56 protein-coding genes and 1 pseudogene (1 of these 57 running past the window's edge) are annotated in these 57017 nt (G+C 45.1%); 22 read left to right on the top strand and 35 right to left on the bottom strand.

Going from position 1 to position 57017, the window contains the following annotated elements; all coding sequences use genetic code 11:
• The 7 genes from B5G00_RS16055 to B5G00_RS16025 form a co-directional block, all read right to left on the bottom strand.
• Positions 1 to 914, bottom strand: the 5' portion of a protein-coding gene (locus B5G00_RS16055) for a Gfo/Idh/MocA family protein (protein WP_087274566.1). 64 nt of this gene lie to the left of the window's left edge; the window shows 914 of its 978 coding nt (coding positions 1-914); the start codon lies at positions 912 to 914; the stop codon falls past the left edge of the window.
• Positions 915 to 1040: 126 nt separating this feature from the next.
• Entirely contained in the window at positions 1041 to 1388 is a 348-nt protein-coding gene (locus tag B5G00_RS16050; protein ID WP_204247345.1) for a hypothetical protein, read from the bottom strand.
• A gap of 24 nt (positions 1389 to 1412) precedes the next feature.
• On the bottom strand, positions 1413 to 1778 hold the full coding sequence (locus B5G00_RS16045) for a DUF6483 family protein (protein WP_087274563.1): 366 nt from the start codon (positions 1776 to 1778) through the stop codon (positions 1413 to 1415).
• A gap of 17 nt (positions 1779 to 1795) precedes the next feature.
• Positions 1796 to 2845, bottom strand: a complete 1050-nt coding sequence (locus B5G00_RS16040; RefSeq protein WP_087274560.1) for an alcohol dehydrogenase — start codon at positions 2843 to 2845, stop codon at positions 1796 to 1798.
• Between the two features lie 16 nt (positions 2846 to 2861).
• Positions 2862 to 4778: an NAD(+) synthase gene (locus B5G00_RS16035; RefSeq protein WP_087274557.1), complete on the bottom strand. Its 1917-nt coding sequence runs from the start codon at positions 4776 to 4778 to the stop codon at positions 2862 to 2864.
• Positions 4779 to 4799: 21 nt separating this feature from the next.
• The gene (gene hslO / locus B5G00_RS16030; protein WP_087274555.1) at positions 4800 to 5681 is read right to left on the bottom strand and encodes an Hsp33 family molecular chaperone HslO; all 882 of its coding nucleotides are present in this window, start codon (positions 5679 to 5681) and stop codon (positions 4800 to 4802) included.
• 4 nt (positions 5682 to 5685) lie between these two features.
• On the bottom strand, positions 5686 to 6468 hold the full coding sequence (locus B5G00_RS16025) for a class I SAM-dependent DNA methyltransferase (RefSeq protein WP_087274553.1): 783 nt from the start codon (positions 6466 to 6468) through the stop codon (positions 5686 to 5688).
• Between the two features lie 184 nt (positions 6469 to 6652).
• Between B5G00_RS16025 and B5G00_RS16020 the strand changes: the two genes are divergently transcribed.
• The 4 genes from B5G00_RS16020 (at position 6653) to B5G00_RS16005 (ending at position 9403) form a co-directional block, all read left to right on the top strand.
• Positions 6653 to 6889, top strand: coding sequence for a hypothetical protein (locus tag B5G00_RS16020; RefSeq protein ID WP_087274552.1), 237 nt, complete (start codon positions 6653 to 6655; stop codon positions 6887 to 6889).
• Between the two features lie 90 nt (positions 6890 to 6979).
• A complete protein-coding gene (locus B5G00_RS16015; RefSeq protein ID WP_087274550.1) occupies positions 6980 to 7459 on the top strand; it encodes a TVP38/TMEM64 family protein in 480 nt (159 codons plus the stop codon).
• A 74-nt stretch (positions 7460 to 7533) separates the two neighbouring features.
• Entirely contained in the window at positions 7534 to 8679 is a 1146-nt protein-coding gene (locus B5G00_RS16010) for a glycerophosphoryl diester phosphodiesterase membrane domain-containing protein (RefSeq protein ID WP_087274548.1), read from the top strand.
• Positions 8600 to 9403, top strand: a complete 804-nt coding sequence (locus B5G00_RS16005; RefSeq protein ID WP_087274546.1) for a glycerophosphodiester phosphodiesterase family protein — start codon at positions 8600 to 8602, stop codon at positions 9401 to 9403. Before B5G00_RS16010 ends, B5G00_RS16005 begins: the two co-directional genes overlap by 80 nt.
• 252 nt (positions 9404 to 9655) lie before the next feature.
• On the opposite strand, the gene B5G00_RS16000 is transcribed toward B5G00_RS16005, so the two are convergent.
• The 4 genes from B5G00_RS16000 to B5G00_RS19985 form a co-directional block, all read right to left on the bottom strand.
• Entirely contained in the window at positions 9656 to 10180 is a 525-nt protein-coding gene (locus B5G00_RS16000) for a 3-methyl-2-oxobutanoate hydroxymethyltransferase (RefSeq protein ID WP_242971390.1), read from the bottom strand.
• Positions 10181 to 10215: 35 nt separating this feature from the next.
• A complete protein-coding gene (locus B5G00_RS18935; protein ID WP_162613516.1) occupies positions 10216 to 10389 on the bottom strand; it encodes a hypothetical protein in 174 nt (57 codons plus the stop codon).
• 33 nt (positions 10390 to 10422) lie between these two features.
• Positions 10423 to 10764 (bottom strand): hypothetical protein, encoded by a 342-nt coding sequence (locus B5G00_RS15995; RefSeq protein WP_087274541.1) that lies wholly within the window; start codon positions 10762 to 10764, stop codon positions 10423 to 10425.
• A 324-nt stretch (positions 10765 to 11088) separates the two neighbouring features.
• On the bottom strand, positions 11089 to 11187 hold the full coding sequence (locus B5G00_RS19985) for a hypothetical protein (RefSeq protein ID WP_442856356.1): 99 nt from the start codon (positions 11185 to 11187) through the stop codon (positions 11089 to 11091).
• A 547-nt stretch (positions 11188 to 11734) separates the two neighbouring features.
• Here B5G00_RS19985 and B5G00_RS15985 point away from each other — a divergent pair.
• From B5G00_RS15985 to B5G00_RS15935, 9 genes and pseudogenes are all read left to right on the top strand, one after another.
• Entirely contained in the window at positions 11735 to 12082 is a 348-nt protein-coding gene (locus B5G00_RS15985; protein ID WP_087274536.1) for a hypothetical protein, read from the top strand.
• Between the two features lie 382 nt (positions 12083 to 12464).
• A pseudogene (locus B5G00_RS19865) lies at positions 12465 to 12899 on the top strand (GNAT family N-acetyltransferase); the annotation flags it as partial.
• A gap of 565 nt (positions 12900 to 13464) precedes the next feature.
• A complete protein-coding gene (locus tag B5G00_RS15970; protein ID WP_087274534.1) occupies positions 13465 to 13920 on the top strand; it encodes a GNAT family N-acetyltransferase in 456 nt (151 codons plus the stop codon).
• Between the two features lie 242 nt (positions 13921 to 14162).
• Positions 14163 to 14486 (top strand): DUF3784 domain-containing protein, encoded by a 324-nt coding sequence (locus B5G00_RS19860; protein ID WP_334293311.1) that lies wholly within the window; start codon positions 14163 to 14165, stop codon positions 14484 to 14486.
• Between the two features lie 28 nt (positions 14487 to 14514).
• Positions 14515 to 15036 (top strand): GNAT family N-acetyltransferase, encoded by a 522-nt coding sequence (locus tag B5G00_RS15960; RefSeq protein ID WP_087274532.1) that lies wholly within the window; start codon positions 14515 to 14517, stop codon positions 15034 to 15036.
• An 81-nt stretch (positions 15037 to 15117) separates the two neighbouring features.
• Positions 15118 to 15684, top strand: coding sequence for a DUF6630 family protein (locus B5G00_RS15955; protein WP_087274530.1), 567 nt, complete (start codon positions 15118 to 15120; stop codon positions 15682 to 15684).
• A 396-nt stretch (positions 15685 to 16080) separates the two neighbouring features.
• Positions 16081 to 16443: a hypothetical protein gene (locus B5G00_RS15945; RefSeq protein WP_087274526.1), complete on the top strand. Its 363-nt coding sequence runs from the start codon at positions 16081 to 16083 to the stop codon at positions 16441 to 16443.
• Positions 16444 to 16540: 97 nt separating this feature from the next.
• Complete coding sequence (locus B5G00_RS15940) at positions 16541 to 17014, top strand: GNAT family N-acetyltransferase (protein ID WP_087274583.1); 474 nt, start codon at positions 16541 to 16543, stop codon at positions 17012 to 17014.
• Between the two features lie 50 nt (positions 17015 to 17064).
• Positions 17065 to 17511: a GNAT family N-acetyltransferase gene (locus tag B5G00_RS15935; protein WP_087274524.1), complete on the top strand. Its 447-nt coding sequence runs from the start codon at positions 17065 to 17067 to the stop codon at positions 17509 to 17511.
• A 180-nt stretch (positions 17512 to 17691) separates the two neighbouring features.
• Here the strand turns inward: B5G00_RS15935 and B5G00_RS15930 are convergent, their stop codons facing one another.
• From B5G00_RS15930 to B5G00_RS15920, 3 genes are all read right to left on the bottom strand, one after another.
• Positions 17692 to 17919, bottom strand: a complete 228-nt coding sequence (locus B5G00_RS15930; RefSeq protein ID WP_087274522.1) for an HPr family phosphocarrier protein — start codon at positions 17917 to 17919, stop codon at positions 17692 to 17694.
• Between the two features lie 129 nt (positions 17920 to 18048).
• Entirely contained in the window at positions 18049 to 19581 is a 1533-nt protein-coding gene (locus B5G00_RS15925) for a response regulator transcription factor (protein ID WP_087274581.1), read from the bottom strand.
• A 53-nt stretch (positions 19582 to 19634) separates the two neighbouring features.
• Positions 19635 to 19841, bottom strand: coding sequence for a hypothetical protein (locus B5G00_RS15920; RefSeq protein ID WP_087274519.1), 207 nt, complete (start codon positions 19839 to 19841; stop codon positions 19635 to 19637).
• A 224-nt stretch (positions 19842 to 20065) separates the two neighbouring features.
• Between B5G00_RS15920 and B5G00_RS15915 the strand changes: the two genes are divergently transcribed.
• A complete protein-coding gene (locus tag B5G00_RS15915; RefSeq protein WP_087274517.1) occupies positions 20066 to 20764 on the top strand; it encodes an ABC transporter ATP-binding protein in 699 nt (232 codons plus the stop codon).
• On the top strand, positions 20755 to 23121 hold the full coding sequence (locus B5G00_RS15910) for an ABC transporter permease (protein WP_087274515.1): 2367 nt from the start codon (positions 20755 to 20757) through the stop codon (positions 23119 to 23121). The genes B5G00_RS15915 and B5G00_RS15910 overlap by 10 nt, the downstream gene beginning before the upstream one ends.
• A gap of 76 nt (positions 23122 to 23197) precedes the next feature.
• Here the strand turns inward: B5G00_RS15910 and B5G00_RS15905 are convergent, their stop codons facing one another.
• A complete protein-coding gene (locus B5G00_RS15905) occupies positions 23198 to 24232 on the bottom strand; it encodes a sensor histidine kinase (protein ID WP_087274513.1) in 1035 nt (344 codons plus the stop codon).
• On the bottom strand, positions 24225 to 24908 hold the full coding sequence (locus B5G00_RS15900) for a response regulator transcription factor (protein WP_087274579.1): 684 nt from the start codon (positions 24906 to 24908) through the stop codon (positions 24225 to 24227). The genes B5G00_RS15905 and B5G00_RS15900 overlap by 8 nt, the downstream gene beginning before the upstream one ends.
• 388 nt (positions 24909 to 25296) lie before the next feature.
• On the opposite strand from B5G00_RS15900, the gene B5G00_RS15895 reads away from it, so the two are divergent.
• From B5G00_RS15895 to B5G00_RS15885, 3 genes are all read left to right on the top strand, one after another.
• Positions 25297 to 25638: a hypothetical protein gene (locus B5G00_RS15895; protein ID WP_087274510.1), complete on the top strand. Its 342-nt coding sequence runs from the start codon at positions 25297 to 25299 to the stop codon at positions 25636 to 25638.
• 326 nt (positions 25639 to 25964) lie between these two features.
• Positions 25965 to 26819 carry an AAA family ATPase gene (locus tag B5G00_RS15890; RefSeq protein WP_087274577.1) on the top strand — a complete coding sequence of 285 codons (855 nt, stop codon included), beginning with the start codon at positions 25965 to 25967 and terminating at the stop codon, positions 26817 to 26819.
• Between the two features lie 4 nt (positions 26820 to 26823).
• On the top strand, positions 26824 to 28575 hold the full coding sequence (locus tag B5G00_RS15885; protein WP_140403175.1) for a hypothetical protein: 1752 nt from the start codon (positions 26824 to 26826) through the stop codon (positions 28573 to 28575).
• 3 nt (positions 28576 to 28578) lie between these two features.
• Here the strand turns inward: B5G00_RS15885 and B5G00_RS15880 are convergent, their stop codons facing one another.
• Positions 28579 to 28854, bottom strand: a complete 276-nt coding sequence (locus B5G00_RS15880; protein WP_087274506.1) for a type II toxin-antitoxin system HicB family antitoxin — start codon at positions 28852 to 28854, stop codon at positions 28579 to 28581.
• Between the two features lie 152 nt (positions 28855 to 29006).
• Between B5G00_RS15880 and B5G00_RS15875 the strand changes: the two genes are divergently transcribed.
• The gene (locus B5G00_RS15875; RefSeq protein ID WP_087274504.1) at positions 29007 to 30482 is read left to right on the top strand and encodes a beta-glucuronidase; all 1476 of its coding nucleotides are present in this window, start codon (positions 29007 to 29009) and stop codon (positions 30480 to 30482) included.
• Positions 30483 to 30658: 176 nt separating this feature from the next.
• Here the strand turns inward: B5G00_RS15875 and B5G00_RS15870 are convergent, their stop codons facing one another.
• The 14 genes from B5G00_RS15870 to hisD all read right to left on the bottom strand — a co-directional run bounded on the left by B5G00_RS15870 (position 30659) and on the right by hisD (position 48389).
• Positions 30659 to 32641 (bottom strand): ABC transporter permease, encoded by a 1983-nt coding sequence (locus tag B5G00_RS15870; RefSeq protein ID WP_087274502.1) that lies wholly within the window; start codon positions 32639 to 32641, stop codon positions 30659 to 30661.
• A complete protein-coding gene (locus B5G00_RS15865; RefSeq protein WP_087274575.1) occupies positions 32631 to 33398 on the bottom strand; it encodes an ABC transporter ATP-binding protein in 768 nt (255 codons plus the stop codon). The genes B5G00_RS15870 and B5G00_RS15865 overlap by 11 nt, the downstream gene beginning before the upstream one ends.
• Positions 33399 to 33596: 198 nt before the next feature.
• A complete protein-coding gene (locus B5G00_RS15860; RefSeq protein ID WP_087274499.1) occupies positions 33597 to 34610 on the bottom strand; it encodes a sensor histidine kinase in 1014 nt (337 codons plus the stop codon).
• Positions 34611 to 34720: 110 nt separating this feature from the next.
• Complete coding sequence (locus B5G00_RS15855) at positions 34721 to 35389, bottom strand: response regulator transcription factor (protein ID WP_087274497.1); 669 nt, start codon at positions 35387 to 35389, stop codon at positions 34721 to 34723.
• Positions 35390 to 35432: 43 nt separating this feature from the next.
• Positions 35433 to 35990 (bottom strand): anaerobic ribonucleoside-triphosphate reductase activating protein, encoded by a 558-nt coding sequence (gene nrdG / locus B5G00_RS15850; protein ID WP_087274495.1) that lies wholly within the window; start codon positions 35988 to 35990, stop codon positions 35433 to 35435.
• A 1-nt stretch (position 35991) separates the two neighbouring features.
• On the bottom strand, positions 35992 to 38151 hold the full coding sequence (gene nrdD / locus B5G00_RS15845; protein WP_087274493.1) for an anaerobic ribonucleoside-triphosphate reductase: 2160 nt from the start codon (positions 38149 to 38151) through the stop codon (positions 35992 to 35994).
• Positions 38152 to 38390: 239 nt separating this feature from the next.
• Positions 38391 to 38564 carry a DUF4250 domain-containing protein gene (locus B5G00_RS15840; protein ID WP_087274491.1) on the bottom strand — a complete coding sequence of 58 codons (174 nt, stop codon included), beginning with the start codon at positions 38562 to 38564 and terminating at the stop codon, positions 38391 to 38393.
• A 74-nt stretch (positions 38565 to 38638) separates the two neighbouring features.
• Positions 38639 to 41245 (bottom strand): ATP-dependent chaperone ClpB, encoded by a 2607-nt coding sequence (gene clpB / locus B5G00_RS15835; protein WP_087274488.1) that lies wholly within the window; start codon positions 41243 to 41245, stop codon positions 38639 to 38641.
• Between the two features lie 230 nt (positions 41246 to 41475).
• On the bottom strand, positions 41476 to 42228 hold the full coding sequence (locus B5G00_RS15830) for an alpha/beta fold hydrolase (protein WP_087274486.1): 753 nt from the start codon (positions 42226 to 42228) through the stop codon (positions 41476 to 41478).
• 116 nt (positions 42229 to 42344) lie between these two features.
• Positions 42345 to 42959, bottom strand: a complete 615-nt coding sequence (locus B5G00_RS15825; protein WP_087274573.1) for a sugar O-acetyltransferase — start codon at positions 42957 to 42959, stop codon at positions 42345 to 42347.
• Positions 42960 to 43065: 106 nt separating this feature from the next.
• Positions 43066 to 43437 (bottom strand): DUF6198 family protein, encoded by a 372-nt coding sequence (locus B5G00_RS15820; RefSeq protein ID WP_087274484.1) that lies wholly within the window; start codon positions 43435 to 43437, stop codon positions 43066 to 43068.
• A gap of 323 nt (positions 43438 to 43760) precedes the next feature.
• The gene (locus B5G00_RS15815) at positions 43761 to 45101 is read right to left on the bottom strand and encodes a C40 family peptidase (RefSeq protein WP_087274482.1); all 1341 of its coding nucleotides are present in this window, start codon (positions 45099 to 45101) and stop codon (positions 43761 to 43763) included.
• Positions 45102 to 45399: 298 nt separating this feature from the next.
• Entirely contained in the window at positions 45400 to 46980 is a 1581-nt protein-coding gene (locus B5G00_RS15810) for a C40 family peptidase (RefSeq protein ID WP_087274480.1), read from the bottom strand.
• A 134-nt stretch (positions 46981 to 47114) separates the two neighbouring features.
• The gene (hisD, locus tag B5G00_RS15805; protein ID WP_087274478.1) at positions 47115 to 48389 is read right to left on the bottom strand and encodes a histidinol dehydrogenase; all 1275 of its coding nucleotides are present in this window, start codon (positions 48387 to 48389) and stop codon (positions 47115 to 47117) included.
• A gap of 172 nt (positions 48390 to 48561) precedes the next feature.
• On the opposite strand from hisD, the gene B5G00_RS15800 reads away from it, so the two are divergent.
• Positions 48562 to 49800 (top strand): MerR family transcriptional regulator, encoded by a 1239-nt coding sequence (locus tag B5G00_RS15800; RefSeq protein WP_087274476.1) that lies wholly within the window; start codon positions 48562 to 48564, stop codon positions 49798 to 49800.
• A 10-nt stretch (positions 49801 to 49810) separates the two neighbouring features.
• On the opposite strand, the gene B5G00_RS15795 is transcribed toward B5G00_RS15800, so the two are convergent.
• The 4 genes from B5G00_RS15795 to B5G00_RS15780 are packed head-to-tail and all read right to left on the bottom strand — an operon-like array spanning position 49811 to position 54659.
• On the bottom strand, positions 49811 to 51079 hold the full coding sequence (locus tag B5G00_RS15795; RefSeq protein ID WP_087274474.1) for a M18 family aminopeptidase: 1269 nt from the start codon (positions 51077 to 51079) through the stop codon (positions 49811 to 49813).
• Between the two features lies 1 nt (position 51080).
• Positions 51081 to 53375 carry a xanthine dehydrogenase family protein molybdopterin-binding subunit gene (locus B5G00_RS15790; protein WP_087274472.1) on the bottom strand — a complete coding sequence of 765 codons (2295 nt, stop codon included), beginning with the start codon at positions 53373 to 53375 and terminating at the stop codon, positions 51081 to 51083.
• The gene (locus tag B5G00_RS15785; RefSeq protein ID WP_087274470.1) at positions 53372 to 53848 is read right to left on the bottom strand and encodes a (2Fe-2S)-binding protein; all 477 of its coding nucleotides are present in this window, start codon (positions 53846 to 53848) and stop codon (positions 53372 to 53374) included. Before B5G00_RS15785 ends, B5G00_RS15790 begins: the two co-directional genes overlap by 4 nt.
• A complete protein-coding gene (locus tag B5G00_RS15780) occupies positions 53838 to 54659 on the bottom strand; it encodes an FAD binding domain-containing protein (protein ID WP_087274468.1) in 822 nt (273 codons plus the stop codon). Before B5G00_RS15780 ends, B5G00_RS15785 begins: the two co-directional genes overlap by 11 nt.
• A 186-nt stretch (positions 54660 to 54845) precedes the next feature.
• Here B5G00_RS15780 and B5G00_RS15775 point away from each other — a divergent pair, with 186 nt between their 5' ends.
• Positions 54846 to 56213: an MATE family efflux transporter gene (locus tag B5G00_RS15775; RefSeq protein ID WP_087274466.1), complete on the top strand. Its 1368-nt coding sequence runs from the start codon at positions 54846 to 54848 to the stop codon at positions 56211 to 56213.
• A 44-nt stretch (positions 56214 to 56257) separates the two neighbouring features.
• The gene (locus tag B5G00_RS15770; RefSeq protein WP_162613517.1) at positions 56258 to 56944 is read left to right on the top strand and encodes an SH3 domain-containing protein; all 687 of its coding nucleotides are present in this window, start codon (positions 56258 to 56260) and stop codon (positions 56942 to 56944) included.
• Positions 56945 to 57017 lie beyond the last annotated feature (73 nt).

Here is a 57017-nt window from a genome sequence, read left to right as displayed (position 1 = left end):
AGTATTTCCTTATGGGGCATCTGAGGACACTGGGTAAGGCCTTTTTCTATGGCTTCCTTGCAGGCTAAAACCTCATACTCATATCCGGTGATCTGTTCCGGACAATGATATTCGGCGGTCACCTGACGGTTCCGGTCATAGATTGTAAGGGTCTGGAAATTGTTGATATTTTCCACTACGGCAAAGCCTTCTGTACCATAAATAATACCCTGACGGTCAGAAAGTACCCGCATAGAACTGTTAAGAATCGCCATTTTCCCTCCCGGATAGATCAGAGTAATGCTGTTCTGAGCGTCTACACCGGTATCTGTCATAACAGCTGTGGAGACCATTTTTTCCACCTGATTGCCAAAGACCATCGAGGCGAAATTCATGGCGTATACTCCTACGTCCAGCAAAGCTCCGCCGCCCAGTTCCGGTTTCAGCAGCCTCGGTACATCTCCAATCAGATAGCAGAGATTTGCAGTAAGTGTCATAGGCTCACCGATGGCTCCCTCAGCCAATACCTGACGGATGGTATTCCACATAGGCATGTACCGTACCCACATAGCCTCGGCAAGCAGCACTCCTTTTTCCCTGGCCAGCTCTGTCATTTCTCTGGCCTGCTTCTGGTTTATGGCAAAAGCTTTTTCACATAATATATTTCTGCCGTGGGCAATAAGCATTTTCACATTCTCATAATGCTCAGACATAGGGCTTGCCACATAGACCAAATCTACATTTTCATCTGCCGCCATTTCCTCATAGGAACCATAGGCTTTCTCAATCTGAAACCGCTGGGCAAAGTTCTCAGCTTTCTCCAGACTTCTGGAAGCTACCGCATAAACCCTGGCCTCTTTCATTTTTGCCACTGTATTTGCCATAGTAGCTGCAATATTTCCTGTACTTAAAATACCTACTCTTAACTGTTCCATTTTACCTTTACCTCCCAATTTTAGTTCCACCCATATCGCAGAGAACGCATTTCTCTTTAGTCCATCTTTCCTGTTATTTCCAAAACATTTCCATCTGGATCTATAATATTAAAATAATAGTAGGGCCTATGTACATTTACATAAAGAATTTCTGATATCTCCCCAATGGATAGCCTTCAATCTTTTATATTCTGCTTCCAGATTCTCTACTTCAAAGTTCAAAATGAGAATATTATTTTTCTTTTGAGTCTCTTCTCTGTTAAGCGCATTCAGATATGCCTGATTAAAATGGATCTCCCCGCCTTCTCTTATCAGTTTTTCATCATATTTTCTGTTATAAAGAGAAATCCCGCAGGCAAAGCTGATCCATCTGTCATCATTGCGGTAAAGGGGCTCCTGCTGTAAAAGCTGTCTATAAAAATTTAAGGATTTTTCTATATCCTCTGCACAGATATAGGTTGTGCCTAATTCCATAATCTGCCCTCCAAAAATTCACCTTTAGCGTTCTGTCAGTCCATACGCTTCTGCCAAACTCTCCAACCCTTCCAAGATTTCTTCCCTGGAATAATTATGCTCTTCCAGAAAATCATCTTCAAATTCGTCCAGATGCTGGTAAAAATCTGCCACCATGATTCCGTACCCTGGCGTATTCTCTGAAAGGTCCCCCAGGAGAATATTTTCCGCTTCATTAATCTCGCCTCGGTCTGCCATTTCCAGGATCCGGGCATAGAGCTTTTCTTCCTCTGTCCGCTCCTGCTCCTTTGGCAGCTCATAGCGGACCTCCCGCTGTCCCGTAAGGACCAGTGCAAGTCCCCGGACAACGTCATTGATCATACGCATAAGATAATCCTGTTTAACACCCATGTGATTTCTTCCTTTCTTTATACCTTTATTGCATATTTGATCACGCCGTCTTGTTTCTTTTCAAAAATCTCATAGGCTTCCATAATATGTTCCAGAGAAGTCCGGTGGGTGATCAGAGGGCTGGTATCCAGCTGACCTTTCCCGATCAGTTCCATGATCTGTTCACAATAGCAGCCGTCTACCCCTCCTGTCTTAAAAATCAGATTCTTTCCATACATAGAGGGCAGAGGCAGTATCTGCTCTTCCTCATACATAGCCACTACAGTTACCACTGCGTTTGGTCTGGCGATCTTCCATGCAGTCTGGAAGGTGTCCTTTCCTCCTGCCACCTCAAAAACCCGGTCTGCTCCTCTCCCCTGAGACAACTCCAGAATCTGTTCTTCCAGTTCCTTTTCAGAAATTGCTGCAGGATTTATGCAAAAATCCGCCAGGTTATTTTCCCTGGCTGTTTTCAGGCGATCCGCATCCGTATCCAGAGCAATGATTTTTCCAGGCTCATACAGTCTGGCGCACATCATGGTACACAGCCCTGTAGGTCCTGCTCCGATAACGGCCACTGTATCTCCTTTACTGATTTCTCCGATTTTTGCCGACCAGTAACCAGTAGACAGAAGATCTCCGGTGAAAAGAGCGGCTTCATCAGACACATGCTCCGGAATCTTCGTAAGTCCGTTATCCCCGTAGGGAATCCGCACATATTCCGCCTGTCCTCCGTCAATCCGGCATCCCAGAGCCCAGCCTCCCAGAGGGTCGCTGCAGTTATTTACAAAGCCTCTCTCACAGTAAAAACAGCTTCCGCAGTAGGTCTCCACATTCACCGCTACTCTGTCCCCGGGCTTTACCTGTTTTACGGCTTTTCCGGTCTCTTCCACTACGCCTACAAACTCATGTCCCAGAATACTCCCCGGCACAGCCCTTGGCACTGCTCCATGCTTAATGTGAATATCGCTGGAACATATAGTGGTCAGAGTCACCTTCACCAGCACATCGGTATCCTTTTCCAGGCATGGCTTGGGGCGCTCTGTAAGAACCAGTTTCCCTTTTTCCTCAAAAACTACTGCTTTCATAAATGCCGCCTCTCTTTTATTCCTGAATGTTCTCCAGTTCCTCCATCCAGATTCTTACACAGGCATCGCTGGGCATCCGCAGGTCTCCTCTTGGAGATACTGCCACACTTCCTACCTTTGGTCCGTCAGGAAGACAGGAACGCTTAAACTGCTGGGCAAAAAACCTGGAATAAAAAGTCTTCAGCCATTTCATGATCACTTCCGGTTCATAGACTCCTGCAAAGGCCGCCTTTGCCATACGGTATATCTTGCCCGGTCTGAAATGGAACCTGAGCATCTGATATAAGAAGAAGTCATGAAGCTCATAAGGGCCTACCAGGTCCTCGGTCTTCTGGGAGATTACTCCATCCTTTGGCGGGAGAAGCTCCGGGCTTACCGGGGTGTCCAGAATATCCAGAAGGATCTGGGACAGTTTTTCTTCTCCGCAGGTATCTGCGTAATAGCGCACCAGATGGCGGACCAGAGTCTTTGGCACAGAGGCATTTACCCCATACATAGACATATGGTCCCCATTATAGGTAGCCCAGCCAAGGGCCAGTTCCGAAAGGTCTCCGGTTCCTACTACCATGCCTCCCTGCTGATTGGCAATATCCATGATCACCTGAGTCCGCTCTCTGGCCTGAGAATTTTCATAAGTCACATCGTGGACATTTTCGTCATGGCCGATATCGGAAAAATGCTGAAGCACTGCTTTTTTGATATCTACTTCTATAAGAGTGGCCCCCAGTCTTCTGGTCAGTTCACAGGCATTGGTATAAGTCCTGTCTGTAGTGCCGAAGCAGGGCATAGTTACAGCCGTAATGTGTTCTCTTCCCATTCCCAGAAGGTCAAAGGCTCTTGCTGTGACCAGCAGGGCCAGAGTAGAATCCAGTCCTCCGGAGATTCCCAGCACTGCTCTTTTGCAGTGGGTATGCTCCAGTCTTTTCTTCAGACCCATGGCCTGAATCATCAGGATTTCGTTGCAGCGCTTTTCCCGTTCTCCCTGACTATCTGGCACAAAAGGATTAGGGTCGATAAACCGCTCCAGCTTTGTTTCTTCTACAGGAAGAGAGAATTCCACAGTAAGGTACCCCTCTCTTTTTTCCTCATGCCAGGTGGAAATCCTTCTCCGTTCCTCCACAAGACGGTTCACATCCAGAACTGCCTCTACAGACTGGTTCTGGAACATTTCTGCTTCTTTTAATACGGCACCGTTTTCACAGATTAAGTGCTGTCCTCCAAATACCAGATCCTGCGTGGATTCTCCATATCCGGCAGTGGCATAAATATAGGCGCACAGCAGTCTGGCAGACTGGCTTTTTACCAGCTCTCTTCTGTAGTCTGCTTTTCCTACGGTCTCATCGCTGGCAGACAGATTTACAATGACATTTGCCCCGGCCATAGCATGAGCTACGCTGGGAGGAGCCGCTGCCCAGAGATCCTCGCAGATTTCCGCTGCTACAATAAGTCCCGGCATTTCCCGGCAGGCAAACAGCAGGTTTTCCATAACAGGCACCTGTTTTCCACCCAGTTCTGTATAACCCCAGAGATTTTTTCCAGAGGAAAAATGTCTTGCCTCATAGAACTCCCCGTAATTAGGCAGATACTCCTTTGGAACCAGACCCAGGATCTCTCCCTGGTTTATGGCCGCCGCCACATTATAGAGTTTTCCATGATACACATAGGGAAGTCCCACAATAATCAGCCCAGGCACCTCCTTTAATTCTTCTGCGGCCCTTAAAAGCTGTTCTCTGGCACTGTTCAGCAGAGTCTCCTGCCAGAACAGGTCCTGACAGGTATAGCCGGTAATGGAAAGCTCTGGAAATACCAGGATCCTGGCTCCCTTTTTGGAAAGTTCCTTTGCTTTCTTAATGATCTCATCCGTGTTGTGAATACAGTCGGCCACCCGGACGTCGATAGCTGCCGCTGCTGCCTTTATAAATCCATCTCTCATCTTCCGCCAAACCTCTTTCTATTATCTTTTACATTCCTTTAAGATCCTTTTCAGCTCTTCTACGGTAAATGTATAATTCTTATTACAGAAATGACAGTTCATCTCAATCTCTTTTCCCTCATCGATCATTTCCTGGATGTCCTTCTTTCCGATACTGATGAGGGCTCTCTCCACTCTTTCCTTACTGCAGTTGCAGTAGAACTGCGTTGGGATCCTGTCATTAAATTCAATATCAAATCCCTCCAGCAAAAGTTCCAGAAGGCTTTCGGGGGTATGTCCCTCTTCCAGAAGAGAGGTAACAGAAGTCACCTTTTTCAGATTTTCCTCCAGCCGGCTGATCACTGCTTCCTCTGTGAAAGGCATAAGCTGGATAATAAAACCGCCGGCCTGCTTCACTGTATTATCTTTTTCCATCAGCACTCCCAGGCCTACAGAAGAAGGTACCTGCTCGCTGGTAGCAAAGTAATAAGTAAGGTCCTCTGCGATCTCACTGGTCTGGAGGACTGTCTGTCCCACATAAGGCTCCTTCATGCCCATATCTTTGATCACATTCATAAAACCTACTCCTACGGCTCCTGCCACATCCAGCTTTCCCTGGGCGTTGGCGTGAAGGACCACATTGGGATTTCCCACATAGCCTTTTACATTTCCCTTGGAATCTGCAGTAACGGTGATTCCTTCCAGAGGGCCTCCCGCCTTGATCTGCAGTGTCAGCAGGTCCTTATCTCCTTTCATCATAACGCCCATCATAGATCCCGCTGTAAGCAGGCGTCCCAGAGCCGCTGTGGCTACCGGGCTGGTATTGTGGGCTGCTCTTGCATGCTCTACCAGGTCTCTGGTAGTAGCCGCAAAAGCTCTGATCTGATGATTAGCCGCTGTAGCCCTTACAATATAATCTCCCATATTTTCAAATCTCCTCTTTCTGCGAATTCTTTCCTTTTTCTCTGGCAAGTATATAAATCCTCTCGCTGTCTTTACGTGCCGGTTCTCTGGTAAACGCATCATAGGCGGCAATGTACTCCATACCTGCTTCTAAAAGCAGTTCTTTCGTCCTTTCCAGAGAATAGGCTTTCTGATAATGGGTCTCTTCATACTTCCGATAAAGAATTTCCCCATCTTTTTCCTCCGGGATAAAAAGAGCCAGATCATATTCGTTGATCTTCTCTTCCGGATCGTAATAATTATCCCAGATAAAACTGGCATCCTCCCGGTCCTCTGCTATAGTAGTGTCTCCCAGAATCTTTTCATACTTGTATTCTGTATTCAGATCAAAAATGAAAATTCCTCCCGGATCCAGATAGTTATTCACCAGCCGGAACACCTCCAGCAGATCCTCTTCTTCAATAATATAGTTCATACTGTCGCAGACAGACACCACCGCCCGGACAGTGCCATAAAGCTCAAACTCCCGCATATCCTGAAGAAGGTACAGGATATCCTGTTCCTCCTCTTCCTTCTTCTCCATGGCAATTTCCAGCATATCCACAGAGTTGTCCACTCCGATCATGTCATATCCCTTCTCTGCCAGAAGCCGAGTCATGTTTCCTGTCCCGCATCCCAGCTCCAGGACCAGTCCCTCCCGGATTCCCTGGTCTTCCAGAAGCCCGGCAAGATACTCACACCATTCTTCATAGGGGATATTGTCCATAAAAAGGTCATAGACCCTGGCAAAACTTTCATAAGAACTCATAGATTTCTCTCCTTTTTGTTCTTCCTAATACTACCATGAAACTTCTGAGGTGGCAAGGCGAAGGAAATCAGGAAAATATCACAAAACTGCAACATTCTTTTGGATAATTGAAATAATGGTGAGACCTTCCCCTGATAATATAAAACCATCAAAAGAAAGCAATCGCAAATGGGAGGTACTCATAATGAAAAACAAAGCGAATCTCTATAAATTTTATATATCCGCAGCCCTTCTGGCCCTGGCATTTCTCACCACTCTGCCAAGATTTTTCCAGATATTCCACAGTCTGGCAGCAAGCGGAGGAAGCTTCCTTCTCCTGGCTGGCCCCGGCCTGTGGCTCTTTATAAGAAAAATGAAATCCCTCCACCAGGAAGAAGCAATTTTCCTTTCTGCACAGTCAAAACAGATTATAGCCCCATAGAAAAACAGCGACAGAAGTCAAAAAACCTGGTGCAAGCATGCCCGCTTGGTTCGGTGCTCGCAGAAATGAAACAGAAAGAAGGCGTATCTCATGACATTGACAAAGAAATTAGAAGAAAACAAACTGACGATAATCGGCACTGCTGCTCTCCTCCTTACCCTCTGGGCAGGTTATCAAAGCGGCATCTTATCCTCTCAGGAATCCATGGAGCAGTTTCTCCGCAAGACAGGAACCCTGGCTCCTCTATGCTTCCTTTTCCTTCAGACCGTGCAGGTAGTGATCCCTGTAGTTCCCGGTGGCGTAAGCTGTATCATCGGCGTAGCAATATTTGGTCCGGTAAATGGATTCTTCCTGAATTATGTGGGAATGGTCACCGGTTCTGTGATCAGTTTTCTTCTGGCCCTGATTCTTCCAGGCATGCCCGACGACCTGTTATGTCTTATTGCTGGACTGACTTCTATGTCCTTTAAGAAATACCTGGTTTTCACCCTTCTGGGAAGACCCTTCTCCCTCTTTGCCTACAGCCTGGGAGGTCTGCTGGTCCTGGAAAACCTTCTCCCGCTGTTTTAATCTGTTCCCTGTCCGCTGCACAGGAAAAGCAATCTCACAAAAACAATACTTACTATTTACACCGAAGGTTCCCTATGTATAAAACATTATCCCTGTCCTACTGGAAAAAGATCTTTGCCAGTTTTCTTACTCTGCTGCCCCAGTTATTTTTGTTTGAGCTGGTTTTTAAAATTCTTTCAGTATTCTTCTTTGTTCCCGCCGGAAAAGAACTGATCGTTATGATGCTGGAAATAACAGGAGACACCAGCCTGTATAATTACAATATGCTCCGTATTCTGTTAAGCCTTCCCGGCATAGCTGCCATTGTACTGATCCTCTGTCTTTCTGCCCTTCTGGCCTATTTTGAATTTTCTGTGATCCTCACTGGCCTTTACCAGGGATACAGAGGAAAGTCCTTCTCCTTAAAGGATACTGTCAGCTCCTCTGTATACTCTCTGTTTTCCTTAAACTTCAAAAGTATTCCGGGGCTTTTTATTTATGGGATCCTTCTCCTCCCTTTTCAGAATATCTATCTCATTCCCTCAGTAATGCCCCATCTGGAAATCCCTAATTTTATTACAGGAGAGCTGTCGAAAAGGTGGTATGGAGATTTTGTTCTGAATCTGGCCTATATCCTGATCTTTCTGGTTTTTCTGCTGCTTCTTTTCCTTCTTCCCTCTATGGTGCTGACTGGAAAAACCTTCCGAGAAGCCTCTGCAGAAAGTATCCGTACCTGGAAAAGAACAGGAATAAAAGGGCTTTTCCTTCTAAGCATCCTTATGGTCTTCTGGTGGCTGCTTTTTCATCAGCCGGGACTCCTTCCCACAGATTTTTCTGCAGTTATAGAAAAGAATCCTCTGAAAACTCTGTGTATGCTTTTCTTCTCTGGAAAGACTCAGGAAACCGCCTTTATAGGTGTAATGGTCTGGGCTCTGCGCTGTATTCTTTCTCTGGGATTTATGGCTGTTCTTGTAGGCGTTTATACTTCTTCTGTGGAAGAAAAAGCTCTCTGCTCTCCAGCTGCCGTCTGTCTTCCCACGCAGAATATAGGAAAAGTCAGAGTCTTCCTGTGCGAAAAGCTTGCTGTCCTCCGAAATTATTTCCGACCTCTTTTCAGGAAAATTCCCGGCCTTAAAAGCCTTTGGATTCCTGTAGTTCTCCTTGCCCTGGCTGCCGGACTTTCTGCCATGTATCAGTACGCTCAGACACCTCCGGCTGGCCATCGGCCACAGAGGCAGTGACCTGGGAGTAGAAAATACCCTGAAAGCAGTAGAAGGTGCCATAGAATCCGGAGCAGACTATGCAGAGGTAGATATTCAGCTGACAAAGGACCTGGTTCCTGTAGCTGCTCATGATGACAGCCTCAGCCGTATGGCAGGACAATCCGACAGCATAAATGAACTTACCCTCAAAGAACTTCAATCCATTCCTTTGTCTCAGTATGGAATGAAAGGCCAGGTGCCTACTCTGGAAGAGTTGATCCAGCTTTCTCAGGGAAAGATCCGGCTGCTCATTGAATTAAAAGCTGTTTCTGAAAGGGAAAAGGAGCCTCTGGTGGACCAGATACTGGCCCTCATCGAAAAATATGATTTTCAAAAAGATTGTATCCTTATGTCTCTGGATTACGAACTGGTACAGCTTGTACGCCAGAAAAATCCCGCTCTGAAAACCGGCTACTGCATGTTTGGAAATCTTGGAGAGACTACAGTAGAAAATCTCCTTTCCCTGGACTGTGACTTCGTAGTTATAGAAGAAAATATGGTTTCCAACAGCTTTATATCTGCCTGCCGCCAAGCCTGGCTGCCAGTTTATGTATGGACGGTGGAGCTGGAAGAAAACATGAGAAAATATCTGGATATGGGAGTAAACGGACTGATCTCAGATAAGCCTTATCTGGTAAAAGAAGTGCTGGAAGACTATCCCTCTCAAGGGATTCCATCGGCAGAAGATTATTATTTTTCCTGAACGGAAGGTCTTACATACTATATGCAATTCATGAAAAGCGGCAGCCGTATCTCAAGGAATATCAAACATCCTTTTTAATACAGCTGCCGCTCTGGTGCGATACGATACTATATGTTATCTTGCATTATTTCATTCCGAAACATCTTCAGTATATCTTTATCCCAGGCATACGCCTCCGTGGATTACAATTGAGGCCGAATTAACAAAGCTGGATTCATCACTGGCCAGATAGACAGTTCCCATAGGCCCTCCTTATGCATGCTCCAGCATGTTCAGGAATTTATCCAGTTCCGCTTCATCCATATGATAGCCATGCTTGTCTTCCGGATAAGCACCGGTCCGCACATCATTAGCCCAGGCTCCGTAAATCTGAGTTGCCCACTGGAAGAAATTTCCGTAGGATTTTGCATGGGAAGCTGCAGAAGGCATCATGCCGAAGGTATCAAAATCCACCATCTCAATAGCATTAGTCACCTCAATAGGAGTCAGTTCAATGGTCATTGCCATCATACCGCATTCCTGATATTCATATGCCATCCGGTAAACTTTCATAGCCTCTTCCGCAGTCCTTCCCATACGTTTATAACCACCCTGACGGTTGGTCTGCCATCCGGATAATGCGCCTACATGACCGAATACAGGAAGATAATTGTCCGCCATATACTCTAAGGTCTCATTGCTGATTCCCATAGGCAGAAGAGAATCTGCGCCGCAGTTCATATAATAAGAACCATATTCCAAAGCTTTTTCCTTAAACGCATAGGTAGGGGTCTGCATGTAAAAGTTAAGATGGATATAAGGGGCCGCCCGCCTTACAGTCTGTATCCACCAGGGAGCAATATCAATCTGCTGCTGAGGGTCAGATTTGCCGTCCCCTGGCACATCTGTACAATAGGGGTGCCTTCATCTTTCAGCTTCTGAAGATAATTAATAGATTTGTGCCCTTTCACGACTCTTGAGGAACTTACTTTCTTTTCTTCTGACATAATAAGGTCTCAAATGCAAAAACTGCCGATTTTTCACAGAATAACCGCGCTTTTGCAGATTCTCTGAATAGTTTTTCTGACCAGCAGATCCTCTCTCAGCATATCCAGATTCTCACCGAAAAAGCTTTTGATTTCTCTTACTGTGGTATGCTGCCGTTCTGCCATAGCTTCTGCCTCTGATTCAAGCTCTTCCCGGCTGATCTGAATCTGTTCTGTCTCTGTTATCTCCTGGATGATACAGCGGATTTTCACCTGCCTGCGGGCCTCTTTTTGTATATTTTCCATCTGGTCCTGGATATCTCTTTCTACGAAAAAGTTTATCTCACCGGTTTGCAAGGCTTTATAGCGCATTTCCTGATAAAGCTGGCATACCATGGCCTGAACTTTCTTCTATTTTTCCGGGAGCTGTATCACAAGACCTTTGTAAGTTTTTTCTGCTGTCTCTGCCATTTTTCTGCACCTCCTTACTTTTTGTATTCTTTCAAAGTATCTAAATCGCAGAAATATTTTGTATTTATAGTCTATCAAATCTAATTTTTCATTAAAATCATCAGGATTCAGTATTTAAAATTAATAATTTTGCGTATTTTACAAAGATATCAGAAATGATAAAACAGAAAAGATCAGGGGACTTTTCCAAGATTCAGAAAGGCCCTCTGATCCTTTTATTTTGTAACTTTTTAAAAGATATGTTATGACTTAAGAGTTCAGCAGCCGGGACAGTAATTCCCGCTGACTAGACACATTCATCTTTTCATAGATATGAGCGATGTGTTTATAGGTGGTGGGCCTGGCAATATGAAGAATCTCGCTAATGTTCGCTTTCCAAACATACTGTAACGCTGCCCGTCAGTGTTGGCATAATAAGCCATATAAACCTTTATCCACCGCTCCTCAATATTCCTGAGATGGAGACCGGAAATCTTTCCATTTCTATCCAGCAGATAGGCAGATCCACAGTCATATTCGCAGAATTCTCCAATATGGTCCAGGATCTGTACCGCAAATCTATCCGAATCACAGGCACTTCCGCAGGTCCGTATAAATTCGTAAATCTTCTCCCACTGCTCTCTTCCTATTTCTTTTGTCTCTAACATAAAAAACCACCCTTAAAACACCATTGCTGCCCCAGTTTTCAGAATATATTTATTATAAAACACCGGTTTCAGCCATGTCAACTTGCAGTCAGAGAAAGAGGTTCTTTTCAACAGAAGAAAAAATATTCTGGTATTGTCTCAAAATTGTAATCCTTTTTTCTTTGCTGAGATATAGCTGAAACAATTCTCCGCTATTATGAAAGCATAAAGAAAATAACTTATCATCCATATCTAAGGAGGAAATCAATATGACCAAAACAAACAGCCTTAAAAAATTCAGGACCTTAAAACTTATCAGCGGAGCCGGCTTTCTCTTTTTTCTCTGTCTGCTTCTGCAGGAGTTCCTTTTCCAGCTTCCTTCCACGCTGCCCTTCCTGTTGTACTATCTGGCCATTGGCGGTGTCCTATATGGAATCTATCAATGGAAAAAAGCATCTATCCAAAAGCTCATGGCAAAACTGAGAGAAAAACATATGCTACTCCCAGCAGCGATCCTGGCAGTTCTGGCTGGTGTTCTTCTTTTCTACGACTTTATCGGATTTCTCACCTATCTGGGCAGGCATTTCCCTGGTTCCCTATCTCTATTTCCGGTATAAAGAAAAAGAGGCCCAGGAAACTCTTCCCACAGAAAATGTATATCTTTAAGCCTTTCAAAGGAGCTGTCGCATTAATCAAAATCGAGAATATTTATACATTTTATTGCTCAGTCTGTGCCGCTTTGAGCCTATGGTCTCAAAGCTATGCTCGTCAAATTCGCATAAAATGTATAAATATTCCTGACATATGACTAATGCGACAGCCCCTTTTTAACCATTTTGGATATGAATTCGTGTATTTTATGTAAAAGGACTTCTCTCTTCTTTCAAAAATGGTATAATGTAGCTATGAAATCCGTAAGATATAAATCACCTTAACAAAGTGTAAAAAGATCATCTAACAAAATCGTTGAATTGATCTGTGAGCGAAGGAGCAGCTAAAATGTATATCAGAGAATACGAACCTGCTGACTGTTCTGAAATAGCAGCACTTTTTTACCAGACAGTTCATGAGGTCAATAAACAAGACTATACCAGCGAACAGTTAAATGCATGGGCAACAGGAAAAGTAGACCTGGCTGCCTGGAACCAGTCCTTCCTGGAACACTATACCTTAGTAGCCGTTGAAAATGGCAGGATCGCAGGTTTTGGGGACATTGATGAAACCGGATATCTGGATCGTCTCTACGTCCACAAAGAGCACCAGAGGGAGGGAATCGCCGCTGCTCTCTGCAGCAGGCTGGAAGCTCATGTCCAGGGAAATATCCTGACCCACGCCTCCATTACGGCCAGGCCTTTTTTTCAAAAGAGAGGATACAAAGTTCTGAGAGAGCAGCAGGTAGAGCGGCAAAACATCCTGCTTACCAACTTTGTTATGGTACTTGAAAGAGAAATCCAGCCTCCTTCTACTGGAGGAGATTCAATGCAGAAGGTCATTGTAATCGGCAGCCCTGGTGCAGGAAAAAGTACCTTTTCACGAAAGCTGAGAGATGCTACAGGGCTTCCTTTATATTACCTGGATATGATCTGGCACAGACCTGATAAGACCAATATTTCCCGTGAGGAACTGACTGCACGTCAGGAAGAAATCATGAAAACTCCAAAGTGGATCATTGACGGAAATTATCTCAGCACAATGGAGCTTCGCCTAAAAAACTGTGATACTGTATTCTTTCTGGACTATCCTTTGGAGGTCTGTCTGGCCGGAGCCAAAGCCCGTATCGGTACAAAGCGGGAGGATATTCCCTGGATAGAAACAGAATTTGACCAGGAATTCAAGCAGTGGATCCTGGATTTTCCGAAAGACCAGCTTCCCATCATATACCAGCTTCTTGAAAAGTATAAAAAAAACCGGACTGTCCACATTTTTAAATCCAGGGAAGAAGCAGAGCATTATCTTGTTTCCATAGAAAATTGATACATAAAGTTGAGGTACATGTTATATGAAATTTGAAATCATAAATCTTGTTCAGCGGCCTGAAATACTGGAAAAAGCCGCCCATTGGTTCCATGAAAAGTGGAGCGTTCCCCTGGAAGCATACAGGGAAAGCATGGAAGCATCTCTCCTGAAAACCTCCCCTGTCCCCCAATGGTATCTGGCCCTGAAAGATTCCGAAATCATAGGAGGAATGGGCGTCATCGAAAACGATTTTCACAACAGAAAAGACTTATCTCCTAACGTCTGTGCTGTTTATACAGAAGAAGAATACCGGGGTCAGGGCGTAGCTGGAGAGCTTCTGGACTATGTTTGCAGGGATATGAAACAACGGGGCATCGACACCCTGTATCTTCTCACAGACCATACCTCTTTTTACGAAAGATACGGCTGGGAATTTTTCTGCATGGTCCAGGGCGACGGAGAACCTGAAATGTCAAGAATGTATATCCACAGAGGGTAATTCCTCATCCTATACAACAGCCACCGCTTATAAATCTTCATATATGGGGGTGTTTTTATGGAAATTTTCTTTATCGTGATCGCTTTAATCGCATTGTGCACAGCAGTATTTTTAAGGGGAAAAGCTTTGACAGATTTTGTAAATGATCTGTCAAAAAAGGATACGACTGATTAAAAGTAAAATCAGGAATTAGCCTTTGTGGATCAAACGGAGGAAAGGCAGAAAGAATCGGAGAATATCTTATGTTTCTTATATTCATTATAGTATTTGATCTGATCATGGCCCTATGCATGTTCCTGATGGGCTTCTATTTTTACAGATCAAAAGGAAAAGCTGCTGACTATTTAACTGGTTACAATATTCGCTCAGAAGATCAACGGAAAAAGGTAAACGAAGACCTCCTGTGTCAGTGTTATGGCAAAAGAATGATGGTCATGGCTCTCCCTTTTCTATTGGGTATGATTCTGGATTTTTTTAAGCCCGGCCTGGGCAATGGCTTGGCCTGGATTGTATGGTTTATACTTTTTATTCTATTGCTGATCAAGAGAACAAAACTGGAGAAATAAAAAATAAATTTGAAAATGGAGTATAACTATGGAGATAAAAACGAAACGGCTCCTTCTCTCTCCTCTGGGGCCTCAGTATGTCAACACTGCTTTTGTTTACAGCGGCGACCTGGAAAACACAAAATTTATGCTGGATCTTCCAGAAGAAAGTATTGAAGAAACTGCAGAATTTCTCAAAAAGGCTGAGGCAGAATGGCAGAAAGAATTTCCTGAATTTTATGAATTTGCCATTCTCACAGAGGGTACCCATATAGGTTCTGTCTGTCTCTATCTGAACGAGGATAGGACCGAAGGGGAGTTAGGATGGATCCTGAATAAAAGGGATTGGGGACATGGTTATACCTTAGAAGCTGCCCAAGCTTTGATAGATTATGCTTCCCAAAACCTGGGGATCAAGAAATTTATCGCCTACTGTGACAGTGAAAATATCCCTTCTTATTCTCTTATGGAAAAGCTGGGAATGTCCAGGGTCCTGTGCCGGTCCGGCAGAAAAAACAGGTCATCCTCTGAAGAGCGAATGGAATATAAATACGCCCTTGAAAAAGAATAATTAAGGAGCTGGCAGACACCGAAAAATAATGGCTAAAAGTCAGAAATTTTCTAAATAAAAATCAGGCAGGAGGGAAATCGTATGGGATTTTTTAAAAGCAGACAGGAAAAGGAAGTTCCGGATACTCACGAAGAACCGCATTATCATCACCCGCTTTTGGAAATTGTAAGGATCGTGTGTTCCAATAACCCGGAGATCCTGGACTCTGCCAGAAAATGTATAAAAAATACAGAAAAATACTATCAAAGTCATCTGGAAGATTATGAGGCCAGAGGAATGTCTTTAAAAAATCCCCCAGCCTCCCTCCAGTGGATGGGATGTATCGATCTGCTGATCCATCATCAGTTTGCCTGTGAATGTGACTGGTGCGAAGAATTATCCGGCTTTCTTTCCGCCGTCTCTGACTTAAAAACTGTGAAAAGACACTCCCTGGAAATTGAAGAAAGCTGGTTTCAGCAGCAAGATTCTATACCCCAGTGGTGTGAAATCCTGGATAAAAAATGGGAAAAATCCGGTTATGTTCTGGCGGCCTTTGATATTGACAGTGATTCTTATGTAATGTTTCTATGTCAGAAAAATTTCCTAAAAAAACTGAAAGCTCTGGCAGAAAGCCTTGGTTTTCGGATCGATCTTTCTATGAATATGTAGGGGAAATTGCCATGAAAAATATTTCTATAAAAGGAATACTCCTTTCTATTTTTATAATCTTGGAATCTGGATATTATTTCTTGAATCCGGATGGTTTCCGATTCCTGTTTCCTGTGGAAAGGGTCTTCTTTATTTTTTCATTTTTAACAGGAACAGTATTACTTGTTTCTCTTATTTTATATAAAAAGAAAATCGCTTTTGTGTGCCTGATACTATGCAGCATTTATCTTTTTTGCGCTGTTCTATGTCTATTTCTTTTTCATATAAGTTTAGCAGAGAGAGTGCTTGGAATCCTGTCTTTTAGTATATTACTACTGTGGATTTTCTTTATATGGAAAGATTTAAAGTAAACATTTATTCTCTATATTTGCAGTTCAGGAACGGCGGTGAAAAGTAATGATTAACAAAACTTTAAAGTTTATTGATGTTATCCCCTCTAAAGAAACAGTCACTCCCGGTACATCTCTAAATGTACTGGGCGGTGTAATAAATCCCGGAGAAGCAGGCTCTGCTAAAATCATATTGTGGGGCAAAGCAGAAAATATTTGGAAGCCCCTCCTCTCTCAGGAAGTTTTCCTGGAAGAAAAGGAGCACAGGCATTTATACTTTACGATCCCTCCGGAAATATTTCAGGAAGAATACTGGGGAATAAAAAATCTGGAAGAAATAGAACTCCTGATTTCAGATATGACGCCAGAAAACGGCACTCCGGGAAAACTGGTTTTTATTGAGAGTATGTCAGTTTCTGATCCTTGGTAAAAATGAGGCGCTGTCGAACAGCCCAGGATTCAAGGACAGCCATGTAAAGGCAGATGGACAAGATTTTATTACAATAAGTAAGAAAGGATTAAAAAATATGCAGTATAAAATACGAAAAATGACAGAACAAGAATATCCGTTGCTGGAAGATTTTTTATATGAATCTCTTTTCGTTCCCCAGGGAAAACCGCCTTTTCCCCGGTCTATTCTCCAGTCTCCTGAACTGCAGGTATATACGGCAGATTTCGGTTCTTCCAGACATGACATTGCTTTTGTGGCAGATGTAGATGGAAAAGTTGTTGGCGCAGCCTGGGTTCGGATCATGAACGACTATGGACATATTGATGACGAAACTCCATCCCTTGCTATCGCTCTGTATAAAGAGTACAGAGGCATGGGAATGGGAACTGCCCTGCTTCAGGAACTGTTGTCTTTCCTGAAAACCCAAGGCTATTCCAGAGTTTCGCTTTCTGCTCAGAAAGCGAATCAGGCTGTAAATCTGTACCGCAGAGCAGGGTTTGAAATTTATCTCGAACGGGAAGAAGAGTATATTATGGCTGTTTCACTCTGAAATATAAATGCAAATAAAAACTATCTATCCAGCAATAGAAAGGACAAAATATGTATATCCGCCAAGCAGAAGAAAAAGATGTATCCAGAATTGCGGAAATCCTGGTTTATAACAATCGTGTAAATTTCTTTCCGATTTTTAAAGATGAAAACTATTCTTTTGGGGAGCTTCAGGTCGTATCTGTAGCCAATGAATACCTCCAGGATAGAGAAAGATTACAGAATACCTTTGTTTATGACAACGGACTTATCCGGGGTTTTGTCCAACTTTCCGGGCCAGAAATCCAAAAATTATATGTAGATACTTTCTTTCAAAACCAGGGGATCGGCGCTTCTTTGATCAACTTTGCAGTAGAAGAAAAGCAATGTAATTTCTTATGGGCTCTTGAGAAAAATTCCGGTGCTCTCCGTTTCTATGAAAAACACGGTTTTCACCGGACAGAAGAACGGATACTGGAAGAAGGAACCAGTGAATATCTGGTAAAGATGAAAAGATAAAGAGATTTTTATACGAACAGCCCGGTAACCACCGTTTGGAATCCCAAATATGAATCTAAAGAGAAAACCTGTGCTGCAGATGCCACGCAGTTTCTCACTTATACAAAATTCCCAGTGCAAAACAATGCACTGGGAATCCCTATATATCCGTATTTTTCAAAATACGGAAAACATATATAATTATGCCGCATATTTTACAAGCTTTGTCTGCAGTTCTTCGCAGTCTCCTGAATGGATTTTCAGGTCAAGTACGCTGTTGAGTCCAAGATGCATAATACCAAGCAAAGATTTTGCGTCTACAACAACTCTTCCTCTTCTGACATCAACATCAAATTCATACTTGGATACTGTATTTACAAATTCGTAAATCTCTTCCGGAGTTTTGAACGTAAGTTTCATTTCGCCCATTATTCATCTCACCTCTTTCGTAATCATACTATAACCCTGCCGCCCCGCCGGGCCCTTTGGGGGTTATGGGTATCATACCACAATTTTCCAGTATAACAAGGATGAAATTTTTTGAATAGGTAGAGATTTTTAAGAAACAGACTTTCTGTACTCCGAAGGCAGAACGCCTACTTCCTCTTTGAACACCCGGCTCATATATTTTGGATCTGTATAGCCAGTCAGCTCAGCGATCTGATTCAGCTTCAGCCTCGTATTCAAAAGCAGACCTTTGATTCTTTCAATCCGGTAATGCCTTACAGTCTCTGTAAATCCTGCTCCTGTTTCTTTTTTAAACTGGGAACTTAGATATTCTTCAGATACAAACAGCCTTTCCGCTGTTTCCTCCAGTGTCACTCCCTGATCATAGTATTTCCTTACCAGCTGAACTGCCCTTCGGATCAAAGGGCTGAACTGTTCATCGCCTTCTTCTGTAAAAGCTTTAAAGCTCACAAGGTTCAGAAATTCTTCCATAGCAGTCCGAATCTGGCCCCAGCTCATGGCTTCTGCAATATTCTGTATACATGCCTGTATCTTCAACTCTGATTCAATCTCATTTTGTGTTTTATATGCATTTATCACCGCCATATTAAAACGGATCAGACATTCCTTCATATCTGCCGGGCTGTGGGGCTGCCTTCTTAGCAGATCATACACTCGGTAATAGCACCTTTTAATATCCTCGCCGTCAGAAGCAAGGACTGCCCGTTTTACTCTCTGCTCCAGTTCAACAGGATATTTAAGGGGGATGGATTCCTTTTTTTCTATCTGACTAATGGGAATAAGCTTTCCTCTGTCATAAAGCAGATTCCATTCCCGCACCTGCTGGATTTCACGCAGCTTTTCAAGAAGCTGTCCTCCCTCTTTCATATCTCCCCAGAAACATACGATTTCATCTTTTATTTTCTTACACAAAGCAGGTATCACCTGGCTCTGGAAAAAAGAATATACTTTTTCCCGTTCATCCTCAAACCGATATAACACCGCAGTTACCACATGCCATACATCTACCGGCAGCACACAGACTGAGGCTCCCGAATCATTCCCCATTTTCTCCAGCAGAGGGCAGACTATCTCGCAAAGTTCTACATATCTGTCGCCCAGCCATATGGCAGCTACAGCTGCCGGCTCTTCCAGCGTAAACCCGTATATTTCTCTGGTTACTGCATGAAATCTGCTGTCTGGATGGAGCTGTCCATTCAGGCATCCCCGAAAAATATTTTCTACTGTAAATACAGAGGTAATGGCCTTCTCCTCCGCCAGCCTGTCGCTGATCTTCAGAAGCTCTCTGTGCAGTTCCTCCGTCTTCAGCGGTTTCAGAAGATAGCTGTCTGCCCCCAGCTCAATGGCCTCTCTGGCAGTATTAAAATCCGTATCTTTCGTAAGCATGAGCACTTTTGAAGTAATCCCTTTATCCCGGAGTTTTTTCAGCATGGTCAGTCCGTCCATTCCTTCCAGTCTCACATCCATAATGATAAGATCTGGATGGGTACTTTCAATCAGTTCGTACCCCTTCTGACCATTTTGTGCCGTACCTTCCAGTTCATATTCCAATCCGCTTTTTTGCAGTGCCCTGATAATCTCTTCTATAACTGTCTTCTCCCTGTCTGTAATTACAATTCTCATGGGCAGCTCCTTTCTTTTTCCCCTGTCTTTCAAAAAGGTCTGTATCCAGTATATCACAGATTCCCTGTTTCGTCTGCGTTCTTTTCTTTCTTAACAAGAGAATGGAAATACCACACCGGCGCTGCAAATACGGCTAAATAGATTACGTATCCGAAAAGGTCCAGCACTGCCTCAGCCAGATTCGGGCCTGTGCTCACTATGGCCAGAAACATTAGGATTCCTGATAAAAGAGCTGCTGTTTTTGTCATAATATTTTTCATAAAAGTTCTCTCCTTTTTTCTTTTCTATAAATGATCATAGTCCTTCTATGTTGCATTATCCTCTCATTTTGGAAAAATAATGTTGCAGTTCTGTTACTTCTCCAAAAAGGTTACAAAATCGAGAGATTTTATTTGAAAGTCTGAGACATTCCTGATAGGATTCTATGGTAGAGTAAATACAGTAAAAGTTATTCCCGGAAACTGCAGCTGTAAAGGAGGTTCTGATGAATAAGGGAAATATTATAGAAGTAATCGATCTGTGTAAATCTTATGGAAAGGGTTTTTCTCTGGTAAAAGCTCTGGACCATATTTCTTTGACAATAGAGGAGGGAACCTTCACTGCCATTGTGGGCGCCAGCGGAAGCGGAAAATCCAGCCTTCTTCATATGATGGGAGGACTGGACAGCCCGGACAGCGGCCAGGTCCTTGTGGCAGGAAGGGATCTATCCAGGCTTTCTCCGGAACAGGCTTCTATCTACCGCAGGAGAAATATTGGAATTGTATTTCAGAATTATAATCTGATCCCTATGCTGAATGTATATGAAAACATTGTCTTTCCTATAGAAATCGACGGAAACCAGCCGGACAGGGAATTTATTGAAGAAATCACCTGCTGGCTGGGCATCCAGGATAAGCTGGAGAGAAACGTGACTCAGCTCTCTGGAGGCCAGCAGCAGCGGGTAGCTATTGCCAGAGCTCTGGCGGTAAAGCCTTCTATCCTCCTGTGCGATGAACCTACGGGAAATCTGGATTCCCGCACCAGCCTGGAAGTAGTTGGACTTTTGAAATCTTCCAGTATGCGTTTTCATCAGACCATTGTTATGATCACCCATAATGATGAGATTGCACAAATGGCGGACCGGATCATTCATATTGAAGACGGTCATATCGTAAGAAGAAAGTGGGGAGAGCCATGTCTTTAATTGCCAATAATAATCAAAAGCCCACCTGGAAGCTGGTAGTCAAAACTCTGAAAGCCGATAAATTCCGGACCTTCTGTATTTTATTTGCCATCTGTACCTGTACCTTTGTTATGACCTTCCTTCCCTGTTTTAACACCCTGGATTATCTGGCTATATATGACGAATTCCGGGAACAGGAGCATGCTTCCTTCACTATGCTCAGTCAGGAAAATACGGCGGCATTATCTCAGGATTCCCATTTTGAAAAAACCGTTCTGGAAAAATACGGTGATTTCGGACGGTTGAATGGCGCTTATGCAAGGCCAGTGTACCAGCAGCTGGCAGGAAACGTTTCTTCCATTCATCAGATATTAAAAGGAAATTTCCCCCAGGATTCCCGGGATATCCTTATAGACAGTAATCTTGCCCAAAAGCTTCAGGCCGACCTTGGTGACAGTCTCACTTTTCAGGAAAAAGATGGAAATACCCAGGTATTTCAGGTATGCGGCATTACAGAGTCAGCCTCAGGAACCAGCGCACCTTGTTTTTATGTTTCCGATTCCTTTGCCCAGTCCAGTTCTATGTTTACTGGCAAAGATTTCAGTCTGAAAATATGGCTAAAGCCAGAATTCCTTACCAAAGGATTTGATAAAAATACTTCTCTGATCAGAGATCTGGCTCTGAAATATGGAATCCCGAAAAGCAACCTCTTTATTAATTACTGCAGTATCGATACCAACCCTCTCGGTCCCTCCATGGTTTTCATCTATATGCTTCTGGATCTTCTGGTACTGGTCATCGGACTGCTGGTGATCTACAGTATATTTTGTATTTCCATTATGTCCCGGATACGTGCCTTCGGGCAGATGCAGACTCTTGGCATGACCAGCCGTCAGATCCGGCGCATGGTAAATCAGGAAAGTTCTCTTTTATGCGTGGCAGGAAGCCTGGGCGGCATCCTTCCCGGTCTGCTCCTGGCAGGTATCGCAGCCCGTTACTGGAGTGCCCCTCACATGATCGGTACAGGGCTGGTCGTTCTGATCTGCTCTTATGTATTCATTATGGCCTTTTTACAGAAGCCTGCCAGGACGGCCTCACGGATCACTCCCTGGGAAGCGGTAAATTATCAGGAGGATCCTTTCTGTCCGGTTACTGGGAAACTTTCCTGCCGTCTGCTGGGCCATATGAGGGCGAAAAATAATCGTCAGAGGATGTTTCTCTCCCGTCTGTCCATGATCGTAGGAGGCATATTTTTTCTTCTGACGGCCACCTATATGTCCTATTATCATATAGATTCCCGGGCAAGATCCAGCTACTTTCAGAACGCAGATTATATTCTGAGCTATGACTCTCAGTATCTGGATTCCTCTGCCACAGAGCTTGTAGAATATCAGAAGCAGGATATTTTTAACCAGGATTTTTTAAGGTCCCTTGAAAATTTTCCCCAGGTAGACCGGGTGTTTCCCATCCATGAGGAATACGTAAACATTCTTACCAAATACGGTACGGAATCTTCTAATATGATTGCCTTTGATAAGGAAACCTTTGCTCTTATCCAGCCATATCTGAAAGACAGCCAGATCACCTATGAAGATCTGGTTCGGGAAGGAAGTATTCTTTTCAATCCCATTTATGACTATGAAACGGATTTTTCCCCAGGGAACAGCCTTACCCTCAGCTATTATGACGGAGAAGGATATCAGGAAAAAGACCTTCCTGTGGGGGCCATAATAGACCCGAAATTTTCACAGGATAATATTGAGCTGAACTCCAGTTTTCTGGTTCCTGCTCCTGTTTTTGAAGAACTGTATCCTGGCCTGAACACCATCAATCAGGTCTATATCCGCACAGAAGGACATACCCTGTCTCCGGATCTGGAAGAATATCTGAAAGACTTTATGGAGGACTGTCCTTTGATCCGTATGAGTTCTTTTGAAGATTATCAAAGGGAGCTTACACGGCAAAATAATCTTTTTATCCTTCTTTTTGCAGGGGCAACTCTCATCGTGATCATTTTCAGCGTTTTAAACCTTTTAAACGCTACTCTGAATAAAATGATCACCCAGAACCGGGAGCTGGCTCTCTTTGAAGCTGTGGGAATGAGCCGGAAGGAAATAAAAAAAATGCTTCTTTATGAATGTCTGTATATTTCCCGGATGCCCCTGATCATCTCCTGGATCACCGGAAGCCTGATCAGCTACCTGTTCTACATTTTTCTGGTCCGGACTCTGGAAGAGGCAGTTTCTTACGTCTTTCCCCTGTTTACCCTTTTGCTGTGGAGCGCCTTTGTACTGGCAGTTCCCAGTATGATCACCCTGCTGTGCTACCGGCATTTTACAAAGACCGGGCTTATGGAGCGTCTGAAAAGAGACAAATAAATCTTACGCAGGAATACAAAAGCGGCGTTTCCTATACTGTCTGAAGAAAAACCAGACAGTATGGAAACGCCGCTTTTTAATTCTTTTTCTTTTCAAAGACATTTGGAAGAAATACGGAAAATGTGGTTCCTTCTCCTTCTTTTGAGGATACTTTTATATACCCTCCCTGCCGGGTGATGATCTGTCGGCTGAGATACAGGCCGATGCCTACCCCCTCCTCCAGATGCACTTTTCCTTCCCGGTAAAACCGCTTAAAAATGTCTTCATAATGCTCTTTTGCGATACCGATCCCCGTATCGGAAATATCAATCTTTGTAAACATCTCCCAGGCCTCTGTAGATACAGAAATCCGGCATCCTTCCGGGGTATATTTTACTGCATTATCCAGGATATTAAACAAAGCCTCCTGGGTCCATTTTGCATCATGAAGCACCATCAGATCCTCATCGCAGCTGCACTCCAGTTCAATTTCTTTCTGTTCTGCCTTGGCCCCTGCCTGAGAAAGAGCCTGGAAAAGAGTGTCAAAAATCCTGGCCGGCTTTACCTCCAGATGAATCAGAGATGTCTCCAGCCGGGACATTTTCATAAGAGAATCTACCAGAAACTCCAGCTTTTTTACCTGGTTCTCAATAACCTGAGCAAACTGTTTCCGCTGCTCCTTGGAAAAGTTTCCAGAGTCCAGCATGGAGCTGTACATGGTGATATTAGCAATGGGAGTTTTCAGCTGATGAGAAATATCAGATACCATCTGCTGGATTTCCTGCTTTTGAAATTCCTGGGTGCTTAAAGAAGAATGAATCACATCTGACAGCTTATCCAGCTTCATTTCAATCTTGGAAGTAAGGGTATCTTCCTCTGGTCCCGGCTCCTGAAAATTCCCTTTGGTAAGCTCTTCTACCTGAGTGCATACCTTATCGGAAAATCCGATAAATGCCTTGCGGAAAACTCTATGTACCGCCAGGATCATCAGGATCATCACGATGCCGAAGCCATAGCATAAAAATGTGAAAAAGTCTCTTTTTCCAAAAAAAGCTGTGGCAGCCAGGAACAGGACACAGGCCCCTATGGCTACTGTCATAATAAGAGTATCTGCACTTATTCTTCTATTCATTCTGCACTCCTATCCACTGATAGCCCATGCCGTACAGTGTCTTGATATATTTATACTGGGCGTCTTTGATCTTTGCCCTTAATCTGCTGATATTAATAGTCAGGGTATGTTCGTCTACAAAGTTTCCCTCACTGTCCCACAGCTTTTCCAAAAGCAGATTTCTGGTAAGCGCCATATTTTCATTTTTAACAAATACATAGAGAAGCTTAAACTCTGTAGGCGTCAGTGCCAGCTTTTCACCTGATTTTGTTACAGTTCTGGTCTCGAAATCGATCACAAGATTTCCGCACCGGTAAATATGCTCTTCTTTATTTCCCATAGTCCTTCTCAGAACCGCCTGGATCCTCTGCATAGCGATCGGTACATTAAAAGGTTTCGTAATATAATCGTCTGCTCCCAGGGAAAAGCCTTCCATAACTTCCTCGTCCAGCTCGTGAGCTGTAATAAAGATCAGGGGCTTCCGGTTAAATCCCTGTATCTCTCTGGCAAAATCAAATCCATTGCCGTCAGGAAGATTTACATCCAGCAGCATAAGATCAAATTTCTGGGATTCTACCACCGGATAGGCGCTTTTCAGGTCATACACCGGTATGGTCTCATATCCTCCATTCTGAAGGTTAAAACAAAGTCCTCCATTTAAAAGCTGGTCATCCTCGATCACTAATATTCTGCTCATCTGTCTGCCCTCTCTACAAAAAAGTAAACGCCCATTACTCAGGCCCTCGGCATTTACATTGCCCATGTAATAAAATACTATCAAAAAATTCTCTGTCACGCAAGAATCCATTTATCTCTTTGCACAGACATTCTGATTCTGGCAGACAGCAGCCCAGGTCTTGCTTTAAATATAAATATAAAACCATAATTTTGCTCTTGCATTTTTCTGCCTGTTTTTATATGATGAATATGAAAATATCTAAAAACTTATCTTTTAAGCTTACAGCATTTCTAAATTTCGATTCCTTTTCAAAAATATTCATGTACTTTGACATTTTAATAAGACTTTACACCTGGCATGGTTGCATGCTACAATACATACACCTAAATAATAAGGGAGGGATTTTATGACAGATGGGCAAAAGTTAGATTTAATCTTGTCAAAGATGACAGATATGCAGAGCGATATCGGCAGCCTGAAAGCAGACGTTGCTACCCTTAAAGCAGATGTTGCTGGTCTCAAAACAGACGTTGCCGGTCTCAAAACAGACGTTGCTGGTCTCAAAACAGACGTTGCTGGTCTCAAAACAGACGTTTCCATTCTTAAAACAGATATGGAAAATGTTAAAAAAGAAATCTCGGAATTAAAGCATATGGATGCCATGATTTTTGATGAAGTAGAACGTGTACATGAAATTTTAAATGCACATACCGCCGATACCCTGCTTCATCAACCAACCTATATGTAAAAACTAAAGATACAGCCTCTATGTGTATCATGAGATAATCTCTCTTGTTCACAAAGAGGATAACAGGTGTAAAGTCTTATTTAACTGTCAAAGATTTTACACCTTTTTTGCATTTGACCTGCAGTTACAGACGCTCCTCCCCCGTTCACCCACACTTGTTGTGCCTGTCTTTGAGTGCTATAATATTGTGAGAGATACCAGGGGCAAAAGGTGGGAAATCGTCTTGTCCCTAGCACCTGGCCTTCAAAATTTTTTAGATGAGGTAAAAAACAGTGCTGGATTTTTTACGGGAAGAACACATTGATAAAGGGATTATCGAAGGGATCATGGAATTCCGGCAAAAATATGGCCAAGCTGAAGTATGCAGCCAGAGGGCTCCACGATATGTATACTATGGAAAAGAAGTCTGGGAACAGGCTTCCCAGGCTTTGCTCTGCGGCAAAAATCTCCTTCTGGCCGGCGCTAAGGCTACTGGAAAAAATATGCTGGCGGAAAATCTGGCAGAGGTCTTTGGCCGTCCAAGCTGGAATGTCTCCTTTCATATTAACATGGACGCCTCCTATATGATCGGAACGGACACCTTCCGGGAGGGGCAGGTAGTATTCCGCCCGGGACCGGTGTACGAAAGCGCCGATCAGGGCGGCTTCTGTATCCTGGATGAGATTAACATGGCCCGGAATGAAGCCCTTGCGGTACTCCACTCTGTTCTGGATTTCCGAAGGGTGATAAATGTCCCTGGCTACAGCCGGATTTCTGTTCATGAGGCAGCCCGGTTTATCGCCACAATGAACTATGGTTATGCCGGTACCAGGGACCTTAACGAAGCCCTGACTTCCAGGTTCATGGTCATACATATGCCGGAAATCTCCCAGGACAATCTGGAAAAACTTTTAAAACGGGAATTCCCTTCTATGAAAAACTCCTATATCCAGCAGTTTGCCGGGCTGTTCCAGGATATCGAAAAGAAGTGCAAAAACGGAGAACTGACCAGCCGGGTCCTGGATTTACGGGGACTTCTGGATGCCTTAAGCCTCATAGAAAAGGGCCTTTCCCCTCTGGCAGCCCTGGATATGGGAATCACCAACAAGACCTTTGACGCCTATGAACAATCTCTGATACAAGATGTGATCGCTTCCCGGATTTCCAGAAAGACAACTGCGGGAAGTATTTTTGCAGGATAAGAAAATGGCAGACAGAAGAATGTACACCTCCTGTCAGCGGCGGGCCATGAACATCATATGGACAGCTTCGGAAGAATATGATTTCCAGCCGGATTTCATGGCTTTCCGGCTTGATGGGGAACCAGATTTTTATATGAACTCTATTATCGGATATGTACGGAAATGGTATGACCAGGATATCATGAACCGGTTGTATTCTTCCGTACAGGAAGGGCTTTTTAAGGAGACCTACGACGGCCTTCTTTGGATTGCCCTGGAAAACTGCGCCTTTCTCAGGGAATCCCGGTATCGCCCGGTACTAAAAGAGCTACGGCTGGAACACGCCCGGGATTTTTTCCGTCAGGACGACCAGAAATCACGGCAGCAGTGGATGGCCCAGAACAGTCTGGTCTATGCTTTGGAATCTGCTAAATGGCGCCAGGTTCTGGGAAAAGAGCCTGGCCTTGTAAATCCCTGGGAGCGTCAGCTTTTTGCTGACCTTTTATACCCTGGTGACATCACTGCTCAGGAAATTTATGACCGGACTCTGGAGATTTTCCACCGATACTTCCGTTACCGCCGGGAACACTATCTGTCCGGATTTCTCACCGGAGTCCATGAAAGATTTTCCCACCGTTTTCTTCGGCGGCTGTCCCGCCGGCTGATCCGCAGCGACGATCTGAATATGGGACGGACCGGCAGTGCCGATGGCAGGATCACTGCCCTCCAGGGATTGGAACTTCTTCCCAAAAAACCTTCGGAAACTGCTGCTGATTATCAGTATATCCAAAGCTGCTTTGGACTTCCTTTGTATTCAGGGGAAGACTCTCTTCAGCTGGAAAATATTCTCTGTACTGACAGCCATGAGAACTGCCGCCTTTATTTCACAGAGGGAAAGCCGGCACCTGTAGAGGAAAAAAATGCCCTTGTGCAGAAATTTCTCCGGGATGCGGAGACACAAAGGAAGAAAAATGAAGCCTATTATCAAAGTAGGCGTGACTTTTGTCAAAACAGTATCCACCAGCTGACTCAGCAGATAAAAAACGCTATGCTGGTCTATCCTCAGCCCTTAAAAATACCCAGCCGCAGCGGCAGGATCTTTCCAAGAGAAATCTGGAAGGCCCTGGTGCTGGATGATGACCGTATATTTATGGAAACTACTGACGAGGAACAGCCCGATTTCTCTGTGGACCTGATGCTGGATGCCTCTGCATCCCGTCTGGGAAGCCAGGAGATTATTGCTCTCCAGGGATACATTATCGCCGAAAGCCTCCAAAAATGTGGAATTCCCCTTCAGGTCTATTCTTTTCTCAGTCTGAAAGGTTTTACTGTAATGCGACGTTTTCTAAGCTATGAGGACAAAGACTGTTCCAAAGAAATCTTTGATTATTGCGCCGCCGGATGGAACCGGGATGGACTGGCTTTCCGGGGTGCAGGACATCTCATGGAGTCCTCCCCAGCCGGAAACAGGCTCCTTATTGTCCTTACAGATGCCAGCCCTAATGATGATCGTCGGATTCCTCCAGATTCCTCAAAAGGGCGGGTTCTCAGCCAGGATTATTCAGGAAAACCGGGGATCGAAGATACTGCTTTGGAGGTTCACCGGCTGAAACAGGAGGGGATAAAAGTTATGGCTATCCTAAACGGCAGTGATGCCGACACCCTTGCCGCCACCAGGATCTATCAGCGGGATTATGTCCGGATAGAACAACTTGAGCAACTTTCTCAGGCCGCAGGAACCCTGATCCAGAAACAGATTCAGCAGCTTCACAGTTGAGCATTACTCATCCCAGCCTTCCGTAAAACGAATATTTACGGCGATGTTCCGGACTTGCTCTCCTTCCTGAAGTTCTATATCATGAATATCTGATACCGGAGGCAGATCCCCGTCTTCTGAAATTTCCAGGTACAGCCAGTCATAAGCTGCCTCATTGGCATTGTCTACTGCTTCTTCCAGAGTATCACCTGTTGCGTAGCAGCACTCCAGATCCGGGAAGGATGCCTGGAATTTTCCTTCCTCTGTTTTTCTGATCACTGCAGGATATATAAATTTCATAATAATATTCACTCCTCTTTTTCTGATATTGCAGCCCTTTGTGCATAGAGGTTCAACGACTGCACTGTACCAGTATACCACAAGCGGGGGAACAGGTGAATATTAAAGTTTCGTATAATAATTAATCATAGAGATATGGAGGGTTTTGAATTATGACAAAGATAACTTTAAATACCGGCAGCCTGTCTTTTCTAAGGGAAATGGACAGCCGGCTGATCTCCTACAACATAGAAATGACCGAAGTGACCGGAGGCACTTTCTGGAAACTTTATACTCCTGCCCAGATAGAAGGCAAAGAAGAAGTTCCCCAGCTTGCTGACCTGTCTCAAATGGGCTCTCTTCTGGAAATGTTTCCCCCTGCAGACCTTCGGGACCAACGGGCCCTGGAACTGGCCAAAGCCCTGGGGCCGGCATATATCCGGGTCAGCGGCTCCTGGGCCACCACTACCTATTATGATCTGGACGGCCATACCGGCGGAAAAGTGCCGGAAGGCTTCCACAGCATTCTCACCCGGGAACAGTGGGACCAGCTCCTGGACTTTGTAAAATATGTAGACGGAAAGCTGCTGATCTCTCCGGCTAACTGTGACGGCGTACAGAATCCCGATGGTACCTGGAACCCAGAACAGCTAAAGCTTATCCTGGACTACAGCCGGGACTATGGTGTTCCCATTTCCGCCGTAGAATTTATGAATGAGCCAAACACTACCATTCTGGGCGGGACACCTTCCAACTATACTCCGGAAGATTTCAGCCGGGACCAGGATCTCTGTTTCCGTTTTCTTAAAGAAAATTATCCGGATATCCTTACGGTGGGTCCCTGTTCCAGCGGAGAAAAATTCAGCCCCTATGTAGGCTATCACAACTTATCCGTGATTCCCTCGGAAGATCTCCTGGAAGGCTGCAAAGAGCAGGCAGATGTATACAGCTACCATATGTACAACTGCTTTTCTGAAAGAGGGGCTTTCCTGGGCATACACTGGCCGGGTGACAAGGCCCTTTCAGAAGAATACCTGGGGATTCCATGGGAAGCTGCCTGCTATTACAAGAAGCTGCGGGATCAATATTGTCCCGGTGCCCAGATGTGGGTCACAGAATCCGGCGATGCAGGCTGCGGAGGAAATACCTGGGCCTCCACTTTTCTGGACGTGATCCGCTCTGCCGATGAACTTGGACGTTTCTGCACAGTTACAGACGGGGTGATCTTCCACAACACCTTTATGGCTTCCGATTATGGATATCTGGACTTTGAAACCCATCTGCCCCGGCCCAATTACTGGCTTGCCCTGCTGTGGAACCGGCTGATGGGATCTAAAGTCTATGACTTGGGCCAGGAAATCCGAGAAGGGTTCCACTGCTATGTCCATTCCAGAAAAGACGGGAAAAAAGGGTATGCCTATATGATCGTCAATAACTCCCCTTCAGAGGCTGCACTCCTGGAAGTGCCATGGAGAGGTACTGTCTACACCCTGTCCGCTGAATATCTCCGCTCTCCCAGGATTCTTCTCAACGGAAAACCTCTGGAGCTCACAGGAACCGCACAGCTTCCTTCTCTTGAAGGATCTCCTGTAGAAGCAGGAACACTAACGCTGGCTCCTGCTACCGTGACTTTCCTTGTAACAGACTAAGTGTACTGTATCACTCACATTTCGCATAATGACTTGCCTGAACTTCCATCTGCGGCGTTGTCGTCAATCAGCGTATCCACCGCTACGCCTCATTCCTCCGCCTTGCAGAGTGGAAAGTTCATTTGTCGTCATTATGCTGAAAGTGAATGCTACAGTACACTAAGTCCGATTTTCTTTTATTCTTTTACGATCTTTACAGAACACTTATGGGATAACAGGAAATATCCTCCATAGATGGCTCCTGTAAGGGCCATGGTCACTGCCAGAGCAGTCCCGGAGCCCTTGGAACCATAGATAGAGAGCATTGTCCGGCATACCTGTATACCAAATATGGCATGTACTGCTGACAGAAGAAGGGGCAGCAGAAATAAAAGGCCATTCTGCCGTCTTAAAGCTCTTCGGATTTCTTTTTCTTCACAGCCCAGCTGCTGCAGTATCTGATACTTCTCTCTGCTGTCTGCACTGTCTGAAAGAATTTTCAGAGCCAGCACTGCAGAGCCGGAGATCAGAAAGCAGATTCCCAGATACAGGCCCAGAAAGATGTACATAGCGCTGGTGCCGATGCTGTCATCATAAATAGCAGACTGGGTAGTTACCTGTATCTTCCCATAGGTGCTCTGTTCCGGATTCAGTATCTGTGCAAAATTCTTGTCCATTTCCTGAGCAAATTCTTTGCTCTTATCCCGGTAATCTCCCATAACATAATTCTTATACTGTTCCTCTTCTCCCAGTTTTACAGAGTCCGGCACCAGAAAGATACCAGAGTTTTGCGGCTGGTAAGACATCAGAAGATAGCCGTCCTGACAGGTATTTTCTTTTGCATGATAGCCTTTTCCTTTAATGGTAATCTCCCGATCATCTGCAAGGCCTCTGTTCCGTATATACACAGCACCTTCCTGATCTGCTACGATCAGGTACTCATCTTCCTCCAGTTCATACTCTGGCATATGATAAACTCTGGCCGCCCTATTATAATCCCCCACCTTCATCACCTCTGCCTTCTGATTGTCATACTCCTCACCATAAGATTCACCAATCAAAGTATAGTTAGTCACCTCATCCAGATGATAGGTATAGACGCTGACCAGATCCTGAAAATCTTCCATAGAAATCCCACGGACTTCCATAATATCAAAAATGGACTGAGAATCTGTCATTTCTTTAGACATGGAAACAGACACCGGAGCCAGCTTTGCCGCTTCCTGATCCTTATATTCTTTTCTGGCAATGGCGGTAAACAAAAGACAGATGGTCATAAAGAGCAGCAGACAGATCACGCTGCAGGCCATTACCGTAGAATTCAGCTTATTGGAAAGCTCTCCCACTACAAAAGAATTCAGCCGCCGGTAGTACAGCTTTCTGAATTTTCCTGCTGCTGTCATAAGAAAACCGGACAATGACCAGAACACCAGAAAAGTTCCAAAGATCCCCAGGAGCACCTGGGTCAGTACATCTGTTTCTGTGGTCATAGCCTGCTGATTTGCAGTCACATTATAGTAGACAGTTCCCAGCATCACTACAGCCAGTAAAAATACCAGTCCGCTGAGAAGGGGCTTTTTCAGAAAGTTTTTCTCCTTTTTCCTTCCTGCAGTGAGAAACTCTGCCAGCCTGGCCCGGCTTACAGAAAGGGTATTAAAAATCATCACCACCAGATAGATCAGGAGAAAATACAAGATACTTTTCCCCACTGCCTGACCGGAAATCACAAATTCATATCTGGATACATCTGCCTGAAAAAGATTGGACACGATCAGAGACATCAGCTGGGAAATCCCCATTCCAGCCAGCAGACCCACAGCCAGGGAGATCAGTCCCATCCAGATAGTCTCCAGCCACAGCATAGCAGCCAGCCTGATACGTCCCATTCCCAAAGTAAGGTAGATGCCGAATTCCCTTTTCCGTTTTTTCAGCATAAACCTGCTGGCATAGACAATAAGGTATCCCAGGACCAGAGAGACAAAAATACTTACCCCGGACATGATCCCGTTCATAGAATCGATAATAGCTGCCTTTGTCTGGGAAACTTCCATCATAGCTGTCTGGGTTTCGATGGCATTGAAAATGTAGAAAACCGCTACTCCCAGGATCATGGTAAAAAAATAAATCGAATAATCCCGAATGCTCTTTCTGAAGTTTTTAACAGACAGACTAAACAACACGGCTCAGGTCACCTCCCAGTAATGCGATCACATGAATGATCTGGTCAAAAAATTCCTTCCGGCTGGATTCTCCCTTTCTCAGTTCATGGAAAAGTTTCCCATCTTTAAGAAACAGCACCCGTCCACTGTAGCTGGCACAGAGAGGATCATGGGTTACCATAAGAATCGTTGCCCCCAGCTCCTGATTCAGGAACTGCAGATTATCCAGAAGCATTCCTGCGCTTTGAGAATCCAGGGCTCCTGTAGGCTCATCCGCCAGGATCAGGGACGGGTTCGTTACAATGGCCCTTGCACAGGCACACCGCTGTTTCTGGCCGCCGGACATCTGGTAGGGATATTTTTTCAGTACCTCCTGGATATTCAGTTTCCGGGCAATCTCTTCTACCTTTCCGGGAATCCTGCCCGGCTTCTCATTCTGTATCTGAAGGGCCAGAGCGATATTGTCAAAACCGTTCAGCGTGTCCAGCAGGTTAAAATCCTGGAAAATAAAGCCCAGTTTCTCCCGACGGAATCTGGAAAGGCCTCTTCCTCTCAGCTTTGTCACATCTTTTCCCTCCACCAGGATATGACCGCCTGTTACCCGGTCTATGGTGGAAATGCAATTCAGAAGAGTAGTCTTTCCCGAACCGCTGGCCCCCATAACTGCCGTAAATTCTCCCTTTTCTACTGAAAAGCTGATATCATCTACTGCCTTGGTAAGGCTGGATTTGTTTCCGTAATATTTCATCATATGCTGGATTTCCAATAATTTCTCCACAGATTTTCCTCCTTTTTTCTTTTCTGCACAGAATAGAAGGGATTCCACGACTCCTTTCTTATTCTGTCCTATACTGTCTCTATTATAGAAAAAGGCTCTTCCCCCATCCATGGATTTCCATTACTTAATCTTACATCTCTGTAAGGTTGGTAAAATCTTATAGCAGAAAAAAGATGGCCTTGATATGCATTTGCAGATCTAAGCCATCTCTGTATGTTTATCCTGTCCAAATTCTATAAATATCTCCGTATAAACTCCTTTTTCAGATTCTGCCCAGATCCGGTGTCCCAGTCTGTGGCAGAGTTTTTTGCACAGATACAGTCCCATGCCCGTAGAACTCTGTCCCCTTCTTCCATTTTCTCCGGTAAAGGAATGTTCGAAGATACGGGGAAGATCTGCCTTTTGGATTCCCATACCATTGTCCCACACAGACAGCAAAGTTCCCCTGGAAGTCCTGCTGCTGCGGATCCGTATACAGGCCTCCTCTTCTCTTTTGTATTTCACACTGTTGCTCAGAAGCTGGCCCAGAATAAAGCTCAGCCATTTTTCATCTGTCAGCACCGGAATATCTTCTGTCTCCTGAATGATCCGGATATGGTTCAGGATCAGACTGTCCCGGTTTCTGGAAATGGCCTGGTCTGTTACCGCCTTCAGAGAATATTCCCGGATCACATAATCCTTTTCCGGAACCTGGCTTCTGAGATAGTAGAGAACCTGTTCCACATAACTGTCTATCCTGGAAACCTGTTCTTTCATAACCCTGGAGGTCTCACCTCTGTCCTTGTGGAGAAGAAGCCTCATACTGGCAATGGGCAGCTTCACTTCATGGATCCAGGTCTCCACATACTGTTTAAAGGCATTGTTTCTCCTCTGCTGTTCAAAAATCTGATCGCTCATGGCCTTTCCCATCTGTTCCACAGTGTTATAAAGAATCCTTCCCTCCAGAAATTCCGGTTTCTTTATCATTTCCTGGATAAGGTATTTTTCTTCCAGGTTCCCCATCTTTTCTTCCAGCTCCCGGTAGAACCTGTTCTTCCTCATATAATCCCAGGAAAGCGTTCTCACAAGTCCCAGCAGCCAGATTCCCAGTGTCAGGATCATCAGCTCTGCCTGGACCTGGAAAAAATACATTACCAGCTCTGTCAGCCCCGCTGTAAGCAGCCACAGAAGGACCAGTCTCCAGTTGTCTTTCAAATATGCCCTTTTCTTCATTCCACTCTCCCCTGTCCGCTGATGGGGCTCAGTTTTGAAGTGCCATCTATGAAAGCCCCACGGATTGCTTCGTGCCTTGCACCGCAGGTCTCTGCTTTGAGACTGGGCTTTCATAGTAAGATGTACCCTTGTCCTCTTCTGGTTTCTATGGCATTCCGGATGCCTGCTTCTTCCAGTTTTTTTCTGAGCCGGTTGATATTTACTGTCAGGGTATTATCGTCTACAAAATCGTTGCAGTCCCAGAGATAATCCATAAGTTCGTCTCTGGACACGATCCGTCCCTGGTTTTTTACCAGGTAATAAAAAATAGAAAATTCGTTTTTGGACAGCACCCGTTCTTCCCCTTCATGGGTCATGGTGCCGCGCAGGAGGTTCAGTGTAATCCCTCCCCAGGTCACTTCCTCCTGAGGCGTTTCAGGCTGGATCCTCCGGAATACTGCCTCCAGTTTCAGCAGAAGAAGGGTAGGATTATAGGGCTTTGTAATATAATCATCTGCTCCGTAGCTCATGGCCAGGATCTGGTCCATATCTCCCTCTCTGCTGGTAACCATGATCACCGGAATCTGGGATTTCTGCCGCAGATTTCTCAAAATCTCCTGTCCATTGGTTCCTGGAAGGAGAATATCCAGCAGCACCATATCCGGGCCGGCCCTTAAAATTTCTTCCTCAACATTGGAAAAATCCTCTAAACAGCAGGTCCCATATCCATTTTCTTCCAGAAGGCTTTTCAGAGCTTTCCTCAATACCCTGTCGTCCTCCACCACAGCAATTTTCTTCATTCCTGCCCACCTCTGCTTCTGCGGCTTTTTGCGCCGCTGTGTCCTATTTTTCGGTTTCCGGCGAAATTCCCCGCCTGATCTTCGGCGTCCACAGCCGGATTTCCCCTGTTTCCAGACTTTGCTTCACATCGATGATCCTCTGGTTTGAAGATCCTCTGAATACAAGGCGTATATCTTTCAGCGTCTCTACAAACCGCCCGTCTACCAGCACATCTATCCTGGACAGCATTTCATCTGTATAGCCGCACCTTGCCCGGCTGGGATTCAGCAGTTCTTTGTCAAAAAGATATCCGCTGTAACACCAGACAGTTTTCTCCGGATAAAGTTTCTTCACCTTTCTGAGAAGTTCTGTAAGGACCTCTTGATTTTCCGGCTCAAAAGGCTCTCCTCCAAGGAGGGAAAGGCCATCAATATAATCCGGCCTGAGGAGTTCCAGAAGCTGTTTCTCTGTTTCCTCTGTAAATTCTTTTCCATAACTAAAATCCCATGTAGCCTGGTTAAAGCAGCCCGGACAGTGATGTCTGCAGCCGGAAACGAAGAGGGAGACCCGAACTCCCTCTCCGTTTGCAATGTCACATTTCTTTATTTCCCCGTAATTCATATTATAAATGCAGCACCCTTTCTCTGATTTCCTGGGTCCTTCCCTGGTTCCAGAACTGTGTTCCAATATAACCGCAGGTACGTCTTGCCACATTCAGGGTATCCTGATTCCGATTGCCGCAGTTGGGGCATTCCCACTCCAGCTTTCCGTCTTCATTGGTCACGATCTGGATTTCTCCGTCATAACCGCATTCCTGACAGTAATCGCTTTTTGTATTTAACTCTGCGTACATGATATTGTCGTAGATAAAACGGATCACCTGGAGCACTGCCGGAATATTATCCTGCATATTCGGCACCTCCACATAGCTGATGGCGCCTCCTGTGGAAAGAGCCTGGAACTGAGCCTCAAATTTCAGTTTTGAAAAGGCATCGATTTCCTCGCTGACATGTACATGGTAGCTGTTGGTAATATAGTTCTTATCTGTCACTCCGGGAACAATGCCGAATCTCTTCTGAAGACATTTTGCAAATTTATAAGTAGTACTCTCAATAGGAGAACCGTAAATGCTGAATCCAATATTGGTCTCTTCTTTCCATTTCTCGCAGACTTCATTCATATGCTTCATGACCTGAAGGGCAAAAGGTGTTGCCTCCGGGTCTGTATGAGATTTTCCTGTCATGTATTTCACACATTCATACAGCCCTGCATACCCCAGAGAAATAGTAGAGTAACCTCCGTATAACAGCTTATCAATGGTCTCCCCTTTTTTCAGCCGGGCCAGGGCGCCATACTGCCAAAGGATAGGCGCTGCATCTGATAAGGTTCCTTTCAGACGGTTATGCCTGCACATCAAAGCCCGGTAGCAGAGGTCCAGTCTCTCGTCAAAAATCTTCCAGAATTTATCTTCATCGCCGCCGGAAGACAGAGCCACGTCCACAAGGTTAATGGTGACAACTCCCTGATTAAATCGTCCATAGAACTTATAGTTGCCCTCCTCATCTTTCCAGGGACTCAGGGCGCTTCTGCAGCCCATTACCGGGAAGCAGTTTCCTTCCTTAAGCTCTTTCATCTTCTTCTCGGAAATATAATCCGGCACCAGACGTTTTGCCGTACATTTTGCAGCAAGCTCTGTAAGATAGTAGTAAGGATCTCCTTCCTGGAGATTATCTTCTTCCAGAACATAGATCAGTTTCGGAAATGCCGGGGTCACCCAGACTCCCGCCTCATTCTTTACACCTTTGTATCTCTGTTTCAGAGTTTCCTCTATGATCATTGCCAGGTCCTTTTTCTCGGCCTCTGTCTTTGCTTCGTTAAGATACATGAATACTGTAAGGAAGGGGGCCTGGCCGTTTGTTGTCATCAGTGTGATCACCTGGTATTCGATGGTCTGAACGCCCTTTGTAATCTCCTTTTTCAGCCGTCCCTCAACGATCTGATTTAAAATATCATCTGAGTAGTCCACGCCGATGAGTTTCATTTCCTGAAGAACTTCTGTCCGAATCTTATCCCTGGATACCTGGACAAAAGGCGCCAGATGTGTGAGAGAAATACTCTGTCCTCCATACTGGTTGCTGGCTACCTGAGCAATGATCTGTGTGGCAATGTTGCAGGCTGTTGAAAAGCTGTGGGGCTTCTCGATCATAGTGCCGCTGATCACCGTACCGTTCTGGAGCATGTCTTCCAGATTGACCAGGTCGCAGTTGTGCATATGCTGGGCGTAATAATCGGAATCGTGGAAATGAATGATCCCCTGATGGTCTGCCTCTACAATATCTTCCGGCAGCAGCATTCGCTGTGTCAGGTCCTTGCTGACTTCTCCTGCCATATAATCCCTCTGTACACTGTTGACTGTAGGATTTTTATTGGAATTTTCCTGCCGGACCTCCTCATTATTACATTCGATCAGTGAAAGGATCCGGTTGTCTGTGGTATTCGCCTTACGTACCAGAGAACGTTTATAACGGTATCTCACATACTGTCTGGCCAGCTCAAATGCCCCTGTAGCCATAATCTGATTTTCAACCATATCTTGGATTTCTTCCACAGCCACTGCCCGGTTCAGCTTATTACATTTGAACTCCACAAATTCTGCAATGTCCTCAATCTGGGCGTCTGTCAGGCTTCTGGTCTCTGATGAACTGTCTGCCTTCCTGACTGCCGCTTCGATTTTCTTTACGTCAAATGCTTCTTCCGAACCATTTCTCTTAATAATCTTCATATCTTTTTTCTCCTTGCTGTATCTATCTGAAATGACCTGGTTATACTTCATATATTGGTCCAAGGCCTATTCTAATACAAAATATAGTATAGCGCAATACCCAAAATACATTATCCTGTGTTTTTAAAAACTGTTCAGCTATGAGCTCAGACGCACAAAACAGGCCTAAAACCTGTTCCGGAAAGCTCCGGCACCAGTTTCAGGCCTGCCCTTATTTTTTCCGTATTCTTCTGTATCTCTTATACAAACTGATTTCTGGCTCTGTCATACTCGTAGTCAATCCCCGCCAGCTTTGTCTTAATCTCTTCTGGATTCAGTCCTTTGTCCTCACACATAGAAGAAAAGGATGCATAGAAATCACGAAGCTGGGTATTTACATAGCTTAAAAGCATTACCGGATCCTTGGGTATCATGGTCTTCCTCCTTTAATCCCGGATATTCACTGGAGCCGTTTCAGTCTTCCAAAAGCCAACAGCCTCCTGAAGCATCAATTCTCAGGAGTATCCTGAACAGATTCCCTGTGAGCCGTAAGCTGGCCGTTCTCCAGATCTATGATGATCCTGTCATCTGCTCTTACGTCTCCGGAAAGGATCAGTCTTGCAGTAAGAGTTTCCACATACTTCTGTACATACCGTTTCAGAGGGCGGGCGCCGTAGACAGGGTCGTATCCGCCTTCAATAATATAATCTTTTGCGGCATTTGTCAATTCTATAGATAATTCCTGGTCTCTCAGTCTCTTATTAAGATCTGCCATGAGCAGGTCTACGATACCGCCGATATTCTCTTTGGTAAGAGGCTTAAACATGATGATCTCATCTAGGCGGTTCAAAAATTCCGGACGGAAATGGGCCCGCAGGTCCTTCTCCACCATATCCCGGGCCTCCTGTCTGATCTCACCATTTTCCTCAATGCCCTCCAGCAGATAGGTAGAGCCAATATTAGAGGTCATAATAAGGATGGTATTCTTAAAGTCCACAGTCCTGCCCTGAGAATCTGTGATACGTCCATCATCCAGCACCTGTAAAAGCACATTAAACACGTCAGGATGGGCCTTCTCGATCTCATCAAAAAGGACTACGGAGTAAGGTTTTCTTCTCACTGCTTCTGTAAGCTGTCCTCCCTCTTCGTATCCTACATATCCCGGAGGCGCTCCGATCAGTCTGGACACAGAATATTTCTCCATATATTCACTCATGTCGATGCGGACCATATTCTGCTCATCATCAAAAAGAGTAGCCGCCAAAGTCTTAGCCAGCTCTGTCTTACCAACGCCAGTAGGGCCAAGGAACAGGAAGGAACCGATAGGCTTGGTAGGATCCTTAATGCCTGCCTTAGAACGGATAATGGCGTCTGTCACCTTAGAAACGCCCTCGTCCTGTCCGATTACACGTTTGTGAAGCTCATCTTCCAGATGAAGGATCTTGGTACGCTCTCCCTCAGTAAGTTTTGCCACAGGAATTCCCGTCCACCGGGAAATGATCCTGGCAATCTCATCTTCCGTCACGCTTTCGTGAACCAGAGACAGATCCTGGTTCTTTGCTTTTTCTTCCTCTATTTCCAACTGTTTCTGCAGCTTGGGCAGTTCTCCGTACTGAAGCCTTGCTGCCTCGTTCAGGTCATAGTCTCTCTGGGCTTTCTGGATCTGGTTATTCATATCTTCAATCTGCTCCCGCAGTTTCTGAAGATGCTCTACTGTAGTTTTCTCATTATCCCACTGAGCTTTCTGACTGTTAAACTGGTCCTTCAGTTCCGCCATTTCCTTCTGGAGCTCTACTAGCCGGTCCTGGCTGAGACGGTCATTTTCTTTCTTAAGAGCCGCCTCTTCGATCTCCATCTGCATGATCTTCCGACGCAGTTCATCCAGCTCTGCAGGCATGGAATCCAGTTCTGTCTTGATCAGGGCGCAGGCTTCATCTACCAGGTCAATAGCCTTATCCGGCAGGAACCTGTCGGAAATATACCGGTCAGAAAGAGTAGCCGCAGCTACCAGGGCGCTGTCTGTGATCTTTACCCCATGGAAGACCTCATAACGTTCTTTCAGACCACGGAGAATGGAAATAGTATCCTCCACTGTAGGTTCGTCAACCATAACCGGCTGGAACCTTCTCTCCAGAGCAGCATCTTTTTCAATATATTTCCGGTATTCATCAAGAGTAGTCGCACCGATACAGTGAAGCTCTCCTCTTGCCAGCATAGGCTTCAGCATATTTCCCGCATCCATGGCTCCGTCAGTCTTTCCGGCTCCTACGATCAGGTGGAGCTCATCAATAAACAGGATAATCTGGCCTTCGCTTTTCTTAACCTCTTCCAGAACGGCTTTCAGCCTTTCCTCAAACTCACCTCTGTACTTGGCTCCTGCCACCAGAGCCCCCATATCCAGAGCAAAGATTTTTTTATCTTTCAGTCCCTCAGGCACGTCTCCCTGGACAATCCTCTGAGCCAGACCCTCAACGGCTGCAGTTTTACCTACTCCTGGTTCACCGATGAGCACCGGGTTGTTCTTGGTCTTTCTGGAAAGGATCCGGATCACATTCCGGATCTCACTGTCCCGTCCGATTACCGGGTCCAGCTTCTGCTCTCTGGCTTTTTCCACCAGATCCTGTCCGTATTTATTCAAAGTGTCATAAGTGACCTCCGGGTTATCTGTAGTCACTCTCTGATTGCCTCTTACTGTACTTAAAGCCTGTAAAAACCGTTCCTTGGTAATCCCGTATTCCTGCCACAGTTTCTTCATAGAAGGACTGGGATTATCCAACAGAGCCAGAACCAGATGTTCTACAGAGACATATTCGTCTCCCATAGCTTTTGCCTCATCCTCTGCACTTACCAGGGCTTTATTCAAATACTGGCCGATATAGGGCTGTCCTCCTGAAACCTTTGTCCTGGCATTCAGAGCCTGTTCTACTCTTGTAAGAAAATGTTCCTTCTGAATCTCCATTTTCTCAATAAGCTTTAATGTCAGACTGTCCTCCTGATGCAGAAGATTATAGAGCAGATGCTCCTGTTCAACCTCCTGATTGCCAAACTCATATGCTGTCTTCTCCAAATCCTGAACAGCCTGAAGCGATTTCTGCGTGAATTTACTGATATTCATACAAATCCCCTCCATTGTCTTATGAAATAGCCTGCTGTGCAGGCCTGGTTTTCTTGTTCTAGTGTTAATATAACACCTGTTGTTAGCAGTGTCAAGACTTGAGTGCTAAAATTTTTTGAAAATTTCGAACTAAAATTTCGCCATCCTTTTTATATGCCAAAAGCCGGTCTAAACGGCTGTACTCCGTTTAAACCGGCTCTCCTTTTTTCCAGGAAGTTGCTGAAATTCCTTTAAATGCCAATGAATTCCGTAATTACTTTGGCTGAAAGTTCTGCATTGGTTATAACTGACGGGTGTCCTCCAGTCTTAAAAATATGTACTCGCCCCTGCTGTACCTGCCGGCTCATTTCTGCGTATTCTTCCGGTAGATTTTTACGGCACATATCGTCCTCTAAGCTTCCCATAAAGAGAACAGGCATATGTAAAGTTTCTAAAGGTTTACAGAATAAAGGGCTTCTGTTTACTGCACATTCTATCAGTGCCTGTGTATTAAGGTCTACAACCCTTTCCCAATCTTCGCCCTGACACCATTCATAAAACTGCCTTGCATAGATATCTTGTTTCGCAGTTTCCCGTTCTTTTAATAAATTCACTGTAAAATCTTCATTTAAAGTTCTTCCATCAAAACTATCGGCAATGACCTTATCTATAAGGTCGGGGCGCTTCAATGCCGTATTTACGGCAACCCATGCTCCGCCGCTTGTCCCCAAAAGATTTACTTTCTCAATCTTTAAGTATTCAATAAGTGCGATTACCTGTTCAGCCTCAGCAGTCCAGAGATTTTCCGGAAACCTGTCAACTCTGTCTGATTGCCCGTTTCCCAAAAAATCCAGCAGGATAACTCGATAGTTTTCCTGATACAGCGGTAATATAAACTCAAACATAAGAGAGGAAGCAGTATCTCCATGGAGCATGATAAGGGGGGTTCCCCCTCCAGTTTCCTTATAAAAAATCTTTTTTGACTGATAATAAAAATATGGCATTCATAACCCTCCTAATCATTTCATCTTCTTAAATGATCAGCAAGGCGTAATAACAAAGGATACACCTTGCTATTACAATACTGTAAAGATACCCATACCTCATTTCTCCTTTCTGCTTACTCTATATCAATCAGCTTATCCTTATCATAATATTTTTCATCTTCTTCCGTAATCTCCCGGTAGACTTTACAGGGATTTCCAAAAGCAATCACATTGGCGGGAATGTCTTTTGTCACCACGCTTCCGGCTCCGATAATGCTGTTCTCTCCTATAGTCACTCCCGGCATGACCATGGTGTTTGCCCCGATCCAGACGCCGCTTCCCACTTTAACCCTCTTATTGTACTGTGCCTCTTTTGCCCGAAGTCTGGGGGATACGGGATGGGTGCCTGTACAGAGAACCACATTAGGTCCAATCATCACATGATCGCCGATTTCAATAACTGCATCATCTACCAGCACCAGATTAAAATTGGCGTATACATGGTCGCCCATATATACATTCTTTCCTCCCCAGTTGGCGTAGAAAGGCGTTTCAATATAGCTGCTTTCTCCAATTTTGCCGAACATTTTTTTCAGAAGAGCTTTCTTTTCTTCTCCTTTGCTGGGTGGAAGATGGTTGTATTCAAATACCATATCCAGATACTTTCCCTGTTCTTTCATCAGCTCTTCATTGTCACAATAATACAGTTTTTCATGATGGATTCTGTATAAAGTTTCTTCTAAATTCATAGGACCTCCTGAAGCAAATACTCTCTCTGACATCAACATATCACATTTTTCTTTCATGCTCAAGTACAAGTCTCCATTATAGCCTCAAAGCTTCTTAAAGGCCCTCTCAATACTCTATTCCTGAAAGTCTTTCCATCTTTTCCTGAGCCAAATGATTGAACAGTGCAATGATCCTGCCTACGCCGATAACTGCCAAAACCGTACCAATTCCCACGCCTATCAGTTGTCCCCGGAGGCTGAGTCCCAGAACAATCGTAATTGTAATATTAAAGAGATCAAAACAATTTTTAGTATATCCTACATTCTTATGTATTATATCTGCAATAGCCTGAACAATACCGTCTCCGGGATTTGGAACCAGCCTCATATCCAGTGACAGGGCAGCTCCAATACCTGTAAGGATAATGGCCAGGAGCAGCACCAGAAACCGGATGATGATTTGTCCGCTATTTTCGGCGTTCGAGGAAAATTCCGGCAATATGGAGCCGAATATATATTCAAAGTCAGTCCCATAGCCAGGATCAGCAAACCCAGTATATAGAAAAAGGTTCTGTAAAAAACTTGTTTCTTCATATATCTTTCCCTCTGTTATAAAATTATCAATTTAAATAATTATAGTACCAATTTCAGAGGATTTCAAGAATTCCCAAGCCTTTCCATTGTGAGGCAAAACAGGGAACTCCCCTTCAGCTCTTTTCCCCAAGCCTGAGGAGTACTGGACATTTCGCATTCTGTCCGGTAGGATTCCCTATAAAAAAAGAATCCTGGTAATCCAGGATTCTTTATATATTCATATATCTTCTACTGAACAATTCTTCTGATAGCTATATAGGATCTGTACAGAGCGTTAGATGTATATTTGATTCCGCCCTGTGGATATGGAGCACTATTGGAAGCATGTACAATTCCGCCGTCTCCTGTCAGGATTGCCACATGTCCGGAATATACGATGATATCACCGGCCTGATGATCCTCCCAGCTTACACCTACACCAGAGTATGCCTGTGCATCGCTGGTACGAGGCAGGCTATAACCAAAGTGTGCAAATACCTGCTGTGTAAATCCAGAACAGTCAATACCGTTTGTCAGGCTGTTTCCTCCATATACATATGGATTTCCAATAAACTGGCTTGCATAAGCAACAACTGCTGCTCCTGTGGCACTGTCATAGGAAACATTGCTGTCAGAACTTGTATCTGTGCTCTCTGATGAACTCTCTGAAGAGCTTCCTGATGAAGCTGTGCTTCCTCCGCTGCTGCTTACAGAAGAATTTCCTGTATTTCCAGTTGCTCCTGTAGTAGATCCGCTGCTTGCATTTCCTGAGCTGCTGGAATTATTGTTTGAACTGCTGGTCTGTGCGGCCTGAGCTGCTGCCTGCTTTCTTGCTTCCTCTGCTGCCTTGGCTGCGGCTTCCTCTTCCTTCTGGATCTGCTGCAGTTCTGCATTCTGCTGTTCGATCAGGTTCTTATATTCCTGAGCCTGTGCCTTTACTGTAGCAATCTGGCTCTCGTAATCGCTGGCAGAAGCTTTCAGGTTTGCCATTTTTGTTTCCAGAGTATCCTGCTTGTCTTCCTGCTCTTTCTTGCTGTCTTCCAGTTCTGCCTTCTCTGTCATCAGCTGGTTCTCAAGATCCTGTACCTGCTGAACAACGGCTTTCATCTTTTCCAGAGCTTCTCTGTCATAATCATACATCTTACCGTTATTCTCAATCTTGGAGAGCATATCGGTAATACTCTCAGATTCAAGAAGAATCTGTGCCCAGGAATCTGTTCCGCCGTTCTCGTACAGATACTGAATTCTCTTCTTCATGCTTTCGTACTGTTCATCACGGTCTGCCTCAGCTTCTTTTAAGTCTTCCTGAGTCTCCTTGATGTCAGCCTCTTTATCTGTAATCTCTTCCTTCAGCATATCAATCTGTGTCATAATTGTAACCAGTTCCTGCTGTGTGGAATTGATCTGTCCCATTAATTCGTTCTTTTTGCTTTCAAGGCTGCTTACCTGACTCTCAGCCGCTGAAAGTTTACTCTGAGTTTCGGATTTCTGTGCCTGAATTTCCTGCTTTCTGCTGGAAGCTGCTACAGGTACCGCCTGTGTGGCTGCCATAGTAAAAACAAGAGCCAGACATAATAATCTTTTTTTCATTACTCAATACCTCTCCATTATGTATAAAAAATCTGTTTGTTATATTTTTGTAATAATTCCGCAATACTTTTTTCACTTCCTGTATATACTACCATATATTCTTCTGTATTTCAAGTCCTGAAGTCGTGTTTTTTAAATTTCTGTTACAAAATGAAATTTTCAGGTAATAAAAAATGCTATTTTTATAATATGTTACCAAAATATTTCTCCAACCAGAAAACCACAGATAACATCCTTTTATCAGGTTTTATCTGTGGTTCTCCGTTTTATATTCTTCTATGAGTTTTTCTGTACTTTTTTACTCTGCAATACGTCTGATCGTAATGTAAGAAGTATACAGAGCGTTAGATGTATATTTGATTCCGCCCTTTGGATAAGGAGCGCTGTTGGATGCATGTACGATTCCGCCGTCTCCTGTGAGGATTGCCACATGTCCAGGATAAACGATCAAATCACCGGCTTTGGATTCTGACCAAGATACCTCAGTACCTACATAAGCCTGATCGTAGCTGGTTCTCGGAAGAGAATAACCAAAGTGTGCATAAATCTGCTGGGTGAATCCAGAACAGTCAATACCATTTGTCAGACTGTTTCCTCCATATACATATGGATTTCCGATAAACTGTTTGGCATATGCCACAATAGCCTCTCCTACACTGCTGTTATAAGATACATCCTCAGTTGTATCCTCTGAAGCCGATGCCTGAGACTGATCTTCCTGTGCTGCAGAATTATCTTCTGCCGGAGCGGAAGGCGTTGTGTCTGCAGGCTGTGAAGCCTCTTCCTGTGTATCCTCTTCAACAGTCTCTGTTGTCTGAGAGTCTTCTGTATCGGCAGCACTGTTATCAGATGCTCCGTTATCAGCAGTTGTACCGCCATCTGCTGAAGAATCCTCCTCTGTAGCATCTTCCACTGTCGTGTCTGTTTCTTGCTTCTGTTCTGTATCTGCAGCTGTCTCCTGCTGAGTGTTGTCTGCAGATGTTTCCTGCTGTGTGCTGTCTGTATCTGCTGCTGTTTCCTGCTGTGTCTCAGAAGTTTCTTCCTCTGTATCTTCAGCAGCTTCTGTCTGTGTGCTCTGTCCATTAGAGGTCTGAGCTGTATTCTCTGTATTTTTCTTCTGTTCAGAAGCCTGAGCTGCAGCTTTTGCTGCTGCTTCCTCTTCTTCCTGAATCTGCTGGAGCTCAGCATTCTGCTCTTCAATGAGCTGCTGGTACTGCTGTGCCTGAGCCTGAGCTGAAGCAATCTGTGCATCATAATCAGAAGCAGATGCTTTCAGACTGGACATCTGGGATTCCAGTGACTGCTGAATGCCTTCCTGTTCCTGTTTGCTGCTTTCTAATTCTGCCTTCTCAGTCTCCAGCTGTTCCTCCAGATCCTGTACAGACTGTACAGCATCTTTCAGCTTCTGAAGGGCTTCTCTATCATAGTCATATACTTTCTGGCTTGTCTCCATCTTAGACAACATATCTGCGATGCTGTTGGACTCTAAAAGGGCCTGTGCCCAAGAAGTATTTCCGTTCTCATAGAGGTACTGGATACGTTTTTTCATATCCTCATATTGCTTGTCGCGTTCTGCCTGTGCTGTTTCCAGCTCTGCCTGTGTCGCCTGTATGTCAGCCTCTTTTTCCTGGATGCTTTCATTCAGCATGTTTACCTGAGTCATAACGCTGACCAATTCCTGCTGGGTAGAGCTGATCTGGTTCATCAGGGCGCTCTTCTGGCTCTGGAGTTCGTTTACTCTTGCCTGTGCATCGGAAAGTTTACTCTGAGTTGCTGATTTCTGGGCCTGTACTTCATCCTTTCTGGCAGCTGCAACAGGAACAATCTGAGTTGCTGTCATAGCAAAAATCAGTGACAGGCATATTAATCTTTTCTTCATAGTCCTAAATACCTCTCCCTAGTAAAATCTGTTAACAAGTTCTAGCAGTATTTTGTAATATTTTTGTAATATTTATTACACTTTTAAGATATACTAACATACTTTACCAGGTTTTTCAAGGTCCATTTCCATTTTTATGATAAGCTGCCGTTTTTTCTCACTTCTGCAGCCCGGGCATGTCCCATTAATCCTTCTCCTTTTGCCATCCTCTCTACCAGCGGCGCCAGCTCTCTCATTGCCTCCGGTGTCATGCTCTGGTGGGTGCAGGTTTTCAGAAAAGTTCCAACCCACACACCGCCTGTGTATCTTGCAGCTCTAAGTGTTGGAAGAGTGTGGTTGGTCCCGGAGGCATAATCTCCAAAGACCTCTGCAGTATTTTCTCCAATAAACAAAGAGCCATAATTATAAAGCTTTTCTTTCAGGATCTCTGGTTCTCTTACATTTAGCTCCAGGTGTTCCGGAGCATAGCTGTTAGTGATTTCTACTGCTTCTTCCAGATTCTCCGTCAGAACCACTTCACCGTAGGTCTCCCAGGATTTTTGTGCAATCGATGCTGTAGACAGCCAGGAAAGTTCTTTCTCCACTGCCTGGATCACCGCCTGGCCAAACCTTTCGTCTGTGGTGATCAGCATACCTTTTGCATTAGGGTCATGTTCAGACTGGGCCAGAAGGTCCGCCGCCACGATCTCAGGTGTGCCGCTGCCATCTGCAATAACCAGCACTTCACTGGGACCGGCCACAAAATCAATTCCCACCTGGCCGTAGCACTGTCTTTTTGCCTCGGTCACATACTGGTTTCCAGGGCCTACGATCATATCCACCGCCGGAATTTCTTCTGTTCCATAGGAAAAAGCAGCAATGGCCTGGGCTCCTCCCACAGCGTAGATTTCATCTGCACCTGCAATATCCATAGCCGCCAGAGTCTTAGGATTTATTTTATCCGTTCCTTTCATAACCGGAGAGCAGGCCGTCACCCGTTCCACTCCTGCTGCTTTCGCTGGGATCACCAGCATAAGAGCTGTAGAATAAAGGGGATAATTTCCTCCCGGAACATAACAGCAGCAGGACTTCACCGGCAGGATCCGGTGTCCCAGAAAGATCCCCGGAGCAGGGCTGAAATTTTCCAGAGGCTTTATGGTCTCTCTCTGGGCATTAGCAAAGGCCCTGATATGTTCTGCAGCTTTTTTCAGATCTTCGATCTCCTGGGCTGTAAGCTGTTCATAAGCTTCCTGGATTTCTTCCCGGGTAACCAGAAAAGATTTTCTGGTGCTGCCGTCAAACCTCTGGCTGTACTCTCTGAGGGCCTCATCCTTTCTTTTCTTCACATCTTCTATCATATCTCCCACAGTCTGGGTAAGTTTCTTCTTGTCTTCCTCTGTACGCACTCTGGCTGCTTTTAATACTTTCATAATCTAAACCTCCCTGGCTCCATGGCCTGAATTTCTCATCTATGGCGCCATTATAAAATATGAAGTCTGGTCTGTGTCAATCTTGTTTTTTTCCCTTTTCTCTCTCAAACCTTGAGTATACTCCGTGTTTATGGTACCATATCAGAAATGAAAAAGAGAGGAAGGCTGTCCCATGCGTATCGGCAAAGTATCGGAACTTTATCATATATCTATAGACAATCTCTACTATTATATACATTATGGACTTCTGGTTCCCCCCAGACCCAAAGGGCAGTATGTCTTTGACGAAGCTACCTGTAAAGATCTGGAATGGATACTGGAATTGAAAGACCTGGATTTTTCTCTCCGTGAAATCCATATTCTCCTGTCTCTGAAACGGGTTTCCGGCTTTGCAGACCCTCAGGACCTTATGGAGCTGAAAGAGATGTACATTAATAAGCGCCACCTCTGCCTTCAGGAAATCCAGCATAAAAAAACGGTTATAGAAAAACTGGAGAAAAAAATACAGGAACTGGAAATTCCGGCTGCTTCTCCTGAAGCCAAAACAGGGGTCCCCCTTTCCATGCTCTCTCTGCTGTGCTGCCCCTGCTGCGGTAAAGAGCTTTCCATGACAGATGTGGAAATGAACCACCGCTGTATTTCCAAAGGAAATCTCTCCTGTTCCTGCGGCTATCAGGCCCAAATCCGCCACGGTATCCTGATGACTCCCAATAAAAATCAGAATCTCCAGGACACCCCGGACCTTACCAGAGAACTGTACAAAGACCTTCCTCCGGACCTGATCAGCCTGTTTCAGCGTTCCTACAATCACATGCTGAAAAATATGGAGGAAACGGGTCTCCAGGGAAAAGTTATCTGTGAGACTTATATAAACGCCTGGTTTTTCATCCACAATCATCTGGAATATCTCCCGAAAAACAGCCGTTATATTATCATTGACAAATATCCGGAAACTCTTCTTATGTATAAAAGACTGATTGAAAAGCAGACGCCGGATCTGGAAATCCTGTATCTGGCAGACAGCAGCACCTGTTTTCCTTTGAAACCTGGATCCATAGATATCCATCTGGATTTCTTTGCTGTGAACGAACATAATTTTTATCATGATACTTTCTTATATAAAGAACTTATCCCTTACCTGGCACCAGGGGCTGATCTTATCGGCACCTATTTCTATTTTGAGCGGGCTCCAAAATCCATGAAACAGCTTCTCAGTCAGTACCCGGAAGCTTACTGTAAAAATTTTGACCTGGAGTATTTCCACTCTTCACTGAAAGAGGCTGGATATGTTCTTCTGGAAGAAGAAGACTGCGGCTGCACCACAGACTCCGGCGCCAATCTGGGCTTTGGCTTTCATGTAAAAGGCGAAAAAATGCACCTTCTTCCCTATCACGGAAGAAAGCGCATCTGATAATTTACAATTATTCAAAAAATACAGTGGCTGCCTTTATAAAGTAATCTGTGTCCTTTACCCCTGCAGTCTCATAGGGGGAATGCATGGCAAGCTGAGGCAGCCCCACATCCACTGCATTCACAGATACCTGGGCCATGGAAATGTTCCCCAGAGTAGAGCCTCCTGGCATATCTGACCGGTTTGTAAAAGTCTGGAAAGGAACTCCCGCCTGGCGGCAGATATCTTTAAACACAGCGGCGGAAAATCCATCGGTACAGTATTTCTGATTTGCGCTGTGTTTGATCACAATGCCTTTATTGAGATAAGGGCGGTTCACCGGGTCCGCCTTCTCTGTATAGTTAGGGTGGACTGCGTGAGCGTTATCTGCAGAGATCATAAAGCTGTCGGCTACGCACCGGAGGTAGTCCTCATAGTCTCCTCCCAGACCTTTCTGTATCCGGAGCAGCACATCATAGAGGAAGGTTGAGGCTGCCCCCTGTTTCGTGCCGCTTCCCACCTCTTCATTGTCCATAACACAGTGAACCGCTCCGTAGTTTTCTTTTGCCCCTGCCAGGAAGCCCTTCAGAGAGGCAAAGGCACACTGGAGGTCGTCCAGTCTTCCTATGGAAACAAACTCTTCTTCTGCTCCCCAGATCGTCCCTTTCTGCCTGTTATATAGGAAAAGATCGTGTCCCAGGATTTCTTCTTCCTTCACCCCGGCAGCCTCTGCCAGGATCTTCTGGAATTTACCCTTTGCGGAAGCTTCTCCGAAGAGAGGCAGAAGGTCCTTCTGGGGATTATATTTATAGCCGTTATTGGCTTCCCGGTTCATATGTATGGCCAGATTAGGGATCATCACCAGATCCCTGTCTATGTTTACCAGTCTGGTGACAATCTTTCCCTGGTCTTTTACAGCGATCCGCCCGGCTACAGAAAGGGGCCGGTCCAGCCAGGGTGCGCATATCATGCCTCCATAGCCCTCTGTATTTAGTTTCACATACTGGTTCTCTACCAGCATCTCCGGATTCTCTTTGATCTTAAAACTGGGAGAATCACTGTGGCTGGCAATGATCCGAAATCCAGTCAGTTCTTTTCTGGGAACTGTAAATGCGATCAGGGCAGAGCCGTTCCGGGTGGTATAGTATTTTCCTCCCGGCACAAGCTGCCACCGTTCTTTCTCTTCCAGCTTTGTAAATCCTTCCCCTTCCAGCATCTCTTCCATAGCCGCCACGGCATGGAAGCTGGTAGGGCTTTTCTCTATAAAATCAATCAGTTCTCTTGCTGTCTCTTGGCTCATGTTACTCCTCTTTCTCTTCCTTTTGGGCCAGTGCCATGGCAATCTTTTCCGGTGTAATAGGCATTTCCCGGATACGGACGCCTACTGCGTTATATACGGCATTTGCCAGGGCCGGACAAGGGGTATTGATCACCATCTCTCCAATAGACTTAGCGCCGAAAGGATGGCTCTTTTCATAGCTGGGAATAAATTCTACCCGGATATTCTTTAAGTCCATGCGGGTTGGAATCTTATACTGCATAAAGGAATTATTCCGCATCTGCCCCTTCTCATTATACTGAATATCTTCATAAAGGGCCATGCCGATTCCCTGGGCCAGACCACCCTCTGTCTGGACTCTTGCCAGATTGGGGTTTATAGGCGTACCGCAGTCCACCACTGCTGCATAGTCCAGGATTTCCAGGGTGCCGGTTTCCTTGTCAATCTCGATTTCCACAATTCCTGCCATAAAAGGCGGCGGTGAAATCTGGGAAGAACGGGTAGCCGAAGCCTGAAGGTTTGTGTTGTTTCCGCTGGTTCCTTTTACGGCAATAGATTCCAGAGACACTTCCCCCTGGCCGTCCAGCTTATATACAGATTTTCCGTCAAATTCTACCTGGTCTGCCTCTGTCTCCAGCATGGCGGCTCCCAGTTCCTTAATTTTCTCCCTGAGCTGTTCACAGGCGTCTGCCACAGCCATTCCTGTAACATAAGTAGTGGCAGAGGCATAAGAGCCGGAGTCATAAGGAGAAATATCTGTATCCACTCCAAATACTACAATATTGTCAAAATCTGTTTCCAGAACGTCTGCCGCCATCTGGGCCAAAATGGTATCGCAGCCTGTTCCCATATCAGTAGCTCCCAGGCCCAGTGTGTAGGAGCCATCCTCTCCCAGTTTAATGGAAGCTCCTCCTACATCCACCTTGGCGATAGAAGATCCCTGCATGGCAATGGCTGATCCTACTGCCCGGACTTTGCCGTTTCCCATGTCACGGCAGGGGTATTTTTCCTCCCAGCCGATCATTTCTTTGGCTCTTGCCAGACATTTATCCAGAGTACAGCTTGTAACCCAGGGGCTGCCGTCGTAGCCGATAAACCGTCCCCCTTCTTTTGACAGGTTCCTTTCCCGAAAAGCTACCGGGTCCATGCCCATCTCATGGGCCAGCTCGTCTACTGCAGATTCTACTGCAAAGATTCCCTGGGTGGCTCCATATCCCCGGTAAGCTCCTGCAGACATCTGATTGGTATATACTACCTCATAGCTGAACCGGTAAGCTTCTGTATTCCGGTAAAGGCCCAGAGGCTTGTGTCCGGAAAGCCCTACGGTAGTAGGTCCATGCTCGCCATAAGCACCTGTATTAGACAAAGTATGGATGTCTATGGCTTTCAGGATTCCTTTCTCATCAGCGCCCAGGCGGACCCGTACCTCCATCTCATGACGGGGAGAAGAACATATCTGAGACTCATATCTGGAATAAACGATCTTTGCCGGTTTTCCTGTCTTCAGAGTCACAATGGCAGGATACATCTCACACACCGCTGTCTGCTTGGCCCCGAATCCTCCGCCGATCCTGGGCTTTATTACCCGGACTTTGGATGCTCCAATCCCCAGCGCCCGTCCCAAAATTCTCCGGACATGGAAGGGAACCTGGGTGGAGGCCACCACATTCAGTCTTCCAAAATAGTCCAGATAAGTATAGGCCCGGAAAGTCTCCATCATGGTCTGCTGATTTGCCTTAGTATGATAAGTCCTGTCTACTACATATTTACATTCCTTCAGTAAAGCGTCTACATCTCCCAGGCTTTCTTCCTTCTGAGCGCAGAGATTCCGCTTGTTATCTGCTCCCACAGGCATCTTGGCCTCCCAGTTATCCTCCGGGTGAATCAGCGTCTCATTATCCTTTGCCTCATGAAAATCTAATACTGCAGGAAGAACCTTATATTTTACCTTGATAAGTTTCAGGGCTTTATCCACGGCAGCTTCCGTCTTTCCCGCTACAATGGCTGCCCCGTCTCCTACAAACCGCACTCTCTGGTCCAATATCAGACGGTCATAGGGGCTGAATTCCGGGTAGGTCTGGCCTGCCAGGGTAAAACGCTGCTGGGGTACATCTTTATAAGTAAGGATACATTCGATTCCAGGCACTTTCATGGCCGCCTCTGTTTTGATCTCTTCAATAAGAGCATGGGCATGAGGACTCCTCAACACCTTCACGATAAGGCAGTCCTTGGGGGCGATGTCATCTGTATACACAGGCTTTCCTGTAACCAAAGCCATGGCATCCTTTTTCATCACAGGCTGATTTACATATTTCATTGTCCATCCCCCTCTCTCTGGGTTTTCTTATATTCCAGATATTTTAAGATACTTCTGGTCTGACCCATGAATCCGGAGCAGCGGCAGAGATTTCCTGCCAGATACTCATTAATTTCTTCCTCTGTAGGGTCTGTAAGCTCTTTTTCCATAGCAAATATATTCATCATAAATCCAGGGTTGCAGAATCCGCACTGCTCTGCTCCTTCCCCTGCCAGAAAGCTGCCTAATTCTTCCGCCTTTTCCTGAAGCCCCTCTAAGGTGACTACATGCTTCTCTTCTACTCTTGCAGCCAGGGTACTGCAGGATAATATGGGCTTTTCCTCCAAGAGGACTGTACAAAGGCCGCAGTTGGCTGTCTCACAGCCTCTCTTAACACTGTAACATTCTTTTTCCCGCAGAAGGTCCAGAAGAAGGGTATCTGCCTGGATTTCTGCCTGGATTTTCTTTCCATTGAGCCAAAACTTAATTTCCATTTTCCATACCTCCTGCCTGGATCAGCGCTCTTTTGGTCAGTACCTGTACCAGATGGCTTCTGTACTGAGCGGAAGCTCTCATATTCGTTCCTGTTCGCACATGCTCTCTGGCGTATGCGGCAAAGGCCTCTGCCGCTTCTTTCTGTTCTCCAGGCTCTTTCTTCAGGAAGTCCTTCAAGATTCCCTTTTCGTCTTTTACAATAACCGCTTTATAGGGACAGGCTCCCAAAGCCACTCTCGCCTCCCCGTCTTCAAAAAGAGAAACCCCGCAGGTCAGTACAGGAAAATCTGTACTGCTGTTTCTCTGACTTATATAGGACATAGCCGCCGGTCTTTTCTTTACCAGGATCCGCACCAGAATGTCCCGGTCTCTCTTCATCTGGGCAAACTCTTCCAGAGGGATGATGCCTCCCTTATATAATTCCACATAGGAGTCCATAGCCAGAAACATGGTAAGAACGTCGGAAAACCCAAATCTTCCGAAAATACTTCCTCCCACTGTGGCGCAGTTCCGGAACTGAACTCCTACAATATGCCGCAGGCTTTCCTTCATAGCCCCTTGGGTATATTCTGCCAGGCCTTTATGTGTCTCCAGGTCCCGCAGGCTTACCATTGCTCCGATACGGAATCCCTCCTCATCTTCCTCAATGGTATCCAGTCCCAGACCGGACAGGTCTATGGCAGTTCCCACGTTCCGGCTGCCCATTTTCAGCCACACCATACCTCCTAGGACACAGGCGGACCGCTTCTGGTTTAACTGATAGGCTTCCTCCAAATCCTTTACTTTAACGTACTCTCTGATCTTTAACATTTCATTTCTCCTGTTACCTGAAAAGGGACTGCCGCATAAAACCTCCGGTCTTACACAACAGCCCTCCTGTTTCTTCGTTCTTCGTAAAATCAGTATAGCATAGGCATTTTATACTAAGCAAGTATTTTCTCTTTTCTTTTCTCTCAATCCGTATTAAAATCAATAGGAAAAGGAGAACCATTACAAATGAAAAAGACAACAGATTTAGGAAAAGACAAAGTTCCCCTATTGGTCCTGAAGCTGGCGGTCCCTTCTATGATCGCTCAGTTTGTAAATGTATTGTACAGCACTGTGGACCGCATGTTTATCGGAAACATCCGTGAGATTGGTGACGTAGCTCTTGCGGGGGTGGGGGTATGCGGGCCAATCGTTACCCTCCTGACTTCCTTCGGAACCCTTATAGGTCTGGGAGGCTCTATTTTAATGGCCATGCGGATGGGAGCGGGCAGGAAAAAACAGGCAGAAAATATACTGGCTCACAGCTTTCTTCTTCTGGTAATTTTTTCAGCCCTGCTGACTCTTATTTTTCTGCTGGTCAAAGACTATCTGCTGAACTGGTTCGGCGCCAGCCCTGCCACCTTTCCCTATGCAGATTCTTACATGACCATTTATACCATTGGCACCTTTTTTGCCCTTATGGCAGTGGGGCTGAATTATTTTATTACCTGCCAGGGTTTTCCCGGTGTGGGGATGATGACGGTTATCATAGGCGCACTGACAAATATTGTGCTGGATCCTGTTTTTATCTTTGGATTTCACATGGGCGTGGCAGGAGCTGCCATTGCCACAGTGATCGCCCAGTTTGTATCCTGTGCATTTGCCTTCCGCTTTCTCACTGGAAAAAAGATACCCATAAAGATAACGCTTCTGAAGAGAAAATACTTTTCTCCTGTAATCGTAAGCCGGATCCTGACCCTGGGAATCTCCCCCTTTCTGATTCTGGCCACGGATAGCGTAATCCTGATCGTGCTGAATACAGTGCTGCAGACTTACGGCGGCCCCAAAGAAGGAGATCTTCTCATTACCTGCGCCACCATCGTCCAAAGTTATATGATGCTGATCACAGGCCCTATGCTGGGCATTTCCAGCGGAACCCAGGCGATCTTAAGCTACAACTATGGTGCCAAAAATATTGCCAGAGTTAAGTCTGCAGAGAAATACATCCTTCTTCTCTGCCTGTGCTTTACCACAATTATGTTCCTGGTATCCAGAACGATTCCTGAATATTTCATCAGCATTTTCACCAGAGATCCCGCTCAGATCGTTCTCTGCGTATGGGGTATCCGGGTATTTACCATGATGATCATTCCCCTTAGTTTCCAGTATGTGTTTGTAGACGGCTTTACCGCCCTTGGACGAAGCAAGACCGCACTGTTCCTCTCTGTATTCCGGAAAGGAGACTATATGCTGTTTACTATGGTCCTGCCAATATTCTTCGGAGCCAGAAGCGCCTTCTATGCTCAGCCTCTGGCCGACGGAATCGGCGCTGTAATGTCTTCTATCGCCTTTCTGCTGATCTTCAAAAAACATCTGGAAAAACGAATGCTGGCATAAAACCCTTGTCAATGTATATAATGTCTGAAACAGGAGGTATTTTCATGAAGAAATTTTTATCACTACTGGCCGCCTTATCCATCCTACTCTCTTTTTCTGCCTGCAGTGAAAAGAATTCCCGGGAAAAGGAGGAGGCAGAGCTGGACGCAGTCTCTTCTTCTATGACTGGTACTCTTACCAGTTATACTGGTTCTGAGGTTTCCATTGAGACAGAAGACGGCCAGAAGCTTTCCTTTGAAGACTGTTCCTCTGCTGAAATCCAATGTGTCAATGGAATTATTCCAGGCAATGAGGTGACTCTGGTCTATGTAGGCGGAATAGACGGTACAGATACCAGCAATGTGAGAGTCCGCAGGATCATTACAGAGGATGACAATTCCAGTGTTATGAGCCTGGCAGAAAAGGCCAAGGAAGACATCGCCCAGGCAGGAGGCATGGTATCCCCTGAAGATGAAGAAGACGCTGGCCAGGATCTTCCTGACAGCGGCGTTGAAGTAGAATCCACTCGCCAGACTGCTTATGTGGTCAGTTCTGTCAACGTTCGTGCTGATGCCCTGAGTGGTTCAGAAATCCTGGGGGTTTTAGACGGAGGCGACTCTGTAACTGTTACAGGAATCTGCGCCAACGGCTGGTACCGGGTAATCTACGAAGGAAAGACCGGTTACGTCTGGAGAGACTATCTATCCGAGGGCGTAAAATTTTCTGTGTCTATGGGAAAAATTCTTCTTTGATAAGAAACAGATATGTATAATTGTCTTGTCGGAACTTCTGCTTTTTTGCTGTCGAATTACTTATCTGTTTATA

The organism is Blautia sp. An46 (assembly GCF_002161645.1).
In the GTDB taxonomy this organism is placed as follows: domain Bacteria; phylum Bacillota; class Clostridia; order Lachnospirales; family Lachnospiraceae; genus Blautia; species Blautia ornithocaccae.
This window is presented reverse-complemented; position numbering and strand designations above follow the sequence as displayed.

Coding starts and splice junctions, on each gene's coding strand:
- B5G00_RS16050 (WP_204247345.1), bottom strand. CDS start 1,388: ATGGAATTAGGCACAACCTATATCTGTGCAGAGGATATAGAAAAATCC.
- B5G00_RS16045 (WP_087274563.1), bottom strand. CDS start 1,778: ATGGGTGTTAAACAGGATTATCTTATGCGTATGATCAATGACGTTGTC.
- B5G00_RS16040 (WP_087274560.1), bottom strand. CDS start 2,845: ATGAAAGCAGTAGTTTTTGAGGAAAAAGGGAAACTGGTTCTTACAGAG.
- B5G00_RS16035 (WP_087274557.1), bottom strand. CDS start 4,778: ATGAGAGATGGATTTATAAAGGCAGCAGCGGCAGCTATCGACGTCCGG.
- hslO (WP_087274555.1), bottom strand. CDS start 5,681: ATGGGAGATTATATTGTAAGGGCTACAGCGGCTAATCATCAGATCAGA.
- B5G00_RS16025 (WP_087274553.1), bottom strand. CDS start 6,468: ATGAGTTCTTATGAAAGTTTTGCCAGGGTCTATGACCTTTTTATGGAC.
- B5G00_RS16020 (WP_087274552.1), top strand. CDS start 6,653: ATGAAAAACAAAGCGAATCTCTATAAATTTTATATATCCGCAGCCCTT.
- B5G00_RS16015 (WP_087274550.1), top strand. CDS start 6,980: ATGACATTGACAAAGAAATTAGAAGAAAACAAACTGACGATAATCGGC.
- B5G00_RS16010 (WP_087274548.1), top strand. CDS start 7,534: ATGTATAAAACATTATCCCTGTCCTACTGGAAAAAGATCTTTGCCAGT.
- B5G00_RS16000 (WP_242971390.1), bottom strand. CDS start 10,180: ATGCAGACCCCTACCTATGCGTTTAAGGAAAAAGCTTTGGAATATGGT.
- B5G00_RS18935 (WP_162613516.1), bottom strand. CDS start 10,389: ATGTCAGAAGAAAAGAAAGTAAGTTCCTCAAGAGTCGTGAAAGGGCAC.
- B5G00_RS15995 (WP_087274541.1), bottom strand. CDS start 10,764: ATGGTATGCCAGCTTTATCAGGAAATGCGCTATAAAGCCTTGCAAACC.
- B5G00_RS15985 (WP_087274536.1), top strand. CDS start 11,735: ATGACCAAAACAAACAGCCTTAAAAAATTCAGGACCTTAAAACTTATC.
- B5G00_RS15970 (WP_087274534.1), top strand. CDS start 13,465: ATGAAATTTGAAATCATAAATCTTGTTCAGCGGCCTGAAATACTGGAA.
- B5G00_RS19860 (WP_334293311.1), top strand. CDS start 14,163: ATGTTTCTTATATTCATTATAGTATTTGATCTGATCATGGCCCTATGC.
- B5G00_RS15960 (WP_087274532.1), top strand. CDS start 14,515: ATGGAGATAAAAACGAAACGGCTCCTTCTCTCTCCTCTGGGGCCTCAG.
- B5G00_RS15955 (WP_087274530.1), top strand. CDS start 15,118: ATGGGATTTTTTAAAAGCAGACAGGAAAAGGAAGTTCCGGATACTCAC.
- B5G00_RS15945 (WP_087274526.1), top strand. CDS start 16,081: ATGATTAACAAAACTTTAAAGTTTATTGATGTTATCCCCTCTAAAGAA.
- B5G00_RS15940 (WP_087274583.1), top strand. CDS start 16,541: ATGCAGTATAAAATACGAAAAATGACAGAACAAGAATATCCGTTGCTG.
- B5G00_RS15935 (WP_087274524.1), top strand. CDS start 17,065: ATGTATATCCGCCAAGCAGAAGAAAAAGATGTATCCAGAATTGCGGAA.
- B5G00_RS15930 (WP_087274522.1), bottom strand. CDS start 17,919: ATGGGCGAAATGAAACTTACGTTCAAAACTCCGGAAGAGATTTACGAA.
- B5G00_RS15925 (WP_087274581.1), bottom strand. CDS start 19,581: ATGAGAATTGTAATTACAGACAGGGAGAAGACAGTTATAGAAGAGATT.
- B5G00_RS15920 (WP_087274519.1), bottom strand. CDS start 19,841: ATGAAAAATATTATGACAAAAACAGCAGCTCTTTTATCAGGAATCCTA.
- B5G00_RS15915 (WP_087274517.1), top strand. CDS start 20,066: ATGAATAAGGGAAATATTATAGAAGTAATCGATCTGTGTAAATCTTAT.
- B5G00_RS15910 (WP_087274515.1), top strand. CDS start 20,755: ATGTCTTTAATTGCCAATAATAATCAAAAGCCCACCTGGAAGCTGGTA.
- B5G00_RS15905 (WP_087274513.1), bottom strand. CDS start 24,232: ATGAATAGAAGAATAAGTGCAGATACTCTTATTATGACAGTAGCCATA.
- B5G00_RS15900 (WP_087274579.1), bottom strand. CDS start 24,908: ATGAGCAGAATATTAGTGATCGAGGATGACCAGCTTTTAAATGGAGGA.
- B5G00_RS15895 (WP_087274510.1), top strand. CDS start 25,297: ATGACAGATGGGCAAAAGTTAGATTTAATCTTGTCAAAGATGACAGAT.
- B5G00_RS15890 (WP_087274577.1), top strand. CDS start 25,965: ATGGAATTCCGGCAAAAATATGGCCAAGCTGAAGTATGCAGCCAGAGG.
- B5G00_RS15885 (WP_140403175.1), top strand. CDS start 26,824: ATGGCAGACAGAAGAATGTACACCTCCTGTCAGCGGCGGGCCATGAAC.
- B5G00_RS15880 (WP_087274506.1), bottom strand. CDS start 28,854: ATGAAATTTATATATCCTGCAGTGATCAGAAAAACAGAGGAAGGAAAA.
- B5G00_RS15875 (WP_087274504.1), top strand. CDS start 29,007: ATGACAAAGATAACTTTAAATACCGGCAGCCTGTCTTTTCTAAGGGAA.
- B5G00_RS15860 (WP_087274499.1), bottom strand. CDS start 34,610: ATGAAGAAAAGGGCATATTTGAAAGACAACTGGAGACTGGTCCTTCTG.
- B5G00_RS15855 (WP_087274497.1), bottom strand. CDS start 35,389: ATGAAGAAAATTGCTGTGGTGGAGGACGACAGGGTATTGAGGAAAGCT.
- nrdG (WP_087274495.1), bottom strand. CDS start 35,990: ATGAATTACGGGGAAATAAAGAAATGTGACATTGCAAACGGAGAGGGA.
- nrdD (WP_087274493.1), bottom strand. CDS start 38,151: ATGAAGATTATTAAGAGAAATGGTTCGGAAGAAGCATTTGACGTAAAG.
- B5G00_RS15840 (WP_087274491.1), bottom strand. CDS start 38,564: ATGATACCCAAGGATCCGGTAATGCTTTTAAGCTATGTAAATACCCAG.
- clpB (WP_087274488.1), bottom strand. CDS start 41,245: ATGAATATCAGTAAATTCACGCAGAAATCGCTTCAGGCTGTTCAGGAT.
- B5G00_RS15830 (WP_087274486.1), bottom strand. CDS start 42,228: ATGCCATATTTTTATTATCAGTCAAAAAAGATTTTTTATAAGGAAACT.
- B5G00_RS15825 (WP_087274573.1), bottom strand. CDS start 42,959: ATGAATTTAGAAGAAACTTTATACAGAATCCATCATGAAAAACTGTAT.
- B5G00_RS15815 (WP_087274482.1), bottom strand. CDS start 45,101: ATGAAAAAAAGATTATTATGTCTGGCTCTTGTTTTTACTATGGCAGCC.
- B5G00_RS15810 (WP_087274480.1), bottom strand. CDS start 46,980: ATGAAGAAAAGATTAATATGCCTGTCACTGATTTTTGCTATGACAGCA.
- hisD (WP_087274478.1), bottom strand. CDS start 48,389: ATGAAAGTATTAAAAGCAGCCAGAGTGCGTACAGAGGAAGACAAGAAG.
- B5G00_RS15800 (WP_087274476.1), top strand. CDS start 48,562: ATGCGTATCGGCAAAGTATCGGAACTTTATCATATATCTATAGACAAT.
- B5G00_RS15795 (WP_087274474.1), bottom strand. CDS start 51,079: ATGAGCCAAGAGACAGCAAGAGAACTGATTGATTTTATAGAGAAAAGC.
- B5G00_RS15790 (WP_087274472.1), bottom strand. CDS start 53,375: ATGAAATATGTAAATCAGCCTGTGATGAAAAAGGATGCCATGGCTTTG.
- B5G00_RS15785 (WP_087274470.1), bottom strand. CDS start 53,848: ATGGAAATTAAGTTTTGGCTCAATGGAAAGAAAATCCAGGCAGAAATC.
- B5G00_RS15780 (WP_087274468.1), bottom strand. CDS start 54,659: ATGTTAAAGATCAGAGAGTACGTTAAAGTAAAGGATTTGGAGGAAGCC.
- B5G00_RS15775 (WP_087274466.1), top strand. CDS start 54,846: ATGAAAAAGACAACAGATTTAGGAAAAGACAAAGTTCCCCTATTGGTC.
- B5G00_RS15770 (WP_162613517.1), top strand. CDS start 56,258: ATGAAGAAATTTTTATCACTACTGGCCGCCTTATCCATCCTACTCTCT.